The 55,381-nt window shown below is 50.4% G+C and carries 60 protein-coding genes, 1 tRNA gene and 1 pseudogene (2 of these 62 running past the window's edge); 30 read left to right on the top strand and 32 right to left on the bottom strand.

Annotated elements, in window-relative coordinates; all coding sequences use genetic code 11:
- Both O4H47_RS03270 and O4H47_RS03265 read left to right on the top strand, forming a co-directional pair.
- Positions 1–5, top strand: the 3' portion of a protein-coding gene (locus O4H47_RS03270) for an AraC family transcriptional regulator (RefSeq protein ID WP_269392504.1). The gene continues 1,009 nt to the left of window position 1, outside the view; the window shows 5 of its 1,014 coding nt (coding positions 1,010–1,014); its start codon lies beyond the left edge, outside the window; its stop codon occupies positions 3–5.
- 169 nt (positions 6–174) lie between these two features.
- Positions 175–1,542 carry a tryptophanase gene (locus O4H47_RS03265; RefSeq protein WP_269392503.1) on the top strand — a complete coding sequence of 456 codons (1,368 nt, stop codon included), beginning with the start codon at positions 175–177 and terminating at the stop codon, positions 1,540–1,542.
- A gap of 21 nt (positions 1,543–1,563) precedes the next feature.
- Here O4H47_RS03265 and O4H47_RS03260 read toward each other — a convergent pair whose 3' ends face one another.
- From O4H47_RS03260 to O4H47_RS03245, 4 genes are all read right to left on the bottom strand, one after another.
- Positions 1,564–2,949: a multicopper oxidase family protein gene (locus tag O4H47_RS03260; protein ID WP_269392502.1), complete on the bottom strand. Its 1,386-nt coding sequence runs from the start codon at positions 2,947–2,949 to the stop codon at positions 1,564–1,566.
- A 126-nt stretch (positions 2,950–3,075) separates the two neighbouring features.
- Positions 3,076–4,230, bottom strand: a complete 1,155-nt coding sequence (locus O4H47_RS03255) for a PA0069 family radical SAM protein (protein ID WP_269392501.1) — start codon at positions 4,228–4,230, stop codon at positions 3,076–3,078.
- Positions 4,231–4,345: 115 nt separating this feature from the next.
- Complete coding sequence (moaB, locus tag O4H47_RS03250) at positions 4,346–4,882, bottom strand: molybdenum cofactor biosynthesis protein B (RefSeq protein WP_269392500.1); 537 nt, start codon at positions 4,880–4,882, stop codon at positions 4,346–4,348.
- 98 nt (positions 4,883–4,980) lie between these two features.
- Positions 4,981–5,796 (bottom strand): uracil-DNA glycosylase, encoded by an 816-nt coding sequence (locus O4H47_RS03245; RefSeq protein WP_269392499.1) that lies wholly within the window; start codon positions 5,794–5,796, stop codon positions 4,981–4,983.
- Between the two features lie 179 nt (positions 5,797–5,975).
- Here O4H47_RS03245 and O4H47_RS03240 point away from each other — a divergent pair, with 179 nt between their 5' ends.
- The 3 genes from O4H47_RS03240 (at position 5,976) to O4H47_RS03230 (ending at position 9,142) form a co-directional block, all read left to right on the top strand.
- Positions 5,976–7,685, top strand: coding sequence for a tetratricopeptide repeat protein (locus O4H47_RS03240; RefSeq protein ID WP_269392498.1), 1,710 nt, complete (start codon positions 5,976–5,978; stop codon positions 7,683–7,685).
- Positions 7,686–7,690: 5 nt separating this feature from the next.
- On the top strand, positions 7,691–8,557 hold the full coding sequence (locus O4H47_RS03235) for a 4-(cytidine 5'-diphospho)-2-C-methyl-D-erythritol kinase (RefSeq protein WP_269392497.1): 867 nt from the start codon (positions 7,691–7,693) through the stop codon (positions 8,555–8,557).
- Positions 8,558–8,671: 114 nt separating this feature from the next.
- Positions 8,672–9,142, top strand: a complete 471-nt coding sequence (locus tag O4H47_RS03230; RefSeq protein WP_269392496.1) for a BLUF domain-containing protein — start codon at positions 8,672–8,674, stop codon at positions 9,140–9,142.
- Here the strand turns inward: O4H47_RS03230 and O4H47_RS03225 are convergent.
- The gene (locus O4H47_RS03225; RefSeq protein WP_269392495.1) at positions 9,139–10,155 is read right to left on the bottom strand and encodes a polyprenyl synthetase family protein; all 1,017 of its coding nucleotides are present in this window, start codon (positions 10,153–10,155) and stop codon (positions 9,139–9,141) included. The two genes, O4H47_RS03230 and O4H47_RS03225, sit on opposite strands and share 4 nt — an antisense overlap.
- A 179-nt stretch (positions 10,156–10,334) precedes the next feature.
- On the opposite strand from O4H47_RS03225, the gene O4H47_RS03220 reads away from it, so the two are divergent.
- The 10 genes from O4H47_RS03220 to O4H47_RS03175 all read left to right on the top strand — a co-directional run bounded on the left by O4H47_RS03220 (position 10,335) and on the right by O4H47_RS03175 (position 19,517).
- Positions 10,335–11,120 (top strand): tRNA1(Val) (adenine(37)-N6)-methyltransferase, encoded by a 786-nt coding sequence (locus tag O4H47_RS03220; protein ID WP_269392494.1) that lies wholly within the window; start codon positions 10,335–10,337, stop codon positions 11,118–11,120.
- A gap of 53 nt (positions 11,121–11,173) precedes the next feature.
- A complete protein-coding gene (locus O4H47_RS03215) occupies positions 11,174–12,049 on the top strand; it encodes a S49 family peptidase (RefSeq protein ID WP_269392493.1) in 876 nt (291 codons plus the stop codon).
- A 23-nt stretch (positions 12,050–12,072) separates the two neighbouring features.
- Positions 12,073–12,300: a hypothetical protein gene (locus O4H47_RS03210; RefSeq protein ID WP_269392492.1), complete on the top strand. Its 228-nt coding sequence runs from the start codon at positions 12,073–12,075 to the stop codon at positions 12,298–12,300.
- Positions 12,301–12,399: 99 nt separating this feature from the next.
- Positions 12,400–13,299, top strand: a complete 900-nt coding sequence (locus tag O4H47_RS03205; protein ID WP_419719593.1) for a glycine--tRNA ligase subunit alpha — start codon at positions 12,400–12,402, stop codon at positions 13,297–13,299.
- Between the two features lie 59 nt (positions 13,300–13,358).
- Positions 13,359–13,538 carry a hypothetical protein gene (locus O4H47_RS03200; protein WP_269392490.1) on the top strand — a complete coding sequence of 60 codons (180 nt, stop codon included), beginning with the start codon at positions 13,359–13,361 and terminating at the stop codon, positions 13,536–13,538.
- 122 nt (positions 13,539–13,660) lie between these two features.
- Positions 13,661–14,164 carry a LemA family protein gene (locus O4H47_RS03195; RefSeq protein ID WP_419719592.1) on the top strand — a complete coding sequence of 168 codons (504 nt, stop codon included), beginning with the start codon at positions 13,661–13,663 and terminating at the stop codon, positions 14,162–14,164.
- Between the two features lie 46 nt (positions 14,165–14,210).
- A complete protein-coding gene (locus O4H47_RS03190; protein ID WP_269392488.1) occupies positions 14,211–16,118 on the top strand; it encodes a DUF2207 domain-containing protein in 1,908 nt (635 codons plus the stop codon).
- Between the two features lie 92 nt (positions 16,119–16,210).
- On the top strand, positions 16,211–18,301 hold the full coding sequence (gene glyS / locus O4H47_RS03185; RefSeq protein ID WP_269392487.1) for a glycine--tRNA ligase subunit beta: 2,091 nt from the start codon (positions 16,211–16,213) through the stop codon (positions 18,299–18,301).
- 26 nt (positions 18,302–18,327) lie between these two features.
- A complete protein-coding gene (speB, locus tag O4H47_RS03180; RefSeq protein WP_269392486.1) occupies positions 18,328–19,140 on the top strand; it encodes an agmatinase in 813 nt (270 codons plus the stop codon).
- A gap of 86 nt (positions 19,141–19,226) precedes the next feature.
- A complete protein-coding gene (locus O4H47_RS03175) occupies positions 19,227–19,517 on the top strand; it encodes a hypothetical protein (RefSeq protein ID WP_269392485.1) in 291 nt (96 codons plus the stop codon).
- Positions 19,518–19,528: 11 nt separating this feature from the next.
- Here the strand turns inward: O4H47_RS03175 and rnhA are convergent, their stop codons facing one another.
- From rnhA to ispH, 3 genes are read right to left on the bottom strand one after another with little or no spacing between them, the layout of a single operon-like run.
- Positions 19,529–19,969, bottom strand: a complete 441-nt coding sequence (rnhA, locus tag O4H47_RS03170; RefSeq protein ID WP_269392484.1) for a ribonuclease HI — start codon at positions 19,967–19,969, stop codon at positions 19,529–19,531.
- Complete coding sequence (locus O4H47_RS03165; RefSeq protein ID WP_269392483.1) at positions 19,962–20,483, bottom strand: GNAT family N-acetyltransferase; 522 nt, start codon at positions 20,481–20,483, stop codon at positions 19,962–19,964. The genes rnhA and O4H47_RS03165 overlap by 8 nt, the downstream gene beginning before the upstream one ends.
- Complete coding sequence (gene ispH / locus O4H47_RS03160) at positions 20,484–21,437, bottom strand: 4-hydroxy-3-methylbut-2-enyl diphosphate reductase (RefSeq protein ID WP_269392482.1); 954 nt, start codon at positions 21,435–21,437, stop codon at positions 20,484–20,486.
- 106 nt (positions 21,438–21,543) lie between these two features.
- Here ispH and O4H47_RS03155 point away from each other — a divergent pair, with 106 nt between their 5' ends.
- Positions 21,544–23,841 carry a putative PEP-binding protein gene (locus tag O4H47_RS03155; RefSeq protein WP_269392481.1) on the top strand — a complete coding sequence of 766 codons (2,298 nt, stop codon included), beginning with the start codon at positions 21,544–21,546 and terminating at the stop codon, positions 23,839–23,841.
- Positions 23,842–24,660: 819 nt separating this feature from the next.
- A pseudogene (locus tag O4H47_RS03150) lies at positions 24,661–25,044 on the top strand (cell wall hydrolase); the annotation flags it as partial.
- Between the two features lie 9 nt (positions 25,045–25,053).
- Here the strand turns inward: O4H47_RS03150 and O4H47_RS03145 are convergent.
- The 3 genes from O4H47_RS03145 to O4H47_RS03135 form a co-directional block, all read right to left on the bottom strand.
- Positions 25,054–25,590 carry a hypothetical protein gene (locus O4H47_RS03145; protein ID WP_269392480.1) on the bottom strand — a complete coding sequence of 179 codons (537 nt, stop codon included), beginning with the start codon at positions 25,588–25,590 and terminating at the stop codon, positions 25,054–25,056.
- 118 nt (positions 25,591–25,708) lie between these two features.
- Positions 25,709–26,320 (bottom strand): HD family hydrolase, encoded by a 612-nt coding sequence (locus tag O4H47_RS03140; RefSeq protein ID WP_269392479.1) that lies wholly within the window; start codon positions 26,318–26,320, stop codon positions 25,709–25,711.
- Positions 26,321–26,343: 23 nt separating this feature from the next.
- Positions 26,344–27,141 carry a YgfZ/GcvT domain-containing protein gene (locus O4H47_RS03135; RefSeq protein ID WP_269392478.1) on the bottom strand — a complete coding sequence of 266 codons (798 nt, stop codon included), beginning with the start codon at positions 27,139–27,141 and terminating at the stop codon, positions 26,344–26,346.
- 88 nt (positions 27,142–27,229) lie between these two features.
- On the opposite strand from O4H47_RS03135, the gene O4H47_RS03130 reads away from it, so the two are divergent.
- Positions 27,230–28,561, top strand: a complete 1,332-nt coding sequence (locus O4H47_RS03130) for a dihydroorotase (protein WP_269392477.1) — start codon at positions 27,230–27,232, stop codon at positions 28,559–28,561.
- Here O4H47_RS03130 and O4H47_RS03125 read toward each other — a convergent pair.
- The 6 genes from O4H47_RS03125 to O4H47_RS03100 all read right to left on the bottom strand — a co-directional run bounded on the left by O4H47_RS03125 (position 28,558) and on the right by O4H47_RS03100 (position 32,035).
- Entirely contained in the window at positions 28,558–29,238 is a 681-nt protein-coding gene (locus tag O4H47_RS03125; RefSeq protein ID WP_269392476.1) for a hypothetical protein, read from the bottom strand. The two genes, O4H47_RS03130 and O4H47_RS03125, sit on opposite strands and share 4 nt — an antisense overlap.
- Before the next feature lie 59 nt (positions 29,239–29,297).
- The gene (locus O4H47_RS03120; RefSeq protein WP_269392475.1) at positions 29,298–29,558 is read right to left on the bottom strand and encodes a hypothetical protein; all 261 of its coding nucleotides are present in this window, start codon (positions 29,556–29,558) and stop codon (positions 29,298–29,300) included.
- Between the two features lie 92 nt (positions 29,559–29,650).
- Complete coding sequence (locus tag O4H47_RS03115) at positions 29,651–29,986, bottom strand: TIGR02301 family protein (protein ID WP_269392474.1); 336 nt, start codon at positions 29,984–29,986, stop codon at positions 29,651–29,653.
- Between the two features lie 107 nt (positions 29,987–30,093).
- Positions 30,094–31,107, bottom strand: a complete 1,014-nt coding sequence (locus tag O4H47_RS03110; RefSeq protein WP_269392473.1) for a DUF3179 domain-containing protein — start codon at positions 31,105–31,107, stop codon at positions 30,094–30,096.
- 89 nt (positions 31,108–31,196) lie between these two features.
- Positions 31,197–31,607 (bottom strand): NUDIX hydrolase, encoded by a 411-nt coding sequence (locus tag O4H47_RS03105; RefSeq protein WP_269392472.1) that lies wholly within the window; start codon positions 31,605–31,607, stop codon positions 31,197–31,199.
- Positions 31,604–32,035 carry an Lrp/AsnC family transcriptional regulator gene (locus O4H47_RS03100; protein ID WP_269392471.1) on the bottom strand — a complete coding sequence of 144 codons (432 nt, stop codon included), beginning with the start codon at positions 32,033–32,035 and terminating at the stop codon, positions 31,604–31,606. The genes O4H47_RS03105 and O4H47_RS03100 overlap by 4 nt, the downstream gene beginning before the upstream one ends.
- Before the next feature lie 117 nt (positions 32,036–32,152).
- Between O4H47_RS03100 and O4H47_RS03095 the strand changes: the two genes are divergently transcribed.
- Both O4H47_RS03095 and O4H47_RS03090 read left to right on the top strand, forming a co-directional pair.
- On the top strand, positions 32,153–33,049 hold the full coding sequence (locus tag O4H47_RS03095) for a DMT family transporter (RefSeq protein ID WP_269392470.1): 897 nt from the start codon (positions 32,153–32,155) through the stop codon (positions 33,047–33,049).
- 70 nt (positions 33,050–33,119) lie between these two features.
- Positions 33,120–33,860, top strand: a complete 741-nt coding sequence (locus tag O4H47_RS03090; protein WP_269392469.1) for an SOS response-associated peptidase — start codon at positions 33,120–33,122, stop codon at positions 33,858–33,860.
- On the opposite strand, the gene O4H47_RS03085 is transcribed toward O4H47_RS03090, so the two are convergent.
- A complete protein-coding gene (locus tag O4H47_RS03085; protein WP_269392468.1) occupies positions 33,857–35,275 on the bottom strand; it encodes an FAD-binding oxidoreductase in 1,419 nt (472 codons plus the stop codon). The genes O4H47_RS03090 and O4H47_RS03085 overlap by 4 nt on opposite strands.
- A gap of 107 nt (positions 35,276–35,382) precedes the next feature.
- Between O4H47_RS03085 and O4H47_RS03080 the strand changes: the two genes are divergently transcribed.
- The 4 genes from O4H47_RS03080 to ribB all read left to right on the top strand — a co-directional run bounded on the left by O4H47_RS03080 (position 35,383) and on the right by ribB (position 39,153).
- Positions 35,383–36,183, top strand: coding sequence for an enoyl-ACP reductase FabI (locus O4H47_RS03080; RefSeq protein WP_269392467.1), 801 nt, complete (start codon positions 35,383–35,385; stop codon positions 36,181–36,183).
- Positions 36,184–36,230: 47 nt separating this feature from the next.
- On the top strand, positions 36,231–36,845 hold the full coding sequence (locus tag O4H47_RS03075) for a histidine phosphatase family protein (RefSeq protein ID WP_269392466.1): 615 nt from the start codon (positions 36,231–36,233) through the stop codon (positions 36,843–36,845).
- A 108-nt stretch (positions 36,846–36,953) separates the two neighbouring features.
- Positions 36,954–38,063, top strand: a complete 1,110-nt coding sequence (gene aroC, locus O4H47_RS03070; RefSeq protein ID WP_269392465.1) for a chorismate synthase — start codon at positions 36,954–36,956, stop codon at positions 38,061–38,063.
- Entirely contained in the window at positions 38,056–39,153 is a 1,098-nt protein-coding gene (gene ribB, locus O4H47_RS03065) for a 3,4-dihydroxy-2-butanone-4-phosphate synthase (protein WP_269392464.1), read from the top strand. Before aroC ends, ribB begins: the two co-directional genes overlap by 8 nt.
- Positions 39,154–39,208: 55 nt before the next feature.
- Here ribB and O4H47_RS03060 read toward each other — a convergent pair whose 3' ends face one another.
- The 5 genes from O4H47_RS03060 to O4H47_RS03040 all read right to left on the bottom strand — a co-directional run bounded on the left by O4H47_RS03060 (position 39,209) and on the right by O4H47_RS03040 (position 42,075).
- Positions 39,209–39,949: a TlyA family RNA methyltransferase gene (locus O4H47_RS03060; protein WP_269392463.1), complete on the bottom strand. Its 741-nt coding sequence runs from the start codon at positions 39,947–39,949 to the stop codon at positions 39,209–39,211.
- Entirely contained in the window at positions 39,942–40,544 is a 603-nt protein-coding gene (locus O4H47_RS03055; protein WP_269392462.1) for an SCO family protein, read from the bottom strand. The genes O4H47_RS03060 and O4H47_RS03055 overlap by 8 nt, the downstream gene beginning before the upstream one ends.
- 87 nt (positions 40,545–40,631) lie before the next feature.
- The gene (locus O4H47_RS03050) at positions 40,632–40,850 is read right to left on the bottom strand and encodes a DUF6500 family protein (protein ID WP_269392461.1); all 219 of its coding nucleotides are present in this window, start codon (positions 40,848–40,850) and stop codon (positions 40,632–40,634) included.
- Positions 40,851–40,852: 2 nt separating this feature from the next.
- Complete coding sequence (locus tag O4H47_RS03045) at positions 40,853–41,101, bottom strand: exodeoxyribonuclease VII small subunit (protein WP_269392460.1); 249 nt, start codon at positions 41,099–41,101, stop codon at positions 40,853–40,855.
- Positions 41,098–42,075: a histone deacetylase family protein gene (locus O4H47_RS03040; protein WP_269392459.1), complete on the bottom strand. Its 978-nt coding sequence runs from the start codon at positions 42,073–42,075 to the stop codon at positions 41,098–41,100. Before O4H47_RS03040 ends, O4H47_RS03045 begins: the two co-directional genes overlap by 4 nt.
- Before the next feature lie 73 nt (positions 42,076–42,148).
- On the opposite strand from O4H47_RS03040, the gene O4H47_RS03035 reads away from it, so the two are divergent.
- Complete coding sequence (locus O4H47_RS03035) at positions 42,149–43,102, top strand: L-threonylcarbamoyladenylate synthase (RefSeq protein WP_269392458.1); 954 nt, start codon at positions 42,149–42,151, stop codon at positions 43,100–43,102.
- On the opposite strand, the gene O4H47_RS03030 is transcribed toward O4H47_RS03035, so the two are convergent.
- Entirely contained in the window at positions 43,099–44,052 is a 954-nt protein-coding gene (locus O4H47_RS03030; RefSeq protein WP_269392457.1) for a DnaJ C-terminal domain-containing protein, read from the bottom strand. The two genes, O4H47_RS03035 and O4H47_RS03030, sit on opposite strands and share 4 nt — an antisense overlap.
- Before the next feature lie 123 nt (positions 44,053–44,175).
- On the bottom strand, positions 44,176–44,640 hold the full coding sequence (locus tag O4H47_RS03025; protein WP_269392456.1) for an Lrp/AsnC family transcriptional regulator: 465 nt from the start codon (positions 44,638–44,640) through the stop codon (positions 44,176–44,178).
- A 102-nt stretch (positions 44,641–44,742) separates the two neighbouring features.
- Here O4H47_RS03025 and O4H47_RS03020 point away from each other — a divergent pair, with 102 nt between their 5' ends.
- From O4H47_RS03020 to O4H47_RS03005, 4 genes are all read left to right on the top strand, one after another.
- Entirely contained in the window at positions 44,743–45,552 is an 810-nt protein-coding gene (locus tag O4H47_RS03020; RefSeq protein ID WP_269392455.1) for a class II glutamine amidotransferase, read from the top strand.
- Positions 45,536–47,008 (top strand): aminotransferase class V-fold PLP-dependent enzyme, encoded by a 1,473-nt coding sequence (locus tag O4H47_RS03015; protein WP_269392454.1) that lies wholly within the window; start codon positions 45,536–45,538, stop codon positions 47,006–47,008. The genes O4H47_RS03020 and O4H47_RS03015 overlap by 17 nt, the downstream gene beginning before the upstream one ends.
- 48 nt (positions 47,009–47,056) lie before the next feature.
- Positions 47,057–47,689: a pyridoxamine 5'-phosphate oxidase gene (gene pdxH, locus O4H47_RS03010; RefSeq protein ID WP_269392453.1), complete on the top strand. Its 633-nt coding sequence runs from the start codon at positions 47,057–47,059 to the stop codon at positions 47,687–47,689.
- A gap of 79 nt (positions 47,690–47,768) precedes the next feature.
- On the top strand, positions 47,769–48,467 hold the full coding sequence (locus O4H47_RS03005) for a DUF1499 domain-containing protein (RefSeq protein WP_269392452.1): 699 nt from the start codon (positions 47,769–47,771) through the stop codon (positions 48,465–48,467).
- Here O4H47_RS03005 and O4H47_RS03000 read toward each other — a convergent pair.
- Both O4H47_RS03000 and O4H47_RS02995 read right to left on the bottom strand, forming a co-directional pair.
- Positions 48,464–48,994 (bottom strand): DUF2867 domain-containing protein, encoded by a 531-nt coding sequence (locus O4H47_RS03000; protein WP_269392451.1) that lies wholly within the window; start codon positions 48,992–48,994, stop codon positions 48,464–48,466. The two genes, O4H47_RS03005 and O4H47_RS03000, sit on opposite strands and share 4 nt — an antisense overlap.
- Positions 48,995–49,082: 88 nt before the next feature.
- On the bottom strand, positions 49,083–50,000 hold the full coding sequence (locus tag O4H47_RS02995) for an MBL fold metallo-hydrolase (RefSeq protein ID WP_269392450.1): 918 nt from the start codon (positions 49,998–50,000) through the stop codon (positions 49,083–49,085).
- Between the two features lie 372 nt (positions 50,001–50,372).
- Here O4H47_RS02995 and O4H47_RS02990 point away from each other — a divergent pair.
- Positions 50,373–50,446 (top strand) — tRNA-Gln (locus tag O4H47_RS02990).
- A 183-nt stretch (positions 50,447–50,629) separates the two neighbouring features.
- Here the strand turns inward: O4H47_RS02990 and O4H47_RS02985 are convergent.
- The 5 genes from O4H47_RS02985 to O4H47_RS02970 form a co-directional block, all read right to left on the bottom strand.
- Positions 50,630–52,297, bottom strand: coding sequence for a recombinase family protein (locus O4H47_RS02985; protein WP_269392449.1), 1,668 nt, complete (start codon positions 52,295–52,297; stop codon positions 50,630–50,632).
- Positions 52,294–52,776, bottom strand: a complete 483-nt coding sequence (locus tag O4H47_RS02980; protein WP_269392448.1) for a DUF2924 domain-containing protein — start codon at positions 52,774–52,776, stop codon at positions 52,294–52,296. The genes O4H47_RS02985 and O4H47_RS02980 overlap by 4 nt, the downstream gene beginning before the upstream one ends.
- A 1-nt stretch (position 52,777) precedes the next feature.
- The gene (locus O4H47_RS18155; protein WP_419719583.1) at positions 52,778–53,017 is read right to left on the bottom strand and encodes a DUF3489 domain-containing protein; all 240 of its coding nucleotides are present in this window, start codon (positions 53,015–53,017) and stop codon (positions 52,778–52,780) included.
- A 631-nt stretch (positions 53,018–53,648) separates the two neighbouring features.
- The gene (locus tag O4H47_RS02975; RefSeq protein ID WP_269392447.1) at positions 53,649–54,122 is read right to left on the bottom strand and encodes a chemotaxis protein CheW; all 474 of its coding nucleotides are present in this window, start codon (positions 54,120–54,122) and stop codon (positions 53,649–53,651) included.
- 5 nt (positions 54,123–54,127) lie between these two features.
- A protein-coding gene (locus tag O4H47_RS02970) for a methyl-accepting chemotaxis protein (protein ID WP_269392446.1) crosses the window boundary here: on the bottom strand, positions 54,128–55,381 show its 3' portion. It continues 555 nt past the right edge of the window; only the last 1,254 of its 1,809 coding nucleotides appear in the window; its start codon lies off the right edge, out of view; its stop codon occupies positions 54,128–54,130.

Here is a 55,381-nt window from a genome sequence, read left to right as displayed (position 1 = left end):
AGTAGCAATTTTCCCCTGCGACAAAGCGGCACTTGCAAGTTCAATTTCCTCACAATACGCTCGGGGCATTCATATTGGGCGCTGAACGCGGTCGACTGCCATATGGGCTCGACAACCGTGGCGTTTCAGCCCCGTTTGATGAGCAAATGGGGTGTGCAACAGGAGCTAACCCCAATGAAAACCATCATAGAACCTTTCCGCATCAAGTCCGTCGAGCCGATCCGTTTCACAACGGTTGAAGAGCGTCGCCAATTGGCCAAGGACGCGCACTACAATCTTTTCGGCCTGCATTCGGACGATGTGCTGATCGATCTGTTGACAGACAGCGGCACCTCCGCCATGAGCGCCGCTCAATGGGGCGCGATGATGAATGGTGACGAGAGCTATGCCGGTTCACCTTCGTTTTTGCGCTTTGAAAGCGCTGTGCGCCACTTGATGGATTTTAAACACATTATTCCCACCCACCAAGGCCGCGCCGCAGAGGCCATATTGTTTTCGATTTTGGGCGGCGAGGGCAAAAAGATCCCTTCAAATACCCACTTCGATACCACCCGCGGCAATATTGAAAGCACGGGAGCTGAGGCCCATGATCTGCTGATCGTTGAAGGCAAAGACCCGGCAAACTTGCACCCCTTTAAGGGCAATATTGACATTGCGCGGCTTGATGCATTTCTTGCAGAACTTGGGGATGCGGTGCCTTGCGTGATGATTACAGTCACCAATAATGCAGGGGGCGGCCAGCCGGTGAGTTTGGCCAATATTCGTGCCACGGCTGAAATGGCGCGCAAATACGATCGGCCATTCATCATTGATGGATGTCGCTTTGCCGAGAACGCCTATTTCATTAAACAGCGCGAAGAAGGGCAGGGCGAACGTTCCATTAAAGAGATCGTGCGCGACATGTTTGAGCTGGCCGATGGCATGACCATGAGTGCAAAAAAGGACGCGTTCGCCAATATCGGCGGCTGGCTGGCGCTCAACGACGATGAGTTGGCACAGAAAGCGCGCAATCGTCTCATCATGACCGAAGGGTTCCCAACCTATGGTGGATTAGCCGGGCGCGATCTGGATGCGATTGCGCAAGGTTTGACCGAAATCGTTGACGAAGAGTATTTGAAATACCGGGTCCGCTCGAACGCCTATATCGTTGAGCGCTTGGACGCGCTTGGTATTCCTGTAGTCAAACCAGCAGGCGGTCACGCAGTATTCGTCGACGCCCGGTCTTGGCTGTCGCACATCAAACCATTGCAATACCCCGGGCAAGCGTTGGCCGTGGCCTTGTATGAACTCGGTGGCATTCGCGCCTGCGAAATAGGCACAGTCATGTTTGGTCGTTCGCCCGACGGTCGTGAAAACCCTGCCGCAATGGACCTTGTGCGGCTTGCCATGCCACGCCGTGTCTACACACAATCCCACGCCGACTACATCGTTGAGGTGTTTGAGGAGTTGAACGAAATCAAAGGCACCTTGCCTGGTTACCGGATCACCGAAGAGCCACCGGCGATGCGGCACTTCACGGCCAAATTTGAACCAATTGAGTGATGATAACGGTCGGGTTGGGGGCTATCCCTCAACCCGCAGATATCCGGTGAGACCTGTCTTTTGGTGCTCAATCACATGGCAGTGGAAAGCCCAATCGCCCGGATTGTCAGCAACAAGGGCCACATCCATGGTTTCGCCGGATTGCAATAGCGCTGTGTCGGTGAAAAGGGTCGGCAATTGGCGTTTGTCTGATCGGATCAGTTTAAATGCCAAGCCATGCAAATGGATCGGATGGTCGTTTGGCGTATTGTTGCGCAGGCGCAGAATATAGCTTTTGCCCAACTTCATGGTCGCTAGCGGATCAAGTGGGCCGGGTGTGTCACCTAGCCAAGGCTTGCGGTTGATAGACCAAAAAACATAGCCCAATGAGCCGCAAATGCTTTGCAATGGTTCAGCCCCATCCGGTGTCCAGCCGAAGGTGAAATCCAAAATCTCAGCATTGGCCAGGTCTGGCTCTTTCACAGGGTTGGGTGGCAGCGGCTTGAGTTCTTCTAAAGAACGCCCTAGCGAAGTGCCAACCGAGCGGAAAGTGGCCATCAAACGGGGGCCGGACAGAATGTTCAAAAACAGTTCCGCCACTTCGCCTTCCTTTTCTGGCATGCGCACTGCTACATCGGCGCGTTGGCCAGGGGCGAGCAAAATGTCAGATGCTGGCAGCGGCTGCGGAACAGGATGGGAATCAAGGGCGATCACTTGCGCGTCTGCACCAGAGATTTGGTAGTTGCCCACACGGGTAACGTCAGTCACCGCAAGGCGCAATCGCACAAGACTGCCGGCGGGGAAATCATAGGTGGGCTGAACCTGCCAATTAACCGTTGAAACAGTACCCAGCGTGCCGCCTCGTGCTGCAAGTCTTGGCTTAAACATGGCGACGAACTGCCCGTCAGTGCCCAACCGGAAATCGCGGATGTTGAGCGCCAGATCATGGTCAAAACCCGGGTCCTCAAGCTCCTCCACAATCAAAAGGCCGGTCATGCCGCGCCCCATTTGATCAAGCGTGTTGCAATGGGGGTGATACCAAAATGTACCCGCATCTGGGGAAGTGACATTGTAGCGAAATGTCTCCCTCATTTCGATGGGCTTTTGAGTAAGATAGGGCACACCGTCCATATCATTTTGATGCCGCAAACCGTGCCAATGTACGATACTGGCCTCGCGCAGATTGTTCACGACGTCAATGGTTTTGGTCTGATGCTGTTTGAACCGAATAGTTGGAGCCGGTCCACTAGTGCCAAAGCCCATCATGTGCTCGGTGATTTTGCCCGGCATTATTTCATGGCTCAAATAGTTGAGCGGCAATTGCGAATCTGCTGAAAGCGCATTTTTGGCGATCGCATAGGTCGTTGAAGAGGCTGCAAAGGCCGCAGCTGACCCCAACAAAAACTCGCGGCGTGACATGCCCAACATTCTATATTCCTAAAGTCAGTTTCACAGCGCGACCTGTAAAAATGGATGGCCCCATTTGTCAGCCAACTTAAACCAGTCAGGTTTGCCAGCCAATGTACAAATTGTCCCATCTAAGACTTTTTTAGCCTAGAACAAGCTCAATTGATCTTCTGGGACTTCGGGTTGTGTGAAGAGGTCTGTCCGCAAATGCGGCAAGCGCTTTTTCAAACCGTTGCGGTTCATGGCCAATTCAAACCGACGCTGCAAAGCATAAGCATAAGGCCCTTGCCCCGACATGCGTGACCCAAAGCGCGGATCATTGTTGCGTCCACCGCGTACATCTCGCACCAAATTGAGCACATGACGCAATTTGTCTGGGTAAAAGCGCAACAGCCATTCGCGGAAAATATTGCGCACTTCGCCCGGCAATCGCAGCATGATCATACCTGCTGCCGTTGCGCCTTGCGCGGCGGCGGCATCAAGAATTTTTTCCAATTCACTGTCATTGATCGCGGGAATAATCGGTGCCGCCATCACCATCGTGGGAATGCCTGATTGGCTGAGCAATTCAACAGCTTCAAGCCGTTTGGAAGGTGTGGAAGCACGCGGCTCCAATTCCCGACAAAGCTTGCGATCAAGCGTGGTGATCGACATAGCCACATGCACGAGGTTTTGTTCGGCCAGTTCGGTCAACAAATCTAAGTCCCGCACCACAAGCGCGGATTTGGTGACAATAGTCACGGGGTGCTTGAACTCAATCAAGACCTCCAAGATTTCCCGCATGATTTTGCGTTCACGCTCAATCGGTTGATAGGGGTCGGTATTGGTGCCAATGGCTATTGGTTTTGGCGTATATTTTTTGCGGCTCAATTCTTCGCGCAACCGCGCTGCCGCGTTGGTTTTGGCGTAAAGCTCTCGCTCAAAATCAATACCTGCCGAATGGCCCAAATAGGCGTGGGTTTGGCGCGCAAAACAATATGAACAACCATGCTCGCAACCGCGATAAGGATTGATGGATCGATCAAAATTTAGGTCCGGAGACTCGTTCTTGGTAATAATCGACTTCGCACGCTCTTCGCGCACATTGGTTTTAAAATCAGCCAATGTTTCTAAGGATTGCCAACCATCATCAAAACTCTCATTTTGGAATACCTCAAATCGTCCCGACAAGTTGCTCTGCGCACCCCGACCGCGATTGCGATTTGGCGAAACCATTTTACTTGCCAAAATGTCGCCATCAGCGCTTTTGGCAATGCGGGCCAAACTGTCTGGCGGTGGCGGGAAAGCTGCATGAATAGCCATTTTCACCTCGCGATCAAAGGGTTAACAAATCGTTCCACTAGAATAGAACAAAATGAGAACAAATTGTCAATCGAGATTTTGCGATGTCAGCTAACGTGCTGAAGTCTAAACGCTATTACCGCGAGGAATACTTCGGCAAAACTTCCAAAAAGTTACAAGGCTTATGCCGCGAATCGAGTTGGAAATTGATGACACCCTGCCAACCATCCCGGCAAGCTCCGCGTGAACCGGGCAAACAAAAGATCAAAGTCTCTCCCGCCAATCCGCCCGTGGCGCGACTTTGAATGGTCGATGTGCCAATTTGAGCAGCCGAATATTGGTGAAATAGAACAGAAAAACCGTCCATCACTTTGTCAAACAGGGGCTCCAATGCCTCGGGGGTAACATCGCGTTGCGAAAAGCCTGTGCCACCGGTGGTGATCACCACATCAATGTCTTTGTTCACAATCCAGTTCTGCACTTTTTGGCGGATCAATTGCTGGTCATCCGTCACAATGTCCCGATCTAAAACCATATGGCCGCTTTCACTAATCATCTCTTTGAGCAGTGCACCAGAATCATCAGTTTCAAGCGTGCGGGTGTCTGACACGGCCAGAATAGCAAAATTTAGCTTCACCATATCCTGAGACTGGTCAATTTTTGATTTGTACATTTGTGGCGAACTCCAATTGAGATTTTTGACGCAGACATTGCCATCCCAAGCGGGCTGCTTCAATGATTTAGAACAAACAAATCTGAATTCGGCACACGTTATTCAAACGTCGCCATTTTGGCTTTCAAGCTCAACATATCGCGCCACACCAATGCTTTTTGTGCAGGTTGACTTAATAAATAAGTGGGGTGCAATGTGGCGATTGAAGTGCAGGAATGTTCTCCCACTTCAATATCTTTCCACTTGCCTCGCAGACGCAAAATACCGGCCTCGGTCTTCAACAGTGTTTTTGAAGCGGCACCGCCCATGGTCACGATAACCTTGGGTGCAACCAATTCAACCTGCCGCACCAAAAAAGGCAAACAAACCGCGGTTTCCGCGGGCGTTGGATTGCGGTTGCCCGGTGGTCTCCACGGTAAGGTATTGGCGATAAAAACTTTCTCGCGATTAAGTCCAATTGCTGCGAGAATGCGATCGAGCAATTCACCAGACCGACCAACAAAAGGCGCACCTTGCATGTCCTCTTCACGGCCAGGTGCTTCGCCCACCAGCATAATGTCTGCGTCTGGGTTCCCAGCCGCAAAAACCAAATTGGTTGCGCGGTGTTTTAACGGACAGCCCTCAAAACCATCCATAGCTTCACGCAACGCATCTAGAGTGGTTGCCGCTGCGGCGAGGGCCTTGGCCTCTTCCACATTGTGGACCTCAGGCTGCATATGCGTTTGCGTGGGGGCGGGTGCATCGGTAGTCGTTTGGGCACTTGATGGCATGGAAGCCGGTGCTGTTTTTTGCACACTCGCAGGCGCAGCAAATCGATCGACGGGCTCGTCGCTCAGCGCCATGTCGACGCCCATTGCGCTGTACCATTCTAGGGCCGCGCGCATTATGCCAATGTCATTCCCACTTTCTTGCATATCAAGATCATATCACGCTAGATCGACCAATGTCATGAGCGAGTTGTCAAAGAACTGCCCCTGTAAACAAAGAATTGCACCTAAACGGTTGCGCGGCTGCCATAAAATGGCCAATCTCGGGGCAAAAGGTGACCCACCGATTCAGTTGATAAAGAAAGCCGCGTTTTGTGAACATTAAAATGAAGTTGATTCCCGCGATTGTTGGTTTGTCCATTTCGGCGATTGGAGCGAACGGTTTTGTTGCTGCGCAGGAAATGTCAGATACGACAAGCTTCATGGTGACACCACCTTCAGTTTCAGGCAGCTTTTTGGCAGGCCGGGGGGCCTACGAAGATAGACGCAACAAAGTGGCCGCCGCTTACTTTGAAAATGCGCTGGACATGGACTGGGACAATGTTGTGTTGCAAGAGCGCACCTTCAAGGCGCTTTTGGCATCGGGACAGGTGGCAAAGGCCGAAACCGTTGCGCGTCGCCTTGTTGAAGCCGCGCCCAATTATGAAATCTCAAAATTGGTGCTTGGCGTTGTTGCCCTTAAAGAGCGACGCTACAAATCGGTTGAAACCAGTTTAAGTGGCGCATCTCTCAATACGCTTTACGGCATTACATCGAATGTGGTTCTGGCGTGGAACCATGTGGGGAATGGCGAAAAGGCAAAGGCCTATAAGACTATCGAATCGATTACTCAAGATGGATTTCGAACGTTTTTGGTGTTCCAACATGCCTTGATGGCCGATGTTAGTGGCGACAAAGAGAAAGCCCGCGCGCTTTACGAGCAAGCCTATGAGGTCGATCCATATGTTTTTTCAATTGTTGAGGCTTACGCACGCTTTTTGGCCAACAACGGTGAGTTCGATCAATCTCTTGAGGTAATCAACCGCTTGCTTGAGCGCGGCGTTACCAATGAAGAAATTGAGCAATTGGCTCTAGTCGTTGCAGCGAAGAAACGGCCGGGGCGTTTCACGGAAAACGCTCAAGAAGGAACAGCAGAGTTATTGCGCGGCCTTTCTTCTGCTCTTTCGCGTGAAGGGGCTTCAGAGCCTTCGTTAATGTTGGTGCGCTTGGCGGGCTACATAAATCCAAAATCTGTCCAGATCGCCTTTGCAACGGCTGACTTTTTGGAAACCGCTGAGCGGTATGAAGAAGCCAACGCAATTTACGAAAACATACCAAAAAATTCACTGCATTATTATTCAGCATTGGTGCGCAGCGCAGAAAACCTGCGCGCATTGGATCAAAGCGAGGCCGCGATTAAGCGGTTGCGCAATATTGTGGCGCTGCGTCCAGATGATGTAACGGCGATAACAGCGCTTGGCGACACATTGCGCTTTGAAAAGCGCTATGAGGAAGCTGGCGAGGCATATTCTAGGGTTCTGAAACTGACGGGTGGCGAAAGGCTTGTCGATTGGCACATTTATTATGTGCGTGGCATTGCGTACGAGAGGCAAAAGAGTTGGGAGTTGGCGGAAGCTGACTTCAAACAAGCGCTGGTGCTTTATCCCGACCAGCCCCAAGTCCTCAACTATTTGGGATATAGCTGGGTCGATCAGGGCATCAATTTAGTCGAAGCTCTGGAAATGATTGAAACAGCCGTCAGCCTGCGCCCAAACGATGGGTATATTGTGGATAGCCTTGGCTGGGCCTATTTTCAACTCGGCCGATACGATGATGCCGTTGAAACGCTGGAGCGCGCAAATCGGCTCACCCCAAGCGACGCCACCATTAATGATCATCTAGGCGATGCATATTGGCACGTTGGCCGCAAACGCGAAGCTGGCTTTCAATGGGCGAAAGCCAAAGAAATGAAACCTGACGAGGAATTGGCCCTAAAACTTGACGCTAAGATTGCGGATGGCTTGAACGCTAATGCAGAACAGGCTGATGCGGGTTAGCATTTATGAGTGTTTGGACGGAGCCTGCGCCAGCAAAAGTTAATCTCTCCTTGCATGTAGTGGGACAGACGCCCAAAGGCTACCATCAATTGCAGGGCCTAACGGTTTTCACCAAATTGTGTGACGAATTGACGGCGCGCGAATCAAAGAAAGATCGACTTGGTGTTACCGGGCCGTTTGCCAAAGCATTGGTGGGCGAAGGGTCTAATATTATTCTCAAGGCGCTGGACCTGTTCCGCCATCATTGGCCCAAGTCTTTGCCCGATGGGCTAGACATTACACTGGAGAAAATGCTGCCTGTAGCCGCTGGCATAGGTGGCGGATCGGCTGATGCTGCAGCCACGTTGCGTATGGCAGCGCGCATGTCCCAAAGCGATATCTCAATCGCAGAACTATCAGAAGTGGCCTTGGAACTTGGTGCCGATGTTCCCATGTGTTTGTTTTCTCGCACATGCATCATTGGTGGTGTCGGTGAAAAAATTCAGGTTGTTGATCCTTTCCCTAAGCTGCAGTTGGTATTGGCAAACCCTGGGGTTGGCGTGCCAACGGCACATATTTTTAGGCAACTGAAATCAAAGTCCAATCCTCAAATGCCTCCCTTGCCAACACAAGTAGAGCATAGCGCTGCGCTGGCGCTTTGGCTGCAAGACACACGCAACGATTTGGAAATACCTGCCATTCAAATTGTGCCGCAAATCGCTGAACTAACACGCGAAATGGCGCACCTGCCAGGGTGCATATTGTCTCGTATGTCTGGCTCTGGTGCAACGGTGTTTGGTGTATTTGGAGCAGAAGTACAAGCCATGTCTGCCGCACAGCAAATGCATCAAAAGTTCCCAAATTCTTGGGTCGCACAGTCCCCGATTATCTGAGTTCAAAGCAAAACTACTTAACAGTTTAATAGTTACACTTTTAGCAAGGCTCTCGACCATTTCTCAAAACCCATGTGCAACACTGACCTTGTAAGAAAGTGAGGGAGAGTTGCGATGATATCAAACGAGAACATGCTGCAACCTTTTCAAATAATATACGCGAGCTTGGGCACCCGTCGCCTGACAAGGGACGAGATCCGTGATTTGCTTCACATCTCACGCAAGAACAATCATAGCGTCGATGTTGGTGGCTTGCTTGTTTATCACGACAATTGTTTTTTGCAGGTGCTGGAAGGCCCGCGGATTGCTGTGGAAGCGATCTTCATGCGCATTAAAACCGACCCACGACACCGCAACGTGAAACTTTTGTTGCGTCATGGTGTTGGTGAACTCGAGTTCAATGATTGGTCAATGGCCTATATCGATTCAGATGAAAGCAGCCGAGGATTGAAGGGCTATGTCGATTACCTGAAAGAGCTCGATAAAAAGTCAATTGGAGACTCAATCGCCATGCGAGTGCTGAGACGTTTTAAGAAAGACGATTGGCGTGCGCAAATTCTGGAAGAGTTTAGCAAAAGCGCCTAGGCTGCGCGTTCAACGCAGTAATCTGCGATCTCTATGAGGATACGCGCACCATTGCGCTCGGCCAGTGGCGCAAGCGCGGCCTTTGCCAAATCCGCATGTTCGTAAGCGCGATCCAGTGTGGTCTGCAGGGCACCGCAACTCTGTAATATGCCAACCACACGTGACACCGCTTTTTCACTCGCGTCTTGGTTGCCCAAATTCTCGCGAATAAACTGTGCGTCTGTAGTTGAAGCGTTTTGCAAGGCATGCAGTACGGGCAGCGTCATTTTGCCTTCGCGCAAATCGTCGCCCACATTTTTGCCAATTGTGCCGGACACGCCACCATAGTCGAGGGCATCATCGACCAATTGGAAAGCAATGCCTAATTGCGCACCATAGGTTTTCAGCGCTGAACGATCCGCCAAGTTGGCTCCGCCAGCCATTGCGCCAACTTCAGTAGCGGCTTCAAAAAGCGCAGCCGTTTTAGCTTTGATAACTTCAAAATAATCATCAACTTTGGTGTTTGCATCTTTTGCATTGGTAAGCTGAAAAACTTCCCCTTCCGCAATGATGGCGGCAGAGCGGGAAAGAATGCCCAGCGCTTCCAAATTGCCGGCGTCCACCATCATCATAAACGCTTGGCCCAACAAGAAGTCGCCAACAAGCACGCTTGCTGCGTTGCCCCAAATCTTTCGGGGCGCGTCCTGGCCGCGTCGTTTGTCGCTTTCATCAACCACATCGTCATGCAGCAACGTGGCCGTATGCATGAATTCCACTGCTGCGGCGTAGGAAATGTGCTGCTGCCCTTTGGGCTCGAACATCATCGCAGCTGCAACAGTGAGCATAGGACGTAAACGTTTGCCACCAGCGGAAATGAGATAGTTGGCGATGTCGGGAACCATTTGAACGTGTGACCCCACGCGCGAAAGCAAGAGCTTGTTGACCTCTTCCATTTCGACAGAGGTGTGCGCGACAAGTTGATCAACAATCGGTTGATCAATAATTTTTGCAGCAGTTGCTTCCATTGTGCTCATGTCTACTCGCCCCAACGCGTCAAAAACGCATCCGTATTTCCAGTTATCCCGCATGGGAGCTTTAAGCTACAGCGTTGCATTTCGCAAATCATCTTGTTGCAATTGGTACCAAAGGCTATGGCTATGCTATAAGTTTGCATTGATCGTCAACGTCAACAACCATTTGCAGCGCACTTTACATGTCCCTAGACCAGCCACAAGCGAATGTAAAACAGCAATATGTCACACAGGACGCATTCCTTGGTGGTGAGCTGGCGGTGCTGCAGCCCAAAAAAGGTTTTCGGGCTGGGGTTGATAGCGTATTGTTGGGCGCATCAGTTTCCGACGCCACAAACCATCTTTTGGAGTTGGGCGCCGGGGTGGGCGTTGCCACACTCACAGCGCTTGTTCACCACCCAAAGCTTTGCGCCCACATGGCTGAATTATCGCCCGAAGCGGTTGAGCTTTGCCAAATTAATGCTACAAACAACGGCCTTAGCGACCGCGCCAAGATCAGCCAAGTCGATATCATGGCGAAAGGGCCTGAGCGCGAAGCCGCCGGTTTGAAACCTGATCATTTTGACTGCGTAATCGCCAATCCACCCTATTTTGACGATAAGTCCGTGTCTTTGCCCCAAGACCAATATGGCGCGCAAGCTCACGCCCATGCCAAACATTGTTTGGAAAAATGGGTGAAAGTGGCGGTTAGCGCAGCGTCCGCAACCGCTGAGATTATCTTTATTCACCGCGCAGAAGCGATCAATGATTTGTTGCGCGCATATGATCGGCGCATTGGCAATATCTCGATCCTGCCCATCGTATCGCGCCCAGGCCAACCCGCATCGCGTGTATTACTGCGCGGCCAAAAAGGGTCGAAGGCACCCACAACTTTGCTTAGCCCCTTACATTTGCACGGGGAAACGGGGCGAGAGTTTTCGCCCCAAGTACAAAGTATTTTGATGGGAAAAGCGCAACTCCACTGGTAGAAGCGCAAATCATGCCTACATTACGGCAACAAGAAGCTTCTAGGGGATTATGTATGACCATCAGCAATGAACAAGACCAATCTGTTGTTCCAGCACCTTGGCATGTGCGCCTGTTGGGTCGGGACAGAACGGTGATCCCTGTCGTGCGCCTCTCAGGTGTAATCGAATCTGCATCGCGCCCGGACCGCATCAATATTCACAATTCAGCGCCTTTGCTTAAACGGGCCTTTTCGATAAAACGCGCGCCGGCAGTGGCTATCATCATCAATTCGCCCGGTGGATCGCCCGTTCAATCGCGATTGGTCGCAAAGTATATTCGCGACCTAGCGGCTGAGAAGAATAAGCAAGTCTTGGTATTCATTGAAGACGTGGCGGCCTCAGGTGGCTACTTTATCGCCAGTGCGGGCGACGAAATTATTGCTGATCCATCTTCCATCGTTGGCTCTATCGGGGTCATTTCCGCCAGCTTTGGCTTTGAAGATGCTATTGAAAAGATTGGCGTGAAGCGCCGTCTTTATACGGCGGGCAAAAACAAATCGACGCTTGATCCATTTCTGCCCGAGAAAAAAGCCGACATTGACCGGCTTAAAAAACTGCAGCTCGATATCCATGATGTCTTTATCGATTATGTGAAATCGCGCCGTGGCGATAAGCTAGACATGGAAAATCAAGACCTGTTCACCGGCGAATTTTGGACCGCAAAAACCGGCATTGAGTTTGGTCTTGTGGATCGATTGGGCGACATGCACGAAGTGCTGCGCGAGAAGTTCGGCAAAAAAGTAAAACTGGAACGGATCACACCCAAAAGACCGTTTTTTAGTATGCCGCGATTGCCCTTTATGCAAATAAATGGCGCAGAGGGCAGCTTTACGGATGATTTGATTGCTTCAGTTGAGGCCAAGTCAATGTGGAGCCGATTCGGGCTTTAGCGGGCAAAAAGGAGAGCGCGCATATGTGGCTAAGAGTAATCACTTTCGTGATCATCATTGCTGCCATCATTTATGGTGTGCGCGCCATTCGGCGCAACGTAATGGACTATTTTGATGAGGCGGACAAAGACAAACTCAAGCGCGATCGTAAAGACCGCAAGCGCTCAGACATCGTGGACTTGAGGCGAGATCCAAAGGATGGGGTTTTCCGCCCCGGCGATAATAAAAAAGATGATGACAAGGGCGCTTGATAAATTCAGCGTCGCGCATTAGGTTCGCGCCTGCACAAAACCCGATTGGCTGATCGACAAAAGGTTGCGACAATGAGCGACACCAAACTTCCTGCGCATATGGACCCAAAGAACTCGTTCCAGGGTTTGATCCTAACTTTGCAAAATTTCTGGGCTGATCAAGGCTGCGTTATTTTGCAGCCATATGACATGGAAATGGGCGCGGGTACGTTTCATCCTGCGACCACATTGCGCGCGCTGGGTCCAAAACCTTGGCGCGCTGCCTATGTGCAACCGTCTCGTCGTCCAACCGACGGTCGCTATGGTGAAAACCCAAACCGTTTGCAGCACTTTTATCAATATCAAGTGATCCTCAAGCCTTCGCCTGAGAACTTGCAAGAGCTTTACCTGCAATCGCTCTACGCCATTGGCATTGACCCCAAGGTCCACGACCTGCGCTTTGTAGAAGACGATTGGGAAAGCCCAACGCTTGGCGCATGGGGTCTTGGTTGGGAATGCTGGTGTGACGGCATGGAAGTGAGCCAATTCACATACTTCCAACAAGTCGCGGGCTTTGAATGCGCGCCAGTTTCGGGCGAGCTGACTTACGGTCTTGAGCGGATTGCGTGCTATTTGCAAAACGTTGATAGCATTATGGAGTTGAACTTTAATGGGCGCGAAGGTGATGAGAAGATCACTTACGCCGACGTGTTCTTGCAAGCCGAACAAGAATTCTCACGCTACAATTTTGATCACGCGAACACAGAAATCTTATTCCGCCATTTCAAAGACGCCGAAGATGAGTGCAAAGCCTTGTTGGCTGCTGGTGCCGATGGCAATCAACACAAGCTGGCCATGCCTGCCTATGAGCAATGCATCAAAGCTTCGCATGCATTCAACTTGCTTGATGCGCGCGGCGTGATTTCGGTGACTGAGCGCCAGAGTTATATTTTGCGGGTGCGCGAACTCGCCAAGGCTTGCGGTGGAGCATGGTTGCAAACCGAAGCTGGTGGCGCGTAGACCTTTAATTCTTGCACACAATCCCCTATATCACCCTTGTATGATCAAGGAGATGTGCGATGAAACGATCAAAGGATCGACGAATTGCCGCGCCGCCCAATCGAGCGGCCAAGGCGCTGAGTGAACATCAATTCAAACTCAAAATCGTCAAAAACAAACGTGATTATTCACGAAAAGCGAAACATAAAAAGGGACATTTGGATCATCTCCAAAATGTCCCTTTTTTATTGGCCGCTTAGTCGTTCACAAGTGCCAACTCTTTGTATAAACTCGCGTTCAATATCCATATGGGAGGCGCTGCGCCATGGAAATTTTCTGGGTACTTTTCTCAATCGTCATCGCGGTGGGCATCTATGCGATCATGGCCTACAACAATTTGGTCAAGAACCGCCAAATGGTAGAAGAAGGCTGGTCGGGCATTGACGTACAACTCAAACGCCGCGCCAATTTGATCCCCAATATGCTCGAAACCGTCAAAGGCTACATGGGCCACGAAAAAGAAACGCTGCAAGCGGTTACTGAAGCGCGCGCAGCTGTGCAAGGCGCTGCCAATGCATCACCTGCCGAACGCGGCAAATTAGAGAGCATGTTGTCTGGCGCACTGGGTAAACTGATCGCCGTGGCAGAAGCCTATCCGGATCTGAAAGCGGACAGCACATTCCTTGAATTTCAAGGCGCTTTGCAAACAACTGAGGACGAAATTCAACTCTCTCGCCGTTATTACAATGGGGCCGTACGCAACTTGAATGTGATGGTGGAAAGCTTTCCTTCAAACCTTGTTGCCAACCAGTTTCAGTTCGTTAAAGCTGAGTATTTCGAACTTGAAAACGAAGCGGATCGTGCCGTTCCTGATGTATCATTCTAAGGTCAACTTGAGGACGCATCTGCGTTCATTTCTGATTGTTTTTGCAATGTTTTTCGCTTTGGCACCAGCTTATGGTGCTGAGGCGATTTTGTCCTATTCCTCTGTCATCGACGTGCAAACCGATCGCTCGATCATCGTCACCGAAACCATTCGGGTGAACGCGGAGGGACGCGAAATTCAGCGCGGCATTTGGCGCTATATCCCAACAGAATCCCGCGGCGACAATGGCTATGCAATCGATCACGGCCTTGAAGTCTTACAAGTGCTTCGAAATGGAGAGCCTGACGACTGGCATTCTGAAACGGAAGCCAATGGCGAACGCATCTATATAGGCAATGCCGATGTTTATTTGTCGCCTGGCATCTACAATTACACGTTGAAATACAGAACGTGGCATCAAGTGCGCGACTTGCCAGATTCTGACCAAATTTACTGGAATGTTACGGGAAACTTTTGGAACATCCCAATTAACGCGTCGGTTGCGCAGGTGCGCTTGCCAGAAGGCGCGCACATTCAGCAAACAAGAGCTTACACGGGTGCGTTTGGTAGCAGCGCCAACAATGCAACGATTTCCCACGATGGTGCACTAAACACGACTTTCAGTGCCAACCAGTCATTCGCGCCGGGCGAAGGGTTAAGCGTTGTCGTTGGCTTCAACAAAGGCTTGATGGAACCGCCCACGGCTTGGGATAATTTTTGGGCTTATCTTTCTGATCGCCGTGCTGTGTTTTTGCCCGCCATTAGTTTTTTGCTGGTTTTTTCCTATTTCTATTCTGCATGGAACGCGGTGGGCCGGGACCCCAAAAAAGGGACAATTATTCCATTGTTCTATCCACCCAAGGGCTTTTCGCCCGCTCTAACCCACTATGTGCACAACTTCGGATGGGCAAAGTCTGGCTGGACAGCTTTCACCGCTGCTTTGATTTCCTTGGCCACCAAAGGGTTGGTGCAACTCGGACAGAATGGGGACGACACGAAAGTCACTGTGACCAACAAAGAGCCAGGCGAATTACCCAGCGGCGAGCTAAAACTCTACACATGGTTCCATGCCAAAGGATCTGTGGTTATCGACAAGAACGTAGGCGCCAGCTTGCATGAGTTGCACTCGGATTTTATCGACACCATTGAAGATGAAAACCGACGCACGTACTTCAATCGAAATTCGGGATTTGTCATCACAGGTCTTGCGCTATCCCTGATCTGCCTGTTCGGTATGCTCTATTTTGAAGTTCTGCATTTCTTCTGGCTGGTCGTTGCAGTTATTGCCGGTGTTGTTGTCGCCATAATCTCAGGCGTGATTTCGCACAGCGGCAAGGGGCCGCGCATGTCGCGGGGTATTGGCATCTTCATCTTCTTTGTGCTGCTGGGCAACATTTCGACCGGCCTAATCGCTTCGTTGAATGTGTTTGATCTGGGCACCCTCTACTCCGGTGACTTTTTTGCCGGCGCAAAACAGTTCGTGCAGGGCCAGCCCGGTGCAATAGCTGCAATTACCATTGTAATCATCAATATCGGTTTTGGCCTGACCATGCGTGCAGCCACCGTGCAAGGGCGCAAAATTATGGATCAAATCGAAGGGTTTAAAATGTATATGGAGACCGCCGAAAAAGAGCGGTTGAATATGCATAGTGCGCCTGATTTGACCGTTGAACGGTTTGAACAAATCTTGCCTTACGCTGTGGCGCTGGGGGTTGAAAAGCCTTGGTCGGAACATTTTGAAAAAGAACTGGCGCGCAATGCCGTAAACCCGCAAGATCAAAGCTATAACCCTTCTTGGTATGCGGGCCGGAGTTGGCGCGCAGGCCGCATTGCATCCAATATCGCTTCGACCGCAACGGCCATGAGTGCGGCAATGATCGCAGCTCAACCTGCATCCGCATCTTCGTCTGGATTTTCTTCGGGTGGCGGATTTTCAGGCGGCGGCGGGGGCGGCGGCGGCGGCGGCGGCTGGTAGTCTCCACAAAAGGGGGCAAAAACCGTGGACATTGACCCATTTGGTCGTTATCAAACTTTGACTTGAAATTCACCCAATTGAAGTAAGCAAATATGCCTGAACTCCTCCTCGAACTGTTTTCAGAAGAAATCCCTGCGCGTCACCAACGTCGTGCTGCCGAAAACTTGAAAAAGCTCGTTACCGACGCGCTGGTGGAGCGAGGTTTGCTATATGAGGGCGCGGTATCTTACGCGACCCCAAGGCGCTTAACCCTGTCTGTAGTGGGATTACCTGCAGCTTCTGCAGCCACCAAAACGGAACGTAAGGGCCCTCGCACGGATGCGCCTGAAAAAGCAATCGAAGGTTTTTTGCGCGCCGCTGGTTTGACTTCGCTAGATCAGGCAACAGTGCAGAACGATCCCAAAAAGGGCGATTTCTACGTCGCTATTACGGAAAAACCGGGTGAGAACACTACAGATATTGTCGCCGATATTGTGCCCACGCTCGTCGAAAAATTCCCTTGGCCAAAATCTATGCGCTGGGGAAGTGGCAATCTAACCTGGATTCGTCCGCTGCGCGCTATTACTGCAACCTTTGCAGTTGAAGGTGACGAGACCCAAACCATTGAGTTTGAGGTTGGTGGCGTAAAGTCAGGCAACACAACCTATGGTCACCGTTTTTTGGCCCCAGCGGCCATCACTGTGCGTCGCTTTGAAGACTACGCAGCCGCGCTGGAATCCGCAAAAGTGGTCCTTGATCTTGACCGACGTATGGAAATCATCCGAGCTGACGCCGACAATTTGGCTTTTGCCCAAGGGCTGGAAGTTATCACTGACCAAGGCTTGCTTGAAGAAGCCGCAGGCTTGGTGGAGTGGCCTGTGGTCATGATGGGGAAATTTGAAGAGCAATTCCTTGGTTTGCCCGAAGAAGTGGTGACCACTGCCATTCGTTCGCACCAAAAATGCTTTTGCCTCCGCGATGCAAAAACGGGGAAGTTGGCCGATAGCTTCTTGCTGATTTCAAATATTGAAGCACCTGACGGTGGCAAGACAATCGTTGCGGGCAATGAACGGGTGATCCACGCGCGTCTGTCTGACGCCAAGTTCTTTTATGACACGGATTTGAAACGGCCACTCGAGAGCCGATTGCCAAAGCTTGATGCAATGGTGTTCCATGAAAAATTGGGCACCCAATCTCAACGTGTTGAAAGATTGGTTGCTTTGGCCGCAGAGCTTGCGCCGATGGTTGGTGCACATGCTGACGACGCTGCTCGTGCAGCAAAAATTGCCAAGGCCGATTTGGTCACCGATATGGTTTTTGAGTTCCCTGAGCTCCAGGGTCTGATGGGAAAATACTACGCAGCCGCACAAGGCGAGAAACCTGAAATTTCTAACGCCATTCTTGATCACTATAAGCCATCGGGTCCAAGCGATGAGGTGCCAACACAATCCGTTTCGATTGCTGTGGCGCTTGCTGACAAACTCGACATTTTGACCGGCTTCTGGGCAATTGATGAAAAGCCAACTGGGTCAAAAGATCCATTTGCACTGCGCCGCGCAGCACTTGGCGTTATCCGCATCTCCCTCGACAACCAGCTTGATCTCAACCTATCAAAACTCGTTGGCGATCACATGGTGCGTATTTCGGGTGCCGCGGATGAGGCAAAAATTGCAGATCTAATGTCCTTCTTTGAAGACCGTTTGGTTGTGCAAATGCGCGACACTGGCATTAAACACGATGTATTGGACGCTGTGTTGGGCAACGGCGGTTTGGCCAAGGGCTTCACGCTGCCAAGCATTGTTGCGCGAGCGAAAGAATTGGCCGGATTGCTGGAAAGCGAAGCTGGCGAAAGCTTGCTCGCCGGTTATCGACGTGCTGCAAATATTCTGCGGGCCGAGGAAAAGAAAGACGGTAAAGCTTTCAATCAGACCGTCGACAATTCAGCGTTTTTGCTTGACCAAGAATCGCAGTTGTTCTCTGCCATCAAGGTGGTGAATGAAAGCGTTGCCGCCAACATCTCCAATGAAGATTTTGCCGCAGCGATGAATGATCTTGCGTCACTGCGTCTGCCCGTTGATGCGTTTTTTGATGATGTGATGGTGAATGATGATGATCCAAAAGTGCGGATCAACCGTTTGAATTTGCTCGCTAAACTGCGCGAAACAATGCATTTAATCGCTGATTTTTCAAAACTGGCCGGCTAGGGTCCGTTCGGCCAATAGGAGGGGAAATGTCGCAACACAAAGTTGCACTTCTTGGTGTGCCGGTTGACCATAATTCAAGCTTTCTGCCCGGGGCATCCCTTGCGCCGGCGCGCATTCGTGAAGCTTTTCATTGTGACAGTTCCAACATGTGGACAGAGCTAGGGGTCGACCTTGGCAACAATGAAAATTGGGTTGATGCGGGGGACGTTAGCTTTGCAGATGGCGATCGACTAAAAACCTCACAAAAAATTAGAGCCACAACGCTTGAATTGATCGCTGAAGGCAAGCGTGTCTTGTCATTGGGCGGTGATCACTCCGTGTCCTTTCCGCTGATCGATGCGCACGCCCAAAGCTATGATGGGCTGAATATTTTGCACGTCGACGCTCATGGTGACCTCTATGACGATTTTGAGGGTAATCCATTGTCCCATGCCTCACCGTTTGCGCGGTTGATGGAAACCGGCCGAATTTCTCGATTGTTGCAAGTTGGCATTCGCACCCTAAACGATCATCAACGCGAACAGGCCGCGCGCTTTGGCGTTGAGATTATCGAGATGAAAGATTGGGACGACAATGCTCAATTGGGATTTGATGGGCCCGTCTATCTGTCTGTGGACCTTGACGGCTTGGACCCAGCATTTGCTCCGGGCGTTTCCCATCACGAGCCCGGCGGTTTTTCATCGCGTCAGGTGATCAATTTGGTCCATTGCTTTGAAGGGCCATTGGTTGGTGCCGATATTGTCGAGTTAAACCCCCACCGCGACATCAACAATATGACCGCCATGGTCGCTGCGCGTTTGGCAAAAGAAATCATGGGCCGATTGCTTGTTGGCGGCTAAACGCAAACAATTCATTCACTATATTCCGATAGATGAATGTGGCGCAAACACCTAGTGTTCTAAAGATTGTCAGAACGAGAGTATCAATGAGTAAAAAATCGGCTGCAAAATCTTTGTTTGTGGGACTGTTGTTGATCGGCTCAAGTGCAGCAACAGCTGCAAACTTTGAGTTAAAGTCTTCGAGCGCTGCCGAGATTGGGTGGTCAAAGAAAGCAGAATGCGAAGCCAAAGCAAGCAAAGCTTGCACGTCAGCTTATTTCTGTTCAAACAATATTTGGATGGCCGAAGATGCTTTTGACCGCGTTCAAGACCGCCGCTACGCAGGTGAGCAATTGATCATCGTCAAAGACAGTCAGCCAATCTGTGCGGTGAATTAAAAGCTGCGCCACTAAGACTTAAACGGTGCCATGCCCCTGTTGGCCAATTCATCTGCCCGCTCATTGCCTTCGTGCCCGGCGTGGCCCTTTACCCAATGAAACTCGATTTTATGTCGCTCAAGTGCTGAGTCAAGTAAACGCCACAAATCCTCGTTTTTAACCGGTTTTTTAGCTGCAGTTTTCCAGCCGTTGCGCTTCCAATTGTGCATCCAGCCGGTCACGCCGCCTTTGACGTATTGGCTGTCCGTATAAAGGTCGATCTCGCATGAACGCTTCAAAGCGTTGAGTGATTCAATAGCCGCCAACAACTCCATGCGGTTGTTTGTGGTCAGTGCTTCTCCACCACACAGTTCTTTTTCCGTACCGTTAAAACGCAAAAGCGCGCCCCAGCCACCAGGGCCCGGATTGCCCGAACATGCACCATCTGTGAAAATTGAAACCCGCTCAGCCATGCCATTGTTCTTTTGTCAGTTTGTGGAAGCTGAGTTCTTTACCTGAGTCGTCGACGTCTGTGTGCGTAAACTGCATGCCAATTTTTTTAAGAATATGCACGGAGGCCAAATTCTGAGTGAAGGCATAGCCGATAAAGGATTGGTGATCAGTGGCGCGAAATATCCAATCGCGTAGCGCAAATGCAGCTTCTTGAGCGTATCCTTTACCCCATTCCGCATGTGATATCGCGTAGCCGATTTCAGGTTCGCCTTCCTCTAGGCCAAATCCCGCCCGGCCAATAAATGCCCCATCTGACTTGCGCATTACGCGAAACTTGCACCAACCATATTTCTCAAACTCATCCGCCCAGACACCCATGCGCCTTTTGGCGTCTGCTTCATCTTCAATGCGACCCGAGAGGTGTTGGGTGACCGCTAAATCGCGGTGCAAAGCAATAACATCACCAATTTGGCTTGGTGACCACGTGCTGAACGCCAACCGTTCTGATTGCAAAATCAGTTGCGGGTGGCCCATTTAGGCAATCCGAAGTTCACGGGGTACATTGAAAGCTATGTTTTCTGTCGCAGTGACTTTTACCGATACCGTAATTTCAAACCGTTCGCCGAACGCGGCGATGATTTCGTCAACCAATTCTTCGGGCGCCGAGGCACCAGCAGTAATGCCCAAAGATTTAATGCCCTCAAACAGTTCCCATTTGATCTCGCTTGCGCGCTGCACGAGCATTGACTTTGAACAGCCACCACGATCAGCAACCTCAACCAGGCGCATAGAGTTGGAAGAGTTTGGCGCGCCCACCACAATCATGGCGTCAACTAAGGGCGCAACTACTTTTACCGCTTCTTGCCGATTGGTCGTCGCGTAGCAAATATCTTCTTTGTGCGGTGCTGCAATTTCGGGAAATCTCTGGCGCAAAGCTGCAACAATTGCTGCCGTATCATCAAGCGACAGAGTGGTTTGTGTCACAAACGCTAGTTTTTGATCACTCTTTGGGGTGAAGCTAGCGACGTCTTCAACTGTTTCAATCAAGCTTATTGCGCCGTCTGGCAATTGGCCCATTGTGCCAACAACTTCTGGATGTCCTTGGTGGCCAATCAGAATAATCTCGTAACCAGCTTCAAAATGGCGCTGGGCCTCCACATGTACTTTGGAAACAAGAGGGCAGGTAGCGTCCAAGTAGAACATATTGCGGTGCTTGGCTTGTGCGGGAACGCTTTTGGCCACGCCGTGCGCGGAGAAGATTACAGGTGCATCCGTATCTGGAATCTCCTCTAATTCTTCAACAAATATAGCTCCTTTTGCCTTTAGGCCGTCGACCACATATTTGTTGTGCACAATCTCGTGGCGCACATAAACGGGCGCACCGTATTTTTGCAGCGCGAGCTCGACTATTTGAATTGCACGATCAACACCAGCGCAAAAACCGCGTGGTGCACAAAGTAATATTTCCAAAGAACTTTTTTTTGCCATAGATGTGAGATGCTTTGTTCTAGAACCGGTGTCAAGTTTGTTGCACTTTACGGCGACACTAAGTCATACTAAACAGAATCTGTTACGCAATCTAGGTCGAGCTGTAGTGTCTCTTACCATTTCCCAACAAATGTTCGCGATCGCACCGGCGAACGAACGCCCGCTTTTGTCGCGAGAACAAGAGCGATTGGTGGTGGGAAAAGCGGCATGGGTTTTTGCAATGGCCAAATCGGGCCAAAGGGTTTGCCCAACCATTTGCATCACACGCCAAGCCTGGGAAGCAGTTAAGGAAGCAAAGCCGGGTAGTTCGCTGCACACCAGCTGGATTGCTGCGCTATTTAAGCTCGTCCCAAAAGGCGAGGAGCCGCCAAAGCTTGTTGTGCGCACCGCAGCGCAAACTCATATGGCCGGCTTGGCCAGGGTACGGGGCAAAGTCGACGCGCCAAAACGCGAAAGCGAAGCCGCAGACCCTTCAAAGCCATTGGCGCGCGCGATTGACCGTGCATTTGAGTCGTATCTGCATGGCACACCCGTCTGGACAATCGATACGGGGCGCGACCTTTCCAAAGAACAAATCGTTCTCGTGCAAGCAGCAACGGAGCAAAAACCGTTCTCAATTCTTACGCGTGATTTAAGCACCGGTGAGCTTGGTCCGGTCAAACTACATGGTCAATCAGAGCTGCCTCAGTTCGCAAATCCAGTTACCGCCCGTCGCTTTTGCCGCAAAATGGACGGTTTGGCCGGCGCACATATGGTGTGTTTGGTGGTCGAAGAAAACGGGGAACTGGTATTTTTGTCTGCACGCCCTGTGCAGGCAAGTATTTCAGCAAACCTTGAAGCTGCGATTGATCGAGTGAATAGCGGGGACTGGACACCACGAAAAGCGGTGTCTGAAATCGACCCCGCTCAATTGCCCCAAATTTTGCACCCGCGCCTAACGGGCAAAAAACGTGTTGCCGCATTGGCGAATGGCCTGGGCGTTTCCCCCGGGGCGGCAAGTGGAGCGATTGTGTTTTCGTCCGAAGATGCATCACGCTATCGCGCACGCGGCAAAGACTGCATTTTGGTGAGTGTAGAAACAGGTCCCTCAGATATAGAAGGCATGCAAGCCGCAGCTGGCATATTGACGGCACGCGGCGGTATTACCAGCCATGCAGCCGTGATTGCCCGGGTCACGGGTAAGCCGTGCGTTGCCAGCGTGCGCAGTTTGTCGATTGATCCTTTGCACACCAAAGTAAGCTTAGGTGAGCGAGAATTCCTTGCTGGCGCTGAGATTACAATTGATGGCAGCACCGGCGAGGTTTACGCTGGTGCCTTGCCCCTTAGCCAGCCAAAAATTGGCGGTGCGCTTAGTACCCTGCTTGATTGGGCAGACGGCAGCCGCACGATTCATGTGCGCACCAACGTGGAAACAGAAGAAGCGGCGAAAATTGCACTTTCGTTTGGGGCTGAAGGTATAGGTTTGGCGCGCTCTGAGCATATGTTCTTTTCAACTGAGCGTATGGTGGCTTTGCGCCGGATGATTTTTTCACAGAATGACCGCGACCGCAAACAAGCGCTGGACGGTTTGGTAGAATATCAGGCTGATGATTACGCGCGACTATTTTCAACGATGGAAGGCCTGCCGATCACAGTTCGGCTTTTTGATCCGCCGTTGCATGAGTTCTTGCCCCGCAGTGAAGAAGAGCTCGAGGATACCGCAGCGTCCTTGGGGTTGGAAACAGAGCGGTTACGCAACCGCTTGGAGCGCATGGCGGAAGTGAACCCGATGCTTGGGCACCGTGGCTGCCGACTGGCCATTTCTCACCCTGAAATATTGGATATGCAAATCCGTGCACTTGTCGCTGGGGCACGGGCCGCAATTGAGGCGCATGATATTCCGGTCAATTTGGAAATTATGGTGCCATTTGTTTCCTCTGCGCGGGAAGTAAATTGGGTGCGCACAAAAATTCTGCAGCTCATGGAGCGGTTGGGCGTCAGTCAATCAGAGAGCTTTAAGTTTTCAATTGGCACAATGATCGAACTGCCCCGTGCAGCATTGCGTGCCTATGATATTGCCAAGCATGTGGATTTCTTTTCCTTTGGAACCAACGATCTGACGCAAACAACGTTTGGTATTTCACGCGATGACGCGCCTGCCTTTTTAGCGACCTATCAGCGGCGTGGACTATATGATGCTGATCCCTTTGTAACAATTGACAAAAAGGGCGTTGGCGAATTGATCAAAATCGCTATTCAGCGCGGCAAAGAAGCCAACCCAGACCTAAAAATTGGCATTTGCGGCGAACATGCGGGCGACCCTGAAAGCTTGAAATTCTTTGCTGGATTGAACGTTGATTACGTCAGCTGCTCACCCTACCGATTGCCCATCGCTCGGCTTGCACTGGCGCAATCACAAAGCTGACGCGATTAACCTACCATAAAATTGCCACTAAACGACCACAGCGCTGCCCGCCTGTCGTCTAACTGTGCCCTTAACTGGCGTTTACTCCCCATAAACCAAGATTTGAGACAATAGCGGGGTCGGCATGTGTTTAGTCGATTGAGTAGCATCGAGTTGAGTATGAGTATTTATCTGGCCGCCCGGCTGCAACAGGCCCGGCGAAAGAAGGCTAGCGCCTTTAAGCGCTTTTGCGCTTTATCTAGTTTTGCCATGACGACCACGGCCGCGCTAGTGGTGTGGCCTTACCACGTCAACACAGATCTCGCTGTCACCATGGCCGACATTGCTGCGCCAGTTGTTGAGGCTGCCGCACCGCCAACGGGCTATGCGGCCATGTTTGGCCAGAGCATATTTGCAAGTGCGGCAGAAGGAACTTCTCCCGCAACGCCAAGCGGCCCTTCCGCTGTTGAGATTGTGAAAAGCTTCGACCAGCTTCGATTTGCGATGCTTGAATCGCAAACCAAAATCGAAAAATCGCTGCGCGTAGATCCTGTTCAAGTCGCTGCGATTGCACCAAAGACTGCGAGTAGCCAACCCCGTAAACGGGCCGAACAAGCATTTGGTGTAGCTGCGCAACCAATGCCAGACGTCGCCGCGCTTGGCGCAATTGAAGCGCTTAGTGGTGGGCAAGAAATTCGTGATGTGCGCGACCCATCTCTGCCCTATCCATTGTCTGTGCCCACAAAACTTGCCTATGCGCGCGACAATGCGCCTGACCTAAAAGACTTTACGCCTACGCTTACCCAAGCATCAATGGATGCAACTAAAAAGCAACATTGGTGCATGGCAACAGCCATTTACTTTGAAGCGCGTGGAGAAAGCTATCGGGGGCAGGTGGCAGTAGCGCAAGTGGTGCGAAATCGTGTTAAGCACAAAGCATATCCAAATTCAATTTGCTCTGTGGTGTTCCAAAACCAAAGTTGGAAGAACCGTTGCCAGTTCTCGTTTGCATGCGATGGCGTTCCGGAAAGGGTGAATGAACAAGCAGCGTGGAAGCAGGCAAAAGAAATCGCCACCAAAGTTATTCAAGGCGATATTTATTTGCCAAATGTCGCCAATGCGACCCACTACCACGCCAATTATGTGAATCCAAAGTGGGCACCAAAGCTCAAGAAGCTAACCCAAGTCGGCGTGCACATTTTCTATCGATTTAAGAAAGGATGATGCGCGTCGCTATTTGCAGCCGATATAGCTGCCAAGAGATTCGCACCCTTCTTTGTCGCTCACGGCAAAGTCGTCTAAACCCTGGATGAATTTGAGGAGCTCGCGGCCCTGCAGTTTGCTTAAGATTATCACAGCGCCATCGACAAAGCGTGAAGGTGTGATTTCTTCGACGTGAATTCCGGGATAAAGCACATTGCGTGATTGCATGCCGTCGGTTGAATAAGTGCCGGTCGACGTGGTGGCAATATTCACATTAAAAACGCGCCCCGCGCTGATTTTTTTGACTGTCGCGGAAGAAATGGGTTCAAGATCCACATAATCCTCAGTAGTGACGCTATAAACTTTGCGATCAATGCGCACCAGATTGTTCAGGTCAATTCCACTATGTAGTTGGGTCGTGCTGACTTTTGCCGCATCAAGAATGTTGGCCGCAAATGCAGGCTTGGCGAACTTAATGCCACTTTCCGCCAAAAAGACGCCAGAAACTGCTGCCAGCACAAGCGCGAGCGGCATCATATTTGTTTTATTGCGAATGGAGCCAAACATATCAAATCCTTAAGAAACAGTATGCCTTAAGGATTTATCAACCAACCCCCCCAATCGTCAAAGCAATGCTTAACATAGGGTTAATTTGCGTCTCATATTGAGACATGTGAATGTGTTGTTATTTGATCGGTCCTAGAATGCTGGTGAAAACAGCAACAAATTGTTCGTGTGCCACGTGGATTGGCCAAGGGCGGATGAGCTGGTCAAAATCGGGCAAGTCAAAGCTCGCCAAAGAGGGTTCGCCAAAAATCTTGCGGGCTTCCGCTGGTTCAAATCCGGCAAGGTTGACCGCTTCGAAATAGGCAGCTTCTTTGTCCGCCTTTTTAATCAGCTTCGTTGTAGCAGTTGGTGCTTTGGCAGCGAGCGAAAAGCGCACGTGAATGGCAGACAGTAAGCGATCTTCTAGGTCCTTATATTGCCCACCCATCGCCGCTTTGAGTGGCGAAATAATGTCACCCATTACATACTCTGGTGCATCATGGAGTAGCGCATATAATCGTCCGCTGCCGTCCATTTCAGGTTTGCCTGCAAGGGCCAAATGCATAACCAAAACCGAATGCTGAGCCACTGAAAAAGCGTAGTCGCCGTTGGTTTGTCCATTCCAACGTGCCACCCGCGCAAGGCCATGAGCGATGTCGCTCAACTCCACATCCAAAGGAGATGGGTCCAATAAATCTAGCCTACGGCCCGACAACATCCGTTGCCAAGCTCGTTGTGGTGCGCGTGCCATGTTAAATCCAGCGATTGTTGCGTTCAAGAATCGCTAAAAAGGTAACTTGCCCACGCAGGCACCGCAAGCTGAACTGGTTGCTGATTGATGGTACATGCATCTGGATCCGAAACCTTATCGAGTCGCACGAGTGCAATGCCGTTTTTCCCTGCGCAAGAGGTGATGCTGCCCACCGACTTGTCATCCAAAACCACGCTGTCGCCTGTGTTTAAACTTGCGCCAGTCACCATAACAGGGCGTTTACGTGCAGTGCCGCGATGCTGCATGCGCGATACAACCTCTTGCCCGATGTAACATCCCTTTTTAAAGTCCACGCCGCCAAGTTGGTCCATGCCAATGTCGTGTGGGAACAAGCCATTGGCTTCGAAATCACCGCCCATTTCCATTATTGAATTGGAAATTCGTTGGTGATGATAGGATTGTTGATCGACAGACCAACTCGTGCTGTCACTGCTATAAAGACGATATCCCATGCTCGGACGTGCATCTTCGACTGTCAGTTCGCTGTTCTCGCCTGTCCAGCCCACAGATAGATCTTCACGTGGAGTGATCGTTACGTCGGCCCGCATTTTATATAAACGCATGCGTTTCGTGAAATTCTCCAACTCGGAAATTGGAATATCAAGCAAAAAGCCATCATCGGTTTCCGAAATAAGCCCCTCAACCAAAATCTTGCCTTGCGGTGCCAATAAGGCGAACCAACGTGCTTTGCCCTCTAGCGGCGTTGAAAGGTTGCAGGTGAGGGTGTCATGCAACAGTTTTTGCGCATCTGTACCTGAGATTTGAACCGCACAACGATCCAATTTGATAATTTTTCCCATCAATCGCTCCGTTTGCCTTGCTCTTGCCTTTAGCATCGCGTTACACCCCAATAACAGATCCATATCAGCTTCTTTGGGACGTACCAGCATGAATGCCAAATTTGACACTATTTTTCTTAACGGAACTATTGCCAATCACAATGGCGTCACCAAAGGCGATGTTGGTGTGATAAATGGCAAAATTGCTGAAATTGGTAATTTGAATGGGCGTGAAGCAAAAGAAACAGTTGATTGCACCGGTCTTCATGTATTGCCCGGCGTGATCGACACCCAAGTGCATTTCCGGGAGCCAGGTCTTGAACACAAAGAAGACCTTGAATCCGGCTCATTGGCAGCCGTAATGGGCGGCGTAACGGGTGTGTTTGAAATGCCCAACACCAACCCGCTCACCATCGACAAAGCGACTTTCGAAGATAAGATTAAGCGCGCCAAACACCGCATGCATTGCGATTTCGCGTTCTTTATTGGCGGTACCCATGAAAATGTGGATCAATTGCCCGAATTGGAAAAACTGCCCGGTTGTGCTGGAGTGAAAGTCTTTATGGGGTCGTCAACCGGCTCGCTTTTGGTTGAAGATGATGATGGCGTTGAAAATATCCTGCGCGCGATTTCGCGCCGTGCCGCTTTCCACTCAGAAGATGAACCACGCCTTGAATCGCGTAAGCATTTGCAAGTTGAAGGTGACCCAAGAAGCCACCCTGTATGGCGTGATGTGGAAGCCGCAGTCAAATGCACAAAACGCTTGTTGGCTCTATCGAAAAAAACAGGCAAACGCATTCACGTGCTGCATATTTCAACAGCCGACGAAATGGCGCTTTTGGCTGAGCACAAAGACCTAGTGAGTGTTGAAGTCACGCCCCACCACCTCACGCTTGACGAAACAGCTTACGACAAACTTGGCTCCTATGTGCAAATGAACCCTCCTGTGCGCGATGCACATCACCGTGCGGGCATTTGGGACGGTGTGGACGCTGGCATCGCGGACATTTTGGGTTCCGATCATGCGCCGCATACCAAGGAAGAAAAAGATCAACCTTACCCGAAATCTCCTTCAGGGATGACAGGTGTGCAAACGTTGGTGCCGGTAATGCTGGATCATGTGAATAAGGGCAAAATGACTCTGGAACGTTTTGTTGATATGACCAGCCATGGCCCAAATCGCCTATTCCAAATCGCGGGTAAAGGCCGCATTGCAGTTGGTTATGATGCTGATTTGACCATCGTTGACTTAAGTCGCAAGCAAGTTATCGACAACAGCTGGATCGCGTCTAAGCCGGGCTGGACCCCATATGATGGTGTTGAAGTGCAAGGCTGGCCAGTTGGCACGATTTTGCGCGGCCATAAAGTCATGTGGGAAGGCGAATTGGTTGCCGCGCACAAGGGCGAACCAATTCTTTTCGCTGAATCGCTGGCGACTTAATCGCCAGCCACAAAATAGCGCCACTCACCATTCGCATCGATGCCCACCCGGAAGAAATACCAGCCACCAAACAGCTGCATTTCTTCCAAATCTTGATGGCTAACGATTTTGTAAACGTCGATCAGTTCGCTTGGGCTGAGGTTTTCGAGATTGTTTGTGGCATAAGCGGGCCAAACATAAATCTCTGGTTCGCCGTTTTCCATTGGCATGATCGAGTAGGGCGCTTCCATCAATTCGATCATGATGGCCAATAGTTCGCGGCCTTCACCATCGTTCGACGATTCGCGCAAGAAATCTATTGGGTCTGCGACATCACCAAATGAAACAACCGGCACGTTTGTTTGTCGTTTCAAAATGGCACGTAACATCTCCGTATCGCCAGATTTCGCAGCCGCCATCAATTCTTCGCGTGTTGTTGCAACCGCTGCAGGCAGATTGGCCAGGTCGCGATGGATATCTAGATTCAGATAACCCTGACGGTCTTCACGTTCGGGCGCGTCGGGCAAAACAATGCGCTCTTCCGCGCCAAATTGCTCACCCTCGACCGCGTCACCCGACTCGGGAGCAACAACAGGCGATGTCGAATAGGCAAGTGTGGCAGAACACGAAAGCGCAAACACTGAAAACGCGGCTATCAATGCGATTGGACGAACAGACTTCAACTTAAAGAATGACATCGACTCTCCCTTTGCGCATTCGCTTTAGTTTGGCACAAAGAGAGAGGATTGGGCAGTGATTATTGAATTGTCCGGTCAACAGTATATTCGCCTTGAATCACTTTGTCCGGAATGCGCTTCATCAATTCAGAAATTGCGGTTTCGCCATATAACTCAACAAGCGTTGCAAGGCCTGCAAATAGCGCTGCGTGCGCCAGTGCCTCGGTTTTCACCTCTTCGCCCTCGGCATTGCGCCAGGCCTCAGCTAAATATTGAAGGGCGCGTTTTCGCGCTTCGTCCTCGCGCTCAAAAAGCGCATGACTATTCTCGTGGTGAAACATAAATCGGTTACTCCTGACTAGTGAGGTGTAACATGCGTTCTTGAGTTGGTAACCACAGAAATGATCAAAAGGTTAACGGGCAGGGGAAAACTTTATTCAGCGAAGCGTGTGTGTATGTTTTTGGCAATTGCGGCCCCTTCAGCAATGAACCGCTTCGTGGCCAATTGCGCATTTGGCGTGCATCGCACATGCATTCGATTGAAGTCATAATATCCACTATTGAAAGCTGCGGTCAGCCGGGCACGGCGGTCTTCGTCAACTTCTTCTAAGTCTAACAATTCGGCAAACTCATCTCGCCAATTGTTTCCAGAGTTTAGGCACAGAGCATCGAGGTGATAAAGCGCGCCCATGATTGTTGCAAATCGTTGCAGGTCTTGCTGGTAAGGCGGGTCAACCGCGTGCGCACCAATTGTCGATGTAAACATCATGACAACTGCAACGATTGTGTTTTTGAAACTGAACGCTCTCACGGCTCACCCTTGTGGTATCCCTAGTCACTTGTGCCAGAGGAAATGGGCAATCTCAAGCCATCAATCTACTGGATGATCTCAAGGTCGGGCAAAAACGCCCGTGCTGCAAAGGCGAACGTAATCTCATGCACGACCGGGTTCCCGTTTTCATCGACAACTTTGATGTTGCCAACGTCGCGTCCACGAGAAATCTGGACTGTATCTAAGGCCGAAGCTTGGCCCGCACTCCAGCTAAAGTACAAGCCATCTTTCTCAAATTTGCCATCTTTGCTCAATTTCGGCAAAGCAATAGCAAATGGTTTTTCTCCTTGAACAAGGATGACACGCACCATTCCGTTGATGTCCTCGGGCATCTCCCCACGGAATAAAAATGGTTTGAAAGTGCTGTCATACCCAGCATATGGGTTGCGACCCAATTGGGAAATCCGGCGCGGATCAGGCAACAGCATTTGCCCTTCGGGGTATTCTTGTTTGAACAAATCAAGGCTCATCAAGCGCGAGGGGTAGGCTTTGAGTTTTTTACCCGCATGAATGCCTGCCAATGCATTGCCGTCAAATTGCTGCCACCAACTCTGGGTGGTTCTATCATACATGATCAAATCTGAATTGCGTAGCTTGCCAGAGGTGCCGAACGTCGCAACCTCACCTTCGATCTTGCGATCGAAAACAATCGATGTATTGCACAAAGGGCAAAATGTAACTGCAACCGGTACATTGCCCACGAAGTCATTGACGATTTCGTGCCACATCATAATGCGCAGCGGGTAGGCGCGGGCATCGCCATTGATCTCGAAGCCAATAACAGGCTCGTTACCCGGAATGATGATGTTGTTGGAAACCTCTTCAAATTGGGGATCGTCAATCGAGGGGATATTATCGCGTCCAATTACATCGGTCACATCCCAAAATGGAATTGTCGCGCGCGAAAAGTCGGTTGACCAACCCTCGGACAGCCAATGCCCAGGCGTTTCCTGTTTGGCATAAAGAGTAGTTTCCTGCCCTGTTGCTGACTGACCAGCAAACCCGCCCGCGCCAATAGCCATAACCGCTAGAATTCGTGCAAACCGTCTCATCAACATCTGTTTCTCCTCGTTGTCGCATCGTGCAACAAACAGAAACGCGCGACAATTCAAGCATGGTCACGCTTGTGTGATGAAACTGAAAGACGTTATTTGAGTAGATTGAGCGATTCCCAGGCGGCCTGCACTGAGACGTCCAAATTCGGCGTAGTGTGGCAATTGCCGAGGTCTTGCACACGAATAACCGCCGTTGCGTCCGCATCGTCAAGCGCCACAGCGTGATCAATATCAGCATAGCCGGCAAAAACGTGCAGTTCATGTCGTGGAACATCAAAGTTTAGAGTGTGCACGAAATGAAGTTGCTCAGCGACCAAGTTGGTTTCTTCCATCAGCTCACGCTTGATCGCGTCAAGCAGTTCTTCACCGGGTTCAACCTTGCCGCCCGGCAAGCTCCATAGACCTTTGAAAGGTGGATTGGAACGCTCGACCAGCAAAACCCTATCCCCGTTAAACAGGGCAGCACTTACAGCTTGTGTGGGTTCGCCAGACGTAGGGCTCATAATGGGGGCAATCGCTTCTTTACTGGTGATGCTTTGACTATTGAAGTGTTAGTTTGAGCATGTTCTGAGATTCTATCAAGGATCAAATCAAGTTGCTCGATAGATTTTAGGTACAGCTTGCACACAAAGCAGTCGTCCCCTGTGACTTTGTCACATTCCACAATCTCCGCAGTATCCACAATAAGCTTTTGCACCATCTGCAGTTTTCCCGGCATGGGGTTGATGCGAACAATGGCGCGTAATGGATAACCTAACTGAGCGTGATCCACGCGCAATGTGTAGCCACCGATAGCCCCTTTTTCTTCCAGTCGTTTAAGCCGTTCAGATGTGCTAGGGGAAGATAAACCTACCGCTGCCGCAAGGGATTTGAGTGGCGTCTTTGAATCATTATGTAGTATTTCGACAATTCTGCGATCTTTATCATCCATTTAGGTGTTTCCTGATTTTTGCCTAATCTGTTCGTATTAAAAGTGACGATGGACCTAATACAGTATATTTTCAAGTGCGAGGCGTTGCCATAATCTGACGGCAACAAAGGAAGTGTTATGAAAAACTCAACAATAGGCACCATCGAAATGGTTGCGGCCATGCTTATCTCGGGCACCATTGGCTATTTCGTGGTGATGTCAGAATTGCCCATCCTTAACGTCGTTTGGTTCCGTTGCCTTTTGGGCGCAGTCACACTTTTCGTCATTTGTTGGATGCTCGGCTTCTTCAAACGCGAGAATTTCACAAAACGGGTATTGTTGCTTGGCACCATTAGTGGCGTCACCGTCGTAACAAATTGGGTTCTATTGTTCTCAGCCTTCTCAAAGGCTTCCATTACCATCGCGACGGTTACCTATCACACTCAACCTTTTATGCTTGTCGCTTTGGGCGCAATTTTCCTATCCGAAAAGATTACGCTCAACAAAGTCATGTGGCTGCTGATGGCATTTGTTGGCATGATTTTGGTCGTGCAGGCCCGTCAAAGCGGCGAGGGTGGCAGCACCGACTATCTGCTTGGCATCGCCATGTCGCTGGGGGCGGCTTTCCTTTATGCAGTCACCGTTATTTTGGTGAAACAACTAAAGGGTACACCGCCCCATTTGGTTGCCCTAATGCATGTTACGGTCGGCTCAATCGTGCTTGCGCCATTGGCAAATTGGGCCATTCAGCCCGAAACAACTGTGCAATGGACCAGCGTATTGGCACTTGGCATATTGTGCACGACCATCATGTACATCATCATGTATGACGCATTCCAAAAACTATCGACATCGCTCACCGGTGCGCTATCATTCGTCTACCCAGTTGCAGCAATTGTTGTGGACTATTTTGCCTTTGAACGTCAGCTAACGATTGGTCAGTGGATCGGATCAGCAGCCATTTTGTTTGCGGCTTGCGCTATGACACTTGGGTGGAAACTGCCTTGGTTCAAACCCGCAACACATGTTGGTTGAATGATCTTGGCTTGAATTTGCGCCCAGTTTCCCGCACCATGTTTTTTCACAAAACAAGCAGTTGGATCATATGTGCGGGCGACTAGACCTCAACGATACACGCGTTGAAATCAATAGGGTTTTCAAAACCAAGGGCGGGATTCCGTTTCCGCCACGCTACAATATTGCACCAACGCAGCCCGTGCTGACTATCGCGAACATGCCAGCGGGACGAGACGCGGTGCTGATGCGCTGGGGATTAGTTCCTCATTGGGTGAAAGATCCCCGCGAGTTTTCGGTTTTGATCAATGCGCGCGTCGAAACCATCTTGGAAAAGCCAGCGTTTAAATCCTCTATCAAAAACCAACGCTGTGTCGTGCCAGCAAGTGGCTATTACGAGTGGTTGCGCGAGGGCGGTGAAAAACAGCCCTTCCATATTTCAAAGGCCGACGGGCAAATGCTGGCGTTGGCAGGCATTTATTCTACTTGGGAGGGGCCAAACGGCGAAGAAATCGACTCGATGGCAATCTTGACTCAAGAGGCAACGGGCAGTCTGGCCAAAATTCACCACCGCACGCCGGTGCACTTGGACGACGAACAAATGGACTTGTGGCTGGACAATAAAAGTGTCACCGCGAAAGAAGCACTAACGCTGGTAAAGCCGCTCGATAAGGTGGGGATGAAAACCTATCCAGTGTCCAAAAAAGTGAATAATGCGCGTAATGAGGGCGAGGAGCTGATCGAGCCGATTAAGCTTGAGCCAAAGGTCGAAAAAGTTGAAAACGAAGTTTCGACAACCAAGCCATCTGACGGGCAAATGGACTTGTTTTAGTTTCGCCTAACCAAGACTTTCCCCGGGTTGAGAATGCCTTTTGGATCAAGTGCTTGTTTGATCGCATACATCATTTCTAACGCAACAGGATCCTTCTTTTGTTGCAACAAAGCAGCTTTCATTTGACCAATACCATGCTCGGCAGAAATTGAGCCGCCCAAATCATCGACAATTTCGTACATAGCTTCATGCAGTGCTGCCGCATGGGCCCGTAGGTTGCCTTTGGGCATATTCAGGGGCGCCAAGAAATCATAATGGATATTCCCGTCTCCCATATGGCCAAACGCAAACGATCGAATGCCGGGAATGACTTTTTCAGCAACCAAGTCACACCGTTTTACGAGTTCGGGAATATCTTTCACGGGCACAGAGATGTCGTGCTTGATGCCTTCCGCTTCTCGAGTTTGGCACTCTGCAAAGTGCTCACGCATGAGCCACATCATCTTGCGGTCAGCAAGTGAGCTGCAAACTGATGCATCGCTAATCAGTTCGGCTTCAAATAGCGCTTCAAGCATCACCAGCAGCGCGCCCGGTTCTTCGCCATCGAATAGGGAAAACTCTATCAGCACATGCCAAGGGCTATCGCTGGCACGTGGATCGCGGGCGGCCAAACCGTGTTTGAGTTGTAAGTCGATGCCAAGCGTTGGTAGCAACTCGAACGAAGTGACTTTGTTGCCAGATTTACGGCGGACCATTTCAAGCACTTCAACACCGGCCTGCGGATCTTTGATATTCAACAGCGCCGTTTCAAATGTGGTCGGGCGCGGAAACAGTTTGAGTGATGCAGCGGTTATGATCCCAAGCGTTCCCTCAGCGCCCACCAATAGGTCTTTCAGGTCATAGCCAGTATTGTCCTTGCGCAATTTGGAAAGACCATTGTAAAGCCGCCCATCTGCCAAAACCGCTTCGACGCCTAGGCAAAGGTCGCGCGAATTGCCGTAAGCCAACACTGCGGTTCCGCCCGCGTTTGTCGATAGGATGCCACCGATTTGACATGTGCCCTCCGACCCCAATGAAAGCGGGAACAGCCGGTTCTGCTTCTGAGCAATTTCTTGAGCTTCCAAAACGGTAGCGCCTGCCTCAACAATCATGACATTGGATGCAGGATCAACATCTCGCACAGCTTTTAGCTTTTTCACAGAAAGAATAACTTCACCGCCGTCCAGTGGAACTTGGCCGCCAACAAGGCCGGTATTACCACCCTGTGGGATCACTGAGACGCTGTTCTCGTTTGCCCATGCCATCACCTTCTGCACGGCTTCAACACTCGTTGGTGTGAGCACAAGCGAAGGCTGCTTGCTATAAAGTCGGCGCCATTCCTCTGCATAGGGCGCAATGTCTTTTGATTCGCTAATGACGTTCGATGCGCCGATCAAGTCGGTGAGGGCCTCAAGCATAGCATTTGGTGCGGTCATAAGAATTCAACATCATCTTTTGGGGGAACAATCGTTGGGAAAACTTGCCCGTTTCGTCTGCCTGTGTCAAAACCCAATTCAAGATTATTTAATTGCGGAGTGCATTTATGACTGACGGCAACCTGATGCAAGGCAAACGTGGTGTGATCATGGGCGTGGCGAACAATCGCTCAATCGCCTGGGGCATTGCAAAAGCTGCAGCCAGCCAAGGCGCTGAGTTGGCGTTCACATACCAAGGTGAGGCGCTCAAACGTCGCGTTGACCCGCTTGCAGCCGAAGTTGGCTCCGATTTGGTTGTTGAATGTGATGTCACAAACCCAGAGGCACTAGATAAAGCCTTTGCTGATATTGAAGCAAAATGGGGCAAAATCGACTTCTTGGTGCATGCCATTGCATTCGCTGACAAAGCCGCGCTTGAAGGTCGTTATATCGACACAACTGTTGAGCAATTCAAACACTCAATGGAAATTTCAGCCTATTCGCTCGTCGCCGTTGCCAAGCGTGCACACGGATTGATGAAAGACGGCGGATCGATTTTGACGCTTTCCTATTATGGTGCGGAAAAAGTCATCCCGAACTACAATCTGATGGGTGTTGCAAAAGCGGCGCTTGAAGCATCTGTTCGTTATTTGGCCGCAGACCTTGGTCCTGAAGGCATTCGAGTGAATGGTATTTCAGCCGGCGCAATTAAAACACTTGCAGCGTCCGGGATCGGCGATTTCCGCAAAATGCTGGCTTATGGAGAGGCTAACTCACCTCTTCGCCGCAATGTTTCCACTGATGAAGTTGGCAATGCGGGCATGTATTTGCTTTCGGACCTCTCGTCAGGTGTAACCGGTGAAATTCACTATGTGGATTCCGGTTACAACGTAATGGGCATGTCTGTTCTGAAAAAAGAAGACGAATAGAAGGCTGCCCACTCGGGCAGTTAACTCCGTTAAATATTTGGTGTTTTATGTCTAGTGACCAGTGGCCGCTCCTCTATTTTATTCGCCACGGACAAACCGATTGGAACAAGGAACAAAGGTTCCAAGGCCAACGCGATATTCCGTTGAATGAACATGGACGGGCGCAAGCTGATCAAAACGGTTTGACTTTGCGCGCGACCTTGGATCAACACCAAATCGATCCGAACGAATTGGATTGGTTCTGCTCGCCTTTGGGGCGGACGCGCGAAACGATGGATCGCGTTCGCAAGGGCTTTGAACAGCCTTTGCCGGAGGTCGTTTTTGATGACCGCTTGGTTGAAATCTCATTTGGCGATTTCGAGGGCATTCTGCTTTCAGAAATTGAACGCGATCACCCAAACGATTTTGCGACGCGAAACAAAAGCAAATGGAACCACTTGCCACCCAATGGTGAAAACTATGACATGCTAGTTGAACGACTTGATGCATTCCGTGCAGAGCGATTGACAAAACCAAGTATTGTGGTTGCCCACGGTGGTGTGGCGCGTGCGCTGCGACGACTTTTAACAGGTCTGTCGGGTGCTGATCTTGACCAGTGGATGCCACAGCAAGACAAAGTTATGCGCTTTAAAGATGGTGAAATAGAGTTCTTCGGTTCTTAGCAATTGCAACTTAGGTTGAACGCCCTTAGCCGAAGCGCGCTTGACCAAATGTGCGCCGAACCCTAGAACCATTGCACCTAAGTCAAAACCAGCATTTTCGGGCGTTTAATGTCACACAATTCATTCGGACACTTATTTCGGTTCACTACATGGGGCGAAAGCCACGGACCCGCTCTGGGCGTGGTCATAGATGGCTGTCCTTCTGGCTTGAAGATCGACGCTGAAACCATCCAACTTGACCTTGATCGCCGCAAACCGGGGCAGTCAAAATACACCACCCAGCGCCGTGAAGCTGATCAAGTTAAAATACTATCCGGTGTATTTGAAGATGATCGCACGAACGGTCAGCGCACGACTGGCACGCCAATTTCGCTGATGATCGAAAACACGGACCAACGATCGAAAGACTATGGTGATATTCGCGATAAATATCGCCCCGGCCACGCCGATTTCACCTATCACCAAAAATATGGCATTCGAGACTATCGCGGCGGCGGACGTTCTTCAGCGCGAGAGACAGCAGCGCGGGTAGCAGCCGGAGCAGTTGCAAAGTTAGTTGTGCCGGATGTTAGAATCCGAGCTTCGCTTGTGCAGGTTGGTCCACACAAGATCGACTATTCGCGCTTTGACTGGGATGAAGTAAACAACAACCCATTCTTTTGCGCTGACCCAGTCGCTGCCAAAGAATGGGCGACATATCTTGATGGAATCCGTAAAGAAGGCTCGTCAGTCGGCGCCGTTATTGAAGTGGTCGCAGAAAATGTGCCTGTCGGCTTAGGTGCCCCAGTTTATGGTAAGCTGGATCAGGACTTGGCTTCAGCCATGATGTCCATAAACGCTGTCAAAGCGGTTGAGATCGGCGCAGGCTTTGAAGCGGCTGAACTAACAGGCGTTGAAAACGCAGACGAAATGCGGGCAGGGCAGGAACGCCCCTATTTTCTCTCCAACCACGCTGGCGGAATTTTGGGCGGTATTTCAAATGGCGATCCGGTGGTCGTGCGCTTTGCCGTTAAGCCGACCTCATCAATTCTTGTTTCCCGTCAGACCGTAGATGAGAAAAATCAAAACGCAGACATCATCACCAAAGGCCGGCACGACCCATGCGTGGGTATTCGTGCTGTTCCCGTTGGTGAAGCGATGATGGCGCTGGTGTTGGCAGATCACTTGCTGCGCCACCGCGCTCAAACAGGTAGAGAAGGTGGCATTGGCCATGAATGAGTTAGATCAACGCGTGGAAGCAGCAATCGCTGCCATTGCTGCTGGTGAAATGGTTGTTGTGACCGACGATGACGATCGAGAAAATGAAGGTGATTTGGTGATGGCAGCCGCTGCTGCAACGCCAGAAAAGATGGCCTTCATCATCCGCAATACTTGCGGCATCGTTTGCGCGCCAGTCACCGTCGAGATTGCGCAAAAGCTGCATCTTGACCCGATGGTCGCCAGCAACAACGCACCGCTTGGCACCGCCTTCACCATCACCGTTGATGTGAAACACGGCACCACTACCGGCATTTCCGCCGAAGACCGCACCGCGACGGTTCGAGCGCTCGCAAATGACAACATTGGTGCAAATGACTTTGCACGTCCTGGGCATGTGTTTCCTCTTGTGGCCAAAAAAGGTGGCGTACTTTTACGCTCCGGTCACACCGAAGCTGCAGTTGACTTATGCCGTTTGGCAAACCAGCCTGAAGTGGGTGTGATCTGCGAATTGGTCAACGATGATGGCACCGTGAAGCGCGGCGATCAGGTCAAGGCATTTGCCGACGAGCATCATTTGGTTTTGGTTTCAGTCGCCGATTTGATCGCCTATCGCCAGCGTCGCGAAAAACTTGTCGGCCGTGTTGCAACATTTCCAATTGATACGGTTGGCGGCCGCGCCACCGCTTTTGCATACCGCACGCCATTTGATCGGGTTGAGCATTTGGCCGTGGTTTTTGGTGATGTGGAATCTGGCGAGGATATTCCAGTACGCTTCCAACGTGAGAATATTCTCACCGACGTTTTTGGAGATTCTGAAGCGCTGAACAGCGCGGTCAAAGAATTGGCCGATGGTGAAAATGGCATTTTAGTTTACCTGCGCGAAGGTTCAACTGGCGTTGCCTCATCTTCAGCTAAAAACCAACGCGAGGACGAAGAGCATACCAGTGCGCTAGATCGCGAAGAAGAGTGGCGTGAGATTGGTCTTGGTGCACAAATCTTGAAAGACTTGGGCGTGCGTTCAATCAAGCTGCAAGCGACGAAAAATCGCCATTATGTGGGCTTGGATGGCTTTGGACTGAAGATTTCAGAAATCAAGATAAGTGATTAATTAGAATCACTAATTTGAGATAGTTCATTTTGAATCTGAAGTTTAGCTGTTGCCGCTAGGTTTTTGAAAAGACTCGCAAATACTCAACGTTCCCGTCAGCACCCTTAATGGGTGACGGGAGCGCCAATTTGTCATTCCAACCTTCATTTTCCATGTAGGTTTTGAAGCTTTTTAAAGCCGTTTCAATTGCGCTCAGATCGCTCACAATTCCACCTTTGCCCACATGCTCGCGCCCAACTTCAAACTGCGGTTTGAACAAAATGATTGCGTCTGTACCTGAATGACAAAGTGAGAGTGGCGCGGCCAAAACTTTCTCTAGCGAAACAAAGCTTATGTCGCAAACCAACAAATCAATTGGTTCTGGTATTAGCTCTGTCGTTAGCGCGGTTGCGTTCGTTTTGTCGAGCTGCACAATGCGTGCATCTGACGCAATTTGTGGGTCCAATTGGCTGTGCCCAACATCAACGGCGTACACCCTAGCTGCACCTTGCTCTAGCAATAGCTGACTAAAACCACCAGTGGACGCACCAAGGTCCAAGCAAGTTTTGTTCGCTGGATCAATGCCAGACGCCGCGAGCCCTGCTTTAAGCTTTAGGGCCGCCCGCGAAACATAGTTGCCCGCGGGGTCGTCCACGGCAATCTGCATTTGCGCCGTCACCCTAAATCCGGGCTTGGTAACGGTCTTTCCATCTACCTTGACGGTGCCGCGCACGATCGCATCGCGTGCCCGAGCGCGCGAACGACAAAGTCCGCGAGCCTCAACAGCAACATCCAATCGATGTGGTTCGCTAGCCATTTGATTCCGTCAGCCGTTTAAGTTTGGCAATCGCGCTGTCTTTGTTCTCACCAAATCCAATGGTGCCGAACAGATCGCCCTTTTTGTCCAGTAAGAACAATGTCGCGGTGTGGTTGACCAAATACTCTGACGCGCCTTCGCTCTCTACACTTTCAGCGAAAATGCCAAACGTCTTTTTAACGTGATCAACTTGTTCACGAGTGCCGGTCAGGCCAATCAAATCATCGCCAAAAGAGGTGAGATATGTCGCAAGCAATTCCGGTGTGTCCCGCTCTGGATCAACTGAAATGAAGACGATTTGCACATCGTTCCCAGTTAGTCCCAATTCACTACGCCAAGTGGTGCTTTCATAAAGGGTGGTCGGGCAGACATCTGGACAGAAGGTGTAGCCGAAAAACAGCATCGTTGGTCTGCCAACGAAATCAGCCTGAGTGAATTCCCCACCATTTGCCCGTTGCATAGTAAAGTCGCCACCAAACTGAACCGCTTGGGGTTTTTTGGGCTGGCTTTGCTGAAAAACTGTGAACAATGTTGCGGCAATGCCGACAATAACAACAAGTCCCCAAAGGACCATGCGAACGCGAGCGAGTGACATTTCTTACCTCAGACCATGTTTTTTGGCGCAAACTAGATCGCAAACACCATTTTGACGATGCGACTAAATCACCAATCGCATCACATATTATTTATCTGCCAGAACCATAGTTTTGATTCTTTGTGCTTTCTCAAAGTGGTCGAGCTTGTGCGTTGAAATCCACCATGTGGCCGCTTCCATTAAAAGCTCTGGGTCATCATTTCTGTTCTTGAAAAACGCATAAAAGGACAGCCCAACACGTTCACCTTTTTGTGCGATTTTTGTATCACAAACCTCGATAATCTTTGCTCTAAGGCATTTGCGCATGATTAGCCGTCTAATGGCGCTGTACCCGTTGGGTTGCCATCGCGGTCCAGAGTAATCTTCTCAATACGCGCCTCGGCTTTGCGCAATAGGCTTTCGCAATGCGCTTTTAGCAAGCCACCACGTTCGTAGATCTCGATGGATTCTTGCAACGGGGCTTGCCCGCCTTCAAGCTTGCCCACAATCTGTTCAAGCTCTGTCAGTGCATCTTCAAAACTAAGCGCTTCAATTGCCGCTTTTTGGTCTTCGCTCACCCAAAATGCTCCTTTTGGTCAAAATCAATATGATCGATCGAAGGACCGCTAACGCCATGTGAAAGCATTGATAAATGCGCCGCAACACCTTGGCCCAGACCATCAAGATCATATCCACCTTCTAATAGGGATATGATTCGATTGTTGCAACGCTTGCCGGCAATGTCCATCAATTTGCCAGTGATCCACGCAAAATCGTCGGGTTGCCATTTTAGGCCAGCCAATGGGTCGCGATAGTCGGCATCAAACCCAGCTGAGACAAGAATAAGATCTGGCCGAAAATTATCGATCGCCGGCAAAATCACGTCGGTGTAGGCCAAGTGCATTTCATCACGTCCCGTACCTTCAGAAAGAGGGGCGTTGAATACATTGCCCGCGCCAGTTTCGCTGATGGCACCGGTGCCGGGGAAAAGCGGCATTTGATGGCTTGAGGCGTACATCACGTTCTTGTCGGCATAAAAAATGTCTTGCGTGCCATTTCCGTGGTGCACGTCAAAATCAACGATCGCGATCCGCTCTAAACCCTTTTGCTGGGCAATGCGCGCAACAACTGCAATTGTGTTCACAAGGCAAAAGCCCATCGGAGCCTCGCGTTCAGCATGGTGCCCCGGCGGGCGAATGGCGCAAAAAGCGTTTTCGTGGTGACCGGCCAATACATCATCAAGCGCATCAAGGCCTGCGCCCATACCAGTCATAACAGCGCTCAAAGACTCTTGGGAAATATAGGTGTCGCCATCAACCTGCGACATGCCTTCGACTGGACGCAACAGCTTCAGTTGCTCGATATAGGCCTTTGGGTGCACTTCTAGAGCAAACTCAAGCCCTGCGCAGGCCGCCTCTTTGCGTTTAATGTCGGCAAAATGGGGCAGGGCAAAGACTTTGTTCAATCGACGCAATCGGTCTGCCCGTTCTGGGTGACCAGATGGCGTGGCATGTTCCAAACCTTGCGGTTGCGTAATCAATAGGCTCGACATTTCTTTCCCTATCCATGCGCGTCAAATCATTATGATCCTTGACGCGGCGCACTTCAATTGCCAAACAGCGCAAATGAATGAACGCCATCTATACCCAAATCCGGTTTCAGTAAATGAAGCTGTTGAACATTTACATAACGGTGATGTGGTCGGAATGCCTACAGAGACTGTCTATGGGCTTGCTGGATTGGCGAGCAACGATGATGCTGTTCTCAAAATCTTTCAAACTAAAGGCCGTCCACGCTTTAACCCGTTGATTGTTCATTGTGCCGACATGACAATGGCAAGGGAGATCGCAGAATTTGATCCGTTGGCGCTAAAAGTTGCAAATGCGTTCTGGCCTGGTCCACTAACGCTCGTTCTGCCAATAAAAGCGAATGCAAGAATTTCTGATCTTGTAACCGCCGGTCTGGACACAGTGGCCATCCGTTTGCCCAAGCATCCAATGGCGCGCCGCTTGCTGTCTACTTTGGGCCAACCTGTTGCTGCCCCATCAGCCAATCCTTCGGGCAAGCTGTCGCCAACCAAAGCTCAACATGTGATCGACGCATTTGGCGGAGCTGTTCCTGTGTTAGATGGAGGCGCGTGCGAAGCAGGCGTTGAATCCACCATTCTGGCCATCGAGAACAACAGGATAATTTTGCTTCGACCAGGCAATGTTACAGCTGAAATGGTCGAAAGCGAAATTGGCATTAAGGTCAATCTGCCAGACAGCGGAAAAATCGTGGCGCCCGGCATGCTCAAATCTCACTACGCACCAAATGCAAAAGTGCGCCTAAACGCCATATCGCCCAACAGTGGTGAAGCTTTTTTAGGCTTCGGTTCTGCCGCTTTTGACGGACCGAACTGCCGCAACCTCTCGCCAAAGGCCGACTTGGCAGAGGCCGCTAAGAACCTTTTTCAATATTTGCGTGAACTCGATGCCATGGGCGTCGCCACAATTGCAGTTGCCCCAATCCCCATTGAGGGGATTGGCATCGCGATCAACGACAGACTGGCCCGGGCCGCGGCGGATCGAACGACTTAATCGCGCGGTTTATAAGGTTTTTGGTCGCGCCAAAACCGCATCAAGCTTTCCAAATCCGGGTCGGATTCTTCTGGTAGTTTGATCCGCAGATTGACGTAGAGATCACCTTCACCAAAAAGGCCTTTGCCTTTGAGGCGCATGGCTTTTGATGTGTCAACGCCAGCTGGAATATTCAGCTCAACCGCACCCGAAAGCGTTGGCACGCGTACCTTGCCACCCAAAACCGCTTCATAAAGCGTCAAAGGCACATCTACGCGTAAGTTTTCGCCGTCTTTGCGGAAATGCTTGTGTGGTTGAATGCGTACATTCACCAGAACATCGCCTTTTGACCCACCAAAGGGAGGCGCTTCGCCTTGCCCCTTGAGACGTACTTGTTGCCCGTTTTCAAGCGGCCATGGCAAATTGACAGAAAGGGTTTTACCGTTTGGCAAATGCACAGGCACAGGCTGGCGGGCGCTTATTTGTTCGAGCGTCACTTTGAGCCCGACCTTGACGTCCTGACCTTTTGTGGTGCGTCCGCCGCTAGCAAACCCACCGGCGCTTCCCATGCCCATCGGGCCTGCACCGCGTTGCCCGCCGCCAAAACCGCCCATGAATTCTTTCAAAATGTCTTCGGGGTTAACGCCCGCGCCACCTGCACCACCAGAGAATCCACCTGCACGGCGCTGTCCGCCGCGCTGCCCAGCACCGCCGCCAAAACCAGAAAAGTCAAAGCCCGCCATTTTGGGGTTGCCGTCAGCATCAATTTCGCCACGATCATATTGCCCGCGTTTTTGCTTGTCGGACAAAAAGTCATAAGCATTTGAGGCTTCAGAAAACTTGGCCTGCGCCTTTGGGTCGTCTTTGTTCTGATCGGGGTGATAGGTTTTAGCGAGTTTGCGATATGCAGACTTAATGTCCTTATCGCTCGCGGACCTTGGCACACCTAAAACGCTGTAAGGATCACGCATCTATATATTTCTCTCCAATCAACGCACAGCAACAGCTTTTCGCTCCCGTGCGGACATATTCATTGTTGCGCCATATATGGCGATCCAAGGCCGCAATGTCTAGTCTTGCAGCACAATGTTGACCTAAAGAGGCAGCGGCCGCTGCTCTTCAATGGCTTCCATTGCGAAATAGGAAGTGACCGAGTCCAGTTCAACTTTGGAAATCAGCCTTTGATACACGTCATCGTAGCTGTCCATATCGTTGGTTATCACCTTGAGAAAATAGTCATAATCTCCGCCGATGCGGTAAAAATCGACGACTTCTGGGATGGTTGACACATGTCGGCGAAACGTCTCAAGCCAATCCGCCGAATGATGACGTGTTTTCAGCATCACAAAAACCACAAGACCCAACCCCAGCAGTTTGCGATTGAGCATCATCGACTGATTGAGAATCAACCCGGCCTCTCGCAGCGCGTTGATGCGCCTCCAACAAGCGTTTTGCGACAAGTTCACAAGGGCTGCCAACTCGCGCTGAGACACGGATGCATCTCTTTGCAAGATTCGTAGTATCGCAATGTCATTTCGATCTAATTTCATGCCATTCATACGATCATATGACCACATATGTTGCGTTATGTGCAAGAAAATTGGTGAAAAATTACACATTTTGGGTGATATTATAGAGAGGTAATCACGAAAGAGAGTAATATGTGTCGCTGGATCGCATATTTGGGGAAACCCACTTATATCAATGACTTCTTATATGATGGGCCGCGATCGTTGTGCGCCCAAGCGCAGCAGTCACACAAAGCCAAACTTGGCGTCCATGGTGATGGCGGCGGACTTGGGTGGTACGGTGATCACAAATGTCCCGGCCTTTATCGCAATGCGGGGCCAGCTTGGGCCGACCCAAATCTGCGTGAATTGACCTCTCAGGTGAAAGCGAAGCTATTCTTTGCCCATGTTCGCGCCTCCACAGGTGCGCCAAACACATTTGTGAACTGTCACCCGTTTAGAACAAATCACTGGCTGTTTATGCATAACGGGCAAATTGGTGAGTTTAACAAAGTACAACGCTTGTTTCAGCAAACGCTTTGCGACAAGTCCTATGCTGCCTTGCAAGGTACAACTGACAGCGAGTTGATGTTCGCCATGTTGGTGAACAACGGCCTATTTGAAGATGTAAAAACAGCCATTCGCACGACAATGCGGTCAATTACCTCAGTTTGCGCAGAGCACGGGATAGTAGAAGCGTTTCGCGCCACATTTTCAGTGACCAATGGCGAGCAAATATGGGCGGTGCGGTGGTCTTCTGACGCCTATGCGCCTTCGCTTTATAAAAGGGATCTAGGTGGCGATATCTTGCTGGCTTCTGAACCACTAGATGGCGAAGTGCAGAATTGGCAAGAGATACCGCCAAACTCTTTGGTATGCCTGTCACGTGATGCCGACCAAAACACAACAATTGACTCTGAAATTCTGTTTGATGAGGAAAAGCAATATGTTCGAGCAGTTTAAAGCCAGTCTGAGAGCTGAGAATTTGGTCGAGCAACTGCGCGCTGGTTTAATTGGCGATGGGATTTCTATTCCCGGTCCGTTCGGACCCAAAAGCCTTGTTTATGCAGACTATGTTGCTTCTGCGCGTGCGCTCAGACAAATCGAAGACTTTGTGACGAATAATGCGCTGCCGTACTATGCCAATTCGCACACCCGCTCTTCTTTTTGTGGCGCGCAAATGACCCAAATGCGGGAGCAGGCCAGAGCTGAAATTGCCCAATCACTACAGGCCGATGAAAACTATTCGGTTGTTTTTACAGGCTCTGGTGCAACAGCGGCGGTTAATCGGTTAGTCAAATTGCTTGGTGTTGAAGAAGCTGTGCGCGCAGGAATGAAGCCTGTCATATTTATTGGCCCCTATGAGCATCATTCCAACATTTTGCCGTGGCGTGAAACCGGCGCGCAAATAGTCATTATTCCCGAAGCAGAAGACGGTGGCCCGGACCTGGCGATTTTGCAGGCTCAATTGGATATACACCGGGATTGTGCTTTGAAAATTGGCTCGTTTTCCGCAGCCTCAAATGTGACCGGTATTCTGACGGATGTGGCGAAGGTGTCTCATTTGCTGAAGCAAAATGGAGCATTGGCTATTTGGGACTATGCGGGCGGTGCGCCATATTTACCCGTTTCGGTGAAACCAGAAACTGTCGAATTAGACGCAATCTTTCTTTCAACCCATAAGTACCCAGGTGGCCCAGCTGCATCTGGCATTTTGGTGGTCAAAAATCAACTGAGCGCCACAAATCGACCAAGTTGGCCGGGCGGTGGCACCGTGACTTTTGTTTCCCCTTGGAACCACGACTATGTGGCGTCCCTGGCTGCGCGTGAGGAAGCGGGAACACCTAACGTAATCGGTGATATTCGCGCCGCGCTCTGCTTCATGGTGAAAGACGCCATCGGCCCTTCGTTTCTTGCTAAGCGCCAAGCCGAATTGAAACAACGCGCATCTGACGCGTGGGCAAAGTGTGATCGCATCAAAGTCCTCGGGCACCCAACGGCAACACGCTTGCCCATATTTTCATTCCAGATCAAAGACGGCGAGGGCGGGTTGATCCAACATCAGTTGTTCACGCGCATGCTGTCTGATCTATATGGCATTCAAGCGCGCGGCGGCTGCGCGTGTGCGGGGCCATATGGACACGAATTGCTTGGAATTGACGCGGATCAATCAGCCCAAATGCGTCGTGAGATACAAGAGGGTAATGCGCTGGCACGGCCAGGTTGGGTGCGATTGAATTTCAGCTATTTGCTGAGCGATGAAAAAGCAAATTTCATCATTGAATCAGTCACCGAATTGGCCAATAGTGCACGCAATTATGTAGACAATTATGTCTTTGACGAAGCCACCGGTAGCTTCATGCATCAAGAAGACGCGATAGCAAGAAGCGCCGTGCAGGGGGCTGCTTGTTGTTCTTGATGTAGGTTTTGCCAAGGGATAGCGCCAAAGGCCAATCTGGGTGAGAATATGAGTTCCGACGTCCAAGCCTTAAATGCACAACTGTTCGACCACACCTTTAAAGGTGAAATTGATCCTTACGCTTTGTTTGACCAATGGCTGGCCCTTGCCAGCGAAAAAGAACCAATGGCCAACGCGCTCTCGCTTGCAACAGTAGACGGCAATGGCATGCCAGATGTGCGCGTTGTGCTATTGAAAGAACGCACACAAGATGGTTTCACCTTTTATACGAACACACGAAGTTCTAAAGGTGAAGAACTTGCCGCCAATCCAAAGGCTGCCCTTGGCTTTTTCTGGAAATCGCTTAATTGGCAAGTGCGCATTCGGGGCGCTGTGGTGCCTGTTTCTGCCGAAGTTGCTGACGCATACTACAAAAGCCGCCCGCTGGGTTCGCGCATTGGTGCCCATGCGTCTGAGCAATCGCGTCCCCTACAATCCAAGCAAGAACTAATGGACCGCGTTGCACAATTCGAAGCGCAATATGGCGAAGATGTGCCGCGCCCAGCCCATTGGAGCGGATACACAATTGAGCCTATTGAAATCGAGTTCTGGTGCGATGGAGAGTATCGCTTACATGACAGGGTGCGATTTACACGGGAAAATTCCAACCAACCTTGGACAAGACAGCGCCTCTTCCCTTAATGTCTAAATGAACTTAGATATTTAGGACTATATGCGCGTTTTCATCAGAACATCTGGGTGGGCAATATGGGCGACGCGTATGGCGCGCCCTGTGTTGCCGCTCGTCTTGCTGGCCATTGCATTGCATTATGTTGGGGTGCTTGCCAGTTCTGTTTTCGTTGCCTGCATTATCCTTGCCATTGCACTGGCGCTTTTCTCGTTCATCCTAGGACTGATCGGCTACATCAGCTTGTGGTATAGCGGCGATGCTGGTTGGCGAGAATCCACAAGCGGCCTGTTGGTGGGAACCGTTGCCATCGTTTTTTTGATGTTCATGGCGGTTATGTCCAGCCAGTTTCCAAATATCAACGACGTTTCTACGGCTCCACTCATTACTCCCATCCAAGGGCGCGCGAATGGTGCAGATGCGCCTGTTGCTACACTGATTGATGGACAAAAATACAGATTTGCCGGAACGCGCCAATATAGGTTGGATGAACAAACCGCATTGGATCTTATTTCCCAAGCAGCATCGAATATGGGCTGGAGCAAGCTCAATCAAACACAAACAAGTGCCGCGGAATTACACCAATTCTACAAAGCCAAGTCTCTGCTGGGGTTTGTTGATGACGTCACAATAAGCACACGCACAACGGCCCAATTGGTCATTGTTAATGTGCGGTCTGCCTCGCGCTATGGCAGTGGCGACTATGGAGCGAATAGCGCCAGAATTGAGAATTTCCTGCTCACACTAGACGAGCTCGTCGCATCGACACCGGAACGCCAAATTGCCGATTAAGTCGCTGTAATTGCCTTCTTTATACCTGCTTCAAGCGTTGAGCGCACGATCAGCTTATGAAAAGGCAAAATTGCGGCGAGGTAAGCATAACCAAAAGCATTATGTCGTTTGCAAATTGTGGTCATGATTACACGCGGATTTGCTGCGCTGGTCCGATAGAGAGACACACGAAAGTCTTGATGCCAGTCATCCTCACCAAGAATAATCTCATTTTCACTGATGTTGTAGATTTTGAAAAAAGCAACGCGGTCGCCGATTGTTTTTTCAAGGGGAGGAACCTGCGCATTATCCATCAGATCCTTGGTCGATTTGAGGCGGAAAGGCTGCATCAATATATTGCGCAGCTTCAGCAAATTGACCGCCCAATCGATCTCAATATTGCCGATCTGCTCAGCCAATAATCGGATATCGCAATCGAGCAAATCTGGACGCCCTTTTAAACTCGATGAGTAGCTATCCATAAAATCACCAGGCGAGTAATATTGCTGCAATGTACTGTCGGAAGGCAGTTGGTCAGGTTTGGCCATGATCATCCCCATAATTTGGCATCAATCTAGACATTGTAGTGGATGCCCATTTTGACTGGGGCGCTCCAATGTCACAAGCGTCGATCCGTCACATCTTTGCTGTATAACGCTTCGCCCAAAACAAGCCACTTGCTTCAATTTCATTGTGCGCAGCAAGGTACTGCAGATGCGCATTCAGCGTGAGCAAAGCTGCGGGTTTTACCTTTATGGGAATGTCCGGATAGATTTCTTTTAGCAATGACAAAGTCCATTTTGGGCCACTCCCCAACGCTGCAATAATCTGTTTATTTCTTGCCTGCCGATGACAAAGCAGTTGGCTTGCGAACTCCGGCCCATTTTTAATTGGACCGCCGTGTGCAGGCAGAAAGCAGGTGTGGGGCAAATGGATGACTTTCTCGAGGGAGGCAAAATAGTCTTCAAGGCTCCCGTCGGGGTCGGCGATCAAGCTAGAAGACCATCCCATGACATGGTCTCCCGTGAATAGTTCCTTGCGGCCCTCGATGCCAATAGCAATGTGGTTGGCGCAATGGCCAGGGGTGGTATGAACAATCAAACCGATTTCGCCCAAATCGATCTTGCTGCCCTCGCGCACAACATACTCGGGTTTTAGCCCATAGTGCCCGGACGGCTTTAGGGGATCTCTTTCAAGCATTTTGAGCTGTCGGGAGGGGCGATGTGGGCCTTCAAACATCAAAGGAACCTCAAGGGCTTTCGCCAGCCTAGGTGCCAGCGCTGAATGGTCGCGATGCGTGTGCGTAAGCAGCACACCTTTGCACTTTTTCCCAACGATTGCGCTCAGCAAAGCTGCAAAATGATCATCGTCTTCTGGGCCCGGATCAATAACAACAACTTCGTCAAATCCAACAATATAGCTGTTTGTGCCCTGAAAGGTATATGGGCCGGCGTTGGGTGCGACCACACGCATGATACCTGGCGCAATAATTTCGGGCACACCAATTGGAGGCGTAAAGTCAGTATTGTAAGTTGGCGCGGTTTGCGTTTGCATAGTCGGGCAAATTTGCTCTTTGGTGGCAATATGGATCAATGAATCCCATCATATGCAATAGATGGAAACTATTGGTCCTGCAAGCAGGCGTCCTAAACATGGAATGCGGAGATAGGCTATATCAAAAGAAACCATATGTGCTCGCAAATGGATTCACCTTGGCGCGTTGTGCTATTCGCCAAATGCCTTGATATCTATTTGAAAACATTGAATCCTAAGGCAAGTTCGCCCCTGTTTTTCGTTTTCAAACATACGAAATCACTTTTTCGCGGAAAATTTTAAAAAACCGCCAATTGGGTGGTTGCACGTTGAGTTCAAAACGCGTATAGACCGCATCGTTCAGTCATAAAAACTTCACTGAACAATTCTTGTTGGGGCGTGGCCAAGTGGTAAGGCAGCGGTTTTTGGTATCGCCATCCCAGGTTCGAATCCTGGCGCCCCAGCCATCTTTTCAAATTTTCCCGACGACTCTCAGCATTCCTCCGAATTCTCGCGCTATTTCAGCGCGTTAGCGATCCCGTTTGCGTAACGAGACGTTGGTGTCGACCCGCTAATGGAGCTGTATAGCCAAAAGTCTCTTTTGTTGATTTCGGTGCTGACAGGTTTGGGATTACTGCATCGTTTGCGGGCTAAAGCGTTTTGATAGTCTTGCGCTGTTGTTGCCAATCAGCTGGGAGTGGATGGCGCACCAAATAGTTGGAGGTCAAGTCCGTTGGCTGTTTGCCTTGCATTATCGACTGCACAATATCGGGTGCGAGGAACGCCAGATTGATGATCTGCATGATACGGCGTTTGGAAACTTTGCAATCGGCAGCAATCTCATCGAAGTGTTTGCCTGATTTAACTTCATTCAAATAGTGGTGTGCCATTGCAAGGTTTTTGATGAGCGTTTTGTCTTGTTCTACTGGCGTGTCGCCCAAGATTATTTTTGTTTCGACGCCTCTTTTACGATGCTGAAACGGTGCGTCGAAGTTGAGCAGGTCACGTGTTAGACAGGCAGGTTTGCATTTGCCATTCACGACGACCGCTGCGATGCCAAGTAGGTCGGCAGTCTGATCATGATGCAACTTGATTTGCATCTGGCCAGGTCTCAAGGTGACCTTGTATGTGCAAAGCAGGATTTTAGGTCGATCCGTGTTCGGATCTAGCTCGTCTATTGAGCGCGTTAGCGCAACGATCTCGTCGGCTGGAATGCTCGAAGCCAGTTTCTTGAGCAACTTTAGTTTGAAGTGTTGCAGCACTGCTCGTGCGACCTGATCTTCCAAAAGGTTCGCCGATAGCCGCCATCCAGCGGGTGAGGGGTTGGCGCCGTCCTTTTTGCCCAGCAACCGATTAGAGATGTAATAGCGATATCGTTTGTATCCTTTCTTGGTGTGACTTGGCGTCAATCGATCACCTGTCTCGTCGAACACTTTTCCTTTTAGGGATGAGGCCGTAGTGGCTGAGTTGGGTCTACCTCTTTGGCGAGATGCATCTTTGGACAGTCGATATTGAACTTCATCCCATTCAACAGGATCAATGATGGCGGGGTGCTGTCCATCATGGACGACGTTGTGATGGCGTATTCGGCCAGCATATACCGGGTTGGTCAGAATGTAGTGAATGTTGCTGTGGCTGAGTATGCTGTTTCCCTTAGTTGAGTGCTTGTTGCCCATCGGCCTTGTTTTTAGATTAAGGCGTTCGGCTTCTTCCCGTACTTCGTCAATTGAGCTGTGCTTCTTGTAGAGTTCAAACACCGCTTTGACGGTCTCCGCTTCTCTTTTGTTGATCCTGAGCGTTCTACCATCAGCCTCATAACCGAGCGGAACATTTCCACCCATCCAGAGACCCTTCTTTTTGGAAGCCGCAATCTTGTCTCGAATGCGTTCTGAAGTGACTTCTCGTTCAAACTGCGCAAAAGACAGCAACACATTTAGAGTCAGGCGCCCCATACTGGTGGCGGTATTGAATGACTGAGTTACAGAAACGAAAGAAGCATTTGACTTGTCCAACTGCTCGACAAGTTTTGCAAAGTCGGCAAGGGACCGCGTGAGGCGATCAATTTTGTAGACGACGATTTGATCAACCAGTCCTTCTTCAACATCACCCATGAGTTTTTGCAAACCACGACGATCCAATGTGCCACCGGATATCCCGCCGTCGTCATAGGCATTATCAAGCAACACCCAACCTTCATGTTTTTGGCTTGCGATGTAAGCAGCGCAAGCTTCTCGTTGCGCATCCAATGAATTGAACTCTTGCTCTAGCCCGTTCTCGGAGGATTTTCTTGTGTAGATGGCGCATCGGACTTTCTTCATCGTTTTTGCAACCCGAAGAACCGAGGGCCAGACCACTGTGTTCCGGTGATTTTCTTGGCGATTGCACTTAGTGATTTGTAAGTTCGTCCATCTAGAACAAATCCGTCTTCGGCGACTTCAACTTGGTAAGTTCTGCCGTTCCACTCTCGAACAAGTTGTGTCCCTGGAGATAGTGAGGAGGCCAGTTTGGGCGCAAGACTTAGAGATACGGTTCCCCGGGTATCACTGTGAACCCGTTTTGAAAGGCGCTTAAACGCTCTTTTAACGTCCGTCGGCAGTCCACCAAATGCTTTACGTTGTGCTTCATAAGACAAGACGCGCCGCATGAATGACACAGACAAGTCTTTGTGAGGCGTATGTCGAAATGACTTCCGCCAAAGTTTGCGACAAGCGGCCAAATCGAGTTTGCAGAAATCGTGATGTGTTTGTTGGCTAGCGCGCAGATTATCCGAAAGAGGAGGGGACATTTGAACTGTCATTCTACGCTCCCTCAGGTACCGATGCGCAAATCGAATAGACAGTCTCGCCGGATCGTTTTGAGCGAGACGCGACCACTTTGATACCGCTCTTTCGCAGCCGTGATACTGCGGCCCGAACGCTGTGAGGCTGCCAGCTTAGTCTTTTGCAGATGGTGGATATTTTTGCACCGTTTGGCTTCGTCAGTAGCTTCGCGAGTTGCTGTGCCTTGTTGGTGTTTGATCGCTGAAGGGCCTTCGACATTTTGAACTCCGCTTTTTGTGCGCGGCAACATTGCCTTGCACTGAGCAGAGCCCGAAACCGGGCGCCGATTACGTTTCCACCATTTAAGATAACGAAACGCAACGTCACGATTGCTCGTTGTGCCCGCGAAGTCCAGTCGAATTTTAAGAGAAGTTTGTTTGAACCAGCGTTTGCTTTGCCGCGTGGAAATACGATCAATATGACTTTGATTAGGTAGCGCCCTGAGAGGCGGAATTCCTCTCTGAGATCCCAAAAGTTCTCGCACCGAAAAAGACGGAGGCGTCCATTACTTGAGCGCTTCGTGTCACTTAGCTTCCTTATTCACACCGATCAACTCAATTTGGACAAAAGAACTCTTTCAACAAGAGAGCTAGTGTTTTTCCTGAGATCTTGGCGCACGGATTCTACACTTACAATTCAGCCGCTCTCGGCACTTAACTACCGCGCACCTTCGACAACCTGAATTCCGGCAAGTCGATTTTCAATCTGTACGTCGTTTGTGCCTGACTGAATGTCCGCAACGTGGACAAACCGACCAAGCAAGGATCCTTGCTATTGAAAGCAACGAGAGGGAAGCTGACATTTGGCTTGTCACTTGACTTTCATTAACTCCCCTCACGCAATTTCCTTATCACAACACCGGTTCCAAATTCAGAATCGAGAGCATTCTGTCTTCGTGCTTGATTAAGCCCTCGACAATACCGCGGCCTATACTGCCAGCAGGCGGCGGTCGCAATGCTTTGGCTTTCACCTGAATAATGTCAGATACTGAATCAACCAAAATGCCTATAGTTTGAGCCTCTAAAGAGATCACCAGCACCACATGGCCGTCGGTCGCCTCAATGCAACCTAACCCAAGCAGCATACCCAGATCGTAGACCTGAATGACTTCTCCACGAATCTCGAGAACGCCGCAAGCTGCATGGGGTTGATCGGGCAATATCGTTGTCGGGGACCAGGACCGAATTTCCCTGACCGACATGATGTCGATGCCATAAGCGTTGTTGCAGCAAATAAAGGTGACAAACTGGCCTTCGTTCTCAAGCACCGTGACCTTCTCAGGCCCATAAGAGGCATCCATATCCATTGCATTTTCCATGCTCATCAGAATTACCCCCATTCTTCCTTGATTGCAGCATTGCCATTAGTTTTGTAAGACGTCGTTGCGCTTTGGATCTTTTGCTGCGAGCTCTTAGCCCCATTAGGTGCAACCGCCGATGTATGCGATACGTCAGCTTGTCCGTGTCTTGCCGTGTTGTCGGCCACTTTGAATACGTCAACAATACGATCAAGCTCTGAAGCCTGCACTTCGGTCTGCTCAATTGCTGCGTTGGTTTCTTCTACCAGAGCTGCGTTGTGTTGGGTCATTTCATCCATCTGACGCACTGCAGAACTAACTTCTTCAATACCAGACGCCTGTTCACGACTGGCCGCAGAGATCGCGTTCATCAGTTCCGAATTCTCCTGAACTGATATGAGCATGGCGGCTAACTTCTCAGAAGCCTCGGCGACCAGTTTGGAGCCGCCAGATACTTCAGAGGCACTTTGTTCAATGAGCGTTTTGACCTGGGAGGAGGCTTCAGCAGCAGACTGGGCCAAGCGCCTCACTTCCACCGCCACAACAGCAAAACCCTTTCCAGCTTCACCAGCTCGCGCCGCTTCTACAGAAGCGTTGAGCGCCAGCAGATTGGTTTGGAAGGCAATATCGTCAATCATCCCGATTATGTTGGAAATCTTGGTTGAGGAAGAAGTAATTCTTTCCATCGCCGTTGTTGCATTGCCCATTACTTCGCCGCCTTCTGTGGCAAGTTTGGACGTATACAGAGTCTTCTCAGTTGCAGCGTCTGCCTTTTTGGAATTGTCCACCACAGTGGTCGCCAATTGCTCCATTGCAGCAGAAGTCTCTTCAATCGCTGCGGCTTGACGAGTTGTCCTTTCACTCAGATCATTTGCACCGGCCAGAATCTCGCCGGTAGCTGACTTGAGACCACTGGATGTCTTGCGTATCTGCCCAACAATGGAAATAAGTTGGTCTACTGTCTGATTTAAAGCATTGCGGACTTCTTCTAAGTCAGGGGTGAATTCATTTTCAATTCGCGCATTAAGATCACCCTCAGCCAGCATTGCCAAACTGGTGCTCAACTGTTGCACAGCTGATTTTCGCCCGGTGATATCTGTTGCATACTTTACGACTTTATATGGTTTGCCGTTCAGATCGAAGATGGGATTGTAAGATGCCTGTATCCAGACTTCTTTGCCGCCTTTCCCAATACGCAAGTATTCCGCTGCTTGATATTCACCCTGTTTCAGTTTCGTCCAAAATTTTTGATATTCCGGTCCACCAGCTTCAGCAGGCTGCACGAA

This window comes from Maritalea porphyrae (assembly GCF_027213965.1).
Lineage (GTDB): Bacteria > Pseudomonadota > Alphaproteobacteria > Rhizobiales > Devosiaceae > Maritalea > Maritalea porphyrae_A.
Note: the sequence above shows the minus strand (reverse complement) of the source record. Positions and strands in the feature narration are given on the sequence as shown.

Bases quoted from the DNA above. Each gene is read 5' to 3' on its own strand.
- O4H47_RS02975 (WP_269392447.1), bottom strand. From the start codon at position 54,122: ATGAGCATGGAAAATGCAATGGATATGGATGCCTCTTATGGGCCTGAG.
- moaB (WP_269392500.1), bottom strand. From the start codon at position 4,882: ATGTACAAATCAAAAATTGACCAGTCTCAGGATATGGTGAAGCTAAAT.
- O4H47_RS03135 (WP_269392478.1), bottom strand. From the start codon at position 27,141: ATGGGAAAAATTATCAAATTGGATCGTTGTGCGGTTCAAATCTCAGGT.
- O4H47_RS03080 (WP_269392467.1), top strand. From the start codon at position 35,383: ATGACTGACGGCAACCTGATGCAAGGCAAACGTGGTGTGATCATGGGC.
- O4H47_RS02980 (WP_269392448.1), bottom strand. From the start codon at position 52,776: ATGACAGTTCAAATGTCCCCTCCTCTTTCGGATAATCTGCGCGCTAGC.
- O4H47_RS03050 (WP_269392461.1), bottom strand. From the start codon at position 40,850: ATGCGCAAATGCCTTAGAGCAAAGATTATCGAGGTTTGTGATACAAAA.
- O4H47_RS03165 (WP_269392483.1), bottom strand. From the start codon at position 20,483: ATGGGCCACCCGCAACTGATTTTGCAATCAGAACGGTTGGCGTTCAGC.
- O4H47_RS03075 (WP_269392466.1), top strand. From the start codon at position 36,231: ATGTCTAGTGACCAGTGGCCGCTCCTCTATTTTATTCGCCACGGACAA.
- rnhA (WP_269392484.1), bottom strand. From the start codon at position 19,969: ATGGCTGAGCGGGTTTCAATTTTCACAGATGGTGCATGTTCGGGCAAT.
- O4H47_RS03015 (WP_269392454.1), top strand. From the start codon at position 45,536: ATGTTCGAGCAGTTTAAAGCCAGTCTGAGAGCTGAGAATTTGGTCGAG.
- pdxH (WP_269392453.1), top strand. From the start codon at position 47,057: ATGAGTTCCGACGTCCAAGCCTTAAATGCACAACTGTTCGACCACACC.
- ispH (WP_269392482.1), bottom strand. From the start codon at position 21,437: ATGGCAAAAAAAAGTTCTTTGGAAATATTACTTTGTGCACCACGCGGT.
- glyS (WP_269392487.1), top strand. From the start codon at position 16,211: ATGCCTGAACTCCTCCTCGAACTGTTTTCAGAAGAAATCCCTGCGCGT.
- O4H47_RS03205 (WP_419719593.1), top strand. From the start codon at position 12,400: ATGGACCCAAAGAACTCGTTCCAGGGTTTGATCCTAACTTTGCAAAAT.
- ribB (WP_269392464.1), top strand. From the start codon at position 38,056: ATGAATGAGTTAGATCAACGCGTGGAAGCAGCAATCGCTGCCATTGCT.
- O4H47_RS03245 (WP_269392499.1), bottom strand. From the start codon at position 5,796: ATGCAAGAAAGTGGGAATGACATTGGCATAATGCGCGCGGCCCTAGAA.
- O4H47_RS03085 (WP_269392468.1), bottom strand. From the start codon at position 35,275: ATGACCGCACCAAATGCTATGCTTGAGGCCCTCACCGACTTGATCGGC.
- O4H47_RS03120 (WP_269392475.1), bottom strand. From the start codon at position 29,558: ATGTTTCACCACGAGAATAGTCATGCGCTTTTTGAGCGCGAGGACGAA.
- O4H47_RS03260 (WP_269392502.1), bottom strand. From the start codon at position 2,949: ATGTTGGGCATGTCACGCCGCGAGTTTTTGTTGGGGTCAGCTGCGGCC.
- O4H47_RS03130 (WP_269392477.1), top strand. From the start codon at position 27,230: ATGAATGCCAAATTTGACACTATTTTTCTTAACGGAACTATTGCCAAT.
- O4H47_RS03025 (WP_269392456.1), bottom strand. From the start codon at position 44,640: ATGAATGGCATGAAATTAGATCGAAATGACATTGCGATACTACGAATC.
- O4H47_RS03225 (WP_269392495.1), bottom strand. From the start codon at position 10,155: ATGAGCACAATGGAAGCAACTGCTGCAAAAATTATTGATCAACCGATT.
- O4H47_RS03125 (WP_269392476.1), bottom strand. From the start codon at position 29,238: ATGTCATTCTTTAAGTTGAAGTCTGTTCGTCCAATCGCATTGATAGCC.
- O4H47_RS03115 (WP_269392474.1), bottom strand. From the start codon at position 29,986: ATGATGTTTACATCGACAATTGGTGCGCACGCGGTTGACCCGCCTTAC.
- O4H47_RS03090 (WP_269392469.1), top strand. From the start codon at position 33,120: ATGTGCGGGCGACTAGACCTCAACGATACACGCGTTGAAATCAATAGG.
- O4H47_RS03140 (WP_269392479.1), bottom strand. From the start codon at position 26,320: ATGGCACGCGCACCACAACGAGCTTGGCAACGGATGTTGTCGGGCCGT.
- O4H47_RS03235 (WP_269392497.1), top strand. From the start codon at position 7,691: ATGAGTGTTTGGACGGAGCCTGCGCCAGCAAAAGTTAATCTCTCCTTG.
- O4H47_RS03100 (WP_269392471.1), bottom strand. From the start codon at position 32,035: ATGGATGATAAAGATCGCAGAATTGTCGAAATACTACATAATGATTCA.
- O4H47_RS02995 (WP_269392450.1), bottom strand. From the start codon at position 50,000: ATGCAAACGCAAACCGCGCCAACTTACAATACTGACTTTACGCCTCCA.
- aroC (WP_269392465.1), top strand. From the start codon at position 36,954: ATGTCACACAATTCATTCGGACACTTATTTCGGTTCACTACATGGGGC.
- O4H47_RS02985 (WP_269392449.1), bottom strand. From the start codon at position 52,297: ATGAAGAAAGTCCGATGCGCCATCTACACAAGAAAATCCTCCGAGAAC.
- O4H47_RS03215 (WP_269392493.1), top strand. From the start codon at position 11,174: ATGACCATCAGCAATGAACAAGACCAATCTGTTGTTCCAGCACCTTGG.
- O4H47_RS03035 (WP_269392458.1), top strand. From the start codon at position 42,149: ATGAATGAACGCCATCTATACCCAAATCCGGTTTCAGTAAATGAAGCT.
- O4H47_RS03055 (WP_269392462.1), bottom strand. From the start codon at position 40,544: ATGTCACTCGCTCGCGTTCGCATGGTCCTTTGGGGACTTGTTGTTATT.
- O4H47_RS03020 (WP_269392455.1), top strand. From the start codon at position 44,743: ATGTGTCGCTGGATCGCATATTTGGGGAAACCCACTTATATCAATGAC.
- O4H47_RS03005 (WP_269392452.1), top strand. From the start codon at position 47,769: ATGGCGCGCCCTGTGTTGCCGCTCGTCTTGCTGGCCATTGCATTGCAT.
- O4H47_RS03175 (WP_269392485.1), top strand. From the start codon at position 19,227: ATGAGTAAAAAATCGGCTGCAAAATCTTTGTTTGTGGGACTGTTGTTG.
- O4H47_RS03195 (WP_419719592.1), top strand. From the start codon at position 13,661: ATGGCCTACAACAATTTGGTCAAGAACCGCCAAATGGTAGAAGAAGGC.
- O4H47_RS03030 (WP_269392457.1), bottom strand. From the start codon at position 44,052: ATGCGTGATCCTTACAGCGTTTTAGGTGTGCCAAGGTCCGCGAGCGAT.
- O4H47_RS03240 (WP_269392498.1), top strand. From the start codon at position 5,976: ATGAAGTTGATTCCCGCGATTGTTGGTTTGTCCATTTCGGCGATTGGA.
- O4H47_RS03040 (WP_269392459.1), bottom strand. From the start codon at position 42,075: ATGTCGAGCCTATTGATTACGCAACCGCAAGGTTTGGAACATGCCACG.
- O4H47_RS03145 (WP_269392480.1), bottom strand. From the start codon at position 25,590: ATGTTTGGCTCCATTCGCAATAAAACAAATATGATGCCGCTCGCGCTT.
- O4H47_RS03110 (WP_269392473.1), bottom strand. From the start codon at position 31,107: ATGTTGATGAGACGGTTTGCACGAATTCTAGCGGTTATGGCTATTGGC.
- O4H47_RS03095 (WP_269392470.1), top strand. From the start codon at position 32,153: ATGAAAAACTCAACAATAGGCACCATCGAAATGGTTGCGGCCATGCTT.
- O4H47_RS03105 (WP_269392472.1), bottom strand. From the start codon at position 31,607: ATGAGCCCTACGTCTGGCGAACCCACACAAGCTGTAAGTGCTGCCCTG.
- O4H47_RS03000 (WP_269392451.1), bottom strand. From the start codon at position 48,994: ATGGCCAAACCTGACCAACTGCCTTCCGACAGTACATTGCAGCAATAT.
- speB (WP_269392486.1), top strand. From the start codon at position 18,328: ATGTCGCAACACAAAGTTGCACTTCTTGGTGTGCCGGTTGACCATAAT.
- O4H47_RS03190 (WP_269392488.1), top strand. From the start codon at position 14,211: ATGTTTTTCGCTTTGGCACCAGCTTATGGTGCTGAGGCGATTTTGTCC.
- O4H47_RS18155 (WP_419719583.1), bottom strand. From the start codon at position 53,017: ATGTCGAAGGCCCTTCAGCGATCAAACACCAACAAGGCACAGCAACTC.
- O4H47_RS03265 (WP_269392503.1), top strand. From the start codon at position 175: ATGAAAACCATCATAGAACCTTTCCGCATCAAGTCCGTCGAGCCGATC.
- O4H47_RS03210 (WP_269392492.1), top strand. From the start codon at position 12,073: ATGTGGCTAAGAGTAATCACTTTCGTGATCATCATTGCTGCCATCATT.
- O4H47_RS03255 (WP_269392501.1), bottom strand. From the start codon at position 4,230: ATGGCTATTCATGCAGCTTTCCCGCCACCGCCAGACAGTTTGGCCCGC.
- O4H47_RS03200 (WP_269392490.1), top strand. From the start codon at position 13,359: ATGAAACGATCAAAGGATCGACGAATTGCCGCGCCGCCCAATCGAGCG.
- O4H47_RS03230 (WP_269392496.1), top strand. From the start codon at position 8,672: ATGATATCAAACGAGAACATGCTGCAACCTTTTCAAATAATATACGCG.
- O4H47_RS03220 (WP_269392494.1), top strand. From the start codon at position 10,335: ATGTCCCTAGACCAGCCACAAGCGAATGTAAAACAGCAATATGTCACA.
- O4H47_RS03060 (WP_269392463.1), bottom strand. From the start codon at position 39,949: ATGGCTAGCGAACCACATCGATTGGATGTTGCTGTTGAGGCTCGCGGA.